Here is a 45,101-nt window from a genome sequence, read left to right as displayed (position 1 = left end):
GTACGGTTCTTAGACGAGAAAGCGGGAGTAATCTCGCTGACTTAGTCGACTATGGAGAATTGTCAAGAAATCTTGGAGGAACGTTTATCGATATGATGTCAGGCAGATATATCATCAATGTACTGGAACCTAAACAATGGACTACTGCCGATTACGAAGTGGATGAAAAAGATGATGCAATCCCTAAAACATTTAAACAAACAACGATATTGTCCCAACATATTTCTTTCTTAAAGGACTTCTTCAAAACTTATAAGGATTTCAGTGATGAACAGCTGGATACACTGGAGATCATGTTGATCAAATTATATAGTCATTTTGATATTACAGAGAAGACGGATCTAACAAAATTGCGTCATGATGGATATCCCATGCTATCAGATCTTTATGACTATATCGATGAAGAATATAAGCATTTCAAGGATAATGGAACGCATATCTTTAAGCGAGATACATTGAGAGAAATCTTACTGCTGCTTCATTCCATCTGTATTGGAAGCGACAGTAAGTTTTTTAATGGACATACGAATATAACAGGAAATCAATGTTTAACATTTGGTGTTAAGGGATTGTTACAGGCGAATAAGGCTTTGAGGAATGCCTTACTGTTCAATATTCTGTCATTCATGTCTAATGAGCTGCTGACGAATGGACACACTATAGCATCCATTGACGAGCTGTATCTTTTCCTTACCAATATGACTGCTGTGGAATATATCCGAAACTTCATGAAGCGTGTTCGTAAAAAAGAAAGTGCAGTAATCCTAGCATCACAAAACCTCGAGGATTTCAATATCGAGGGTATTCGTGAACTGACAAAACCCTTATTTTCCATTCCTGCTCATGCTTTTCTGTTCAATGCCGGTAATACGGATTCAAAGTTTTATATCGATACATTGCAGCTGGAGGAAAGTGAATATGATTTGATTAAATATCCACAGCGTGGTGTTTGTTTATATAAATGCGGAAATGAGCGTTATAATCTGGCAGTACATGCTCCTGAATATAAAGAAAGGTTGTTCGGTGAACAGGGAGGAAGATGATGGAGGTAGCTTATAATGAAGGATCAGCATTTTGGAATCGAAATCGAGATGACTGGCCTCACAAGATCTTCAGCCGCTAATATTATCGCAAAGCACTTTGAAAGTGAGGCAAGTCAAGAACATGATTACTATGATACATATACGGTAAAGGATCAAGACGGACGTAAATGGAAGGTTATGTTCGATTCAAGTATTACACCATATAGAGGAAGGAATCGGATATATGATTCAGAATATAAGGTTGAAGTTGTTAGTCCAATTTGCAATTATGAAGATATTGAAACCATACAGGAAATAACCAGAAAGCTAAGAAAAGGTCATGCGAAGGTCAATTCCAGCTGTGGTATTCATATTCATATAGATGCCTCTAAGCATGATGCCAGATCCTTGCGTAATATAACTAATATTATGTATTCAAAAGAGGATCTGATCTATAAGGCATTACAAGTTGATGTTTCCAGAGAAAATCGTTATTGTAAAAAAGTTGATGAAGCATTTATCCAAAAATTAAATAGAGCTAAACCTGACAGTTTAGATAAAGTGAAAAAGATCTGGTATAACGATAATACCTTTCGAGCTAATGAACACTATGATAGATCCCGCTACCATGCGCTGAATCTACATAGTGTTTTTTCAAAAGGAACGATTGAATTCAGATTGTTTAATGGAACACTTCACGCAGGAGAAATCAAATCCTATATTCAGTTTTGTCTGGCAATTAGCAATCAGGCATTGACACAAAAAAAGGCAAGCAGGAGAAAGACACAATCAACAAATGAGAAATACACGTTTCGCACTTGGCTCCTCAGACTCGGAATGATAGGTGATGAATTTAAAACCGCAAGACTACATCTGCTAAAAAATCTTGATGGTTGTATCGCATGGAAAGATCCTGCTCAGGCAGAAAGACAAAAGGAGCGATTACGAATCAAGCGGGAAGAGGAACTCGCGGCTCAAGACATTTCTGAACCGATTGAAGCAGATATGATGCAGGAGGAAGGACCTGTCATGAGCATGTAAGGAGATGATAAAAGATGAGCAAATTATATATAGCATATGGCAGTAATCTGAATAAAGAGCAAATGAAATTTCGCTGTCCTGATGCACAGCTGGTAGGTGTTGGAGAGATTCCCAACTATCAGCTTTTGTTTCGTGGAGGCAGAAATGCAGTTGCAACAATAGAGCCACAGGAGGGAAAATGTGTTCCTTTTGGGCTATGGAAGATCAGTGATCGGGATGAGCTGGCACTGGATCGTTACGAAGGGTATCCCAATCTGTATTACAAAAAGAGTTTCGCAATGCAGATACAGGGACAGAGTGCAGAGGCTATGGCATACATTATGGATCCTAAATATGAAATCGGTGTTCCTTCACAAACGTATTATCAAACGATCCAGCAGGGATATAGGGACTGCGGACTAGACTGTGATGTTTTGGATGATGCTGTTCAAAGGAGTAGAGATATCTATCATAAGCAGTTGGATATGGAAGCAATGCAGATGGGGATGAAGTAATGTGGGCAGCTGTACTCAAAGGAGTCAAAGCATTCACTATGTTGAAAAACAAAAGTACACAGAATCTGGGAAAGAAGATCATGATTGCTCTTCTTTCTCCTGTGATCGCTTTTGTTTTTTTGGTTGGCGGAATCTTTTCTGATGGAATCAATTTCAACCATAATTTGATATTTGATCTGTTTAATGGTGTACCTGTTTCTATAACAGGTATGGAATCGAATCAGATAGCATTCATTCATGAAATAGAAGGAATGATACCCATACTGAATCAGAAAATAGATACAGAGAATATTGGTTTTGCAGAAGGGGAATCAGTCGATGCGTACCTTGTTAAAGGTTTTTATATAGGCATTATGTTTTCTAATCAGCAATTTCACCTGACAGAAGAAAATGTAGATGATTGGATGCAATGCTATATTGAACCATCTGAAAATGGAACAGGAGAAAAAGAGGAACATAATGAAACAAAAAAGCATCCAGTGAATGACACCGCTATTATCTTCTCATTGATGGAACATAATATGAATTTAGCATTGAATCAAGATACAAAGGAATTAATGCTAAAAGTTGTGGAGGGATTAAGAGGTGGTGCAGGAACATCAGGAACGGTAACAACACTTTCTAAAGAGCAAATAGAAAAATTAATAGAAAATTTACCTGAGGATACAAGTGAGTTAAGAAAACAAATCGTGATCCAAGCAGCAGATGCAGTTGGAAAGATACCTTATTATTGGGGAGGTGCGGCCTCATATCCCGGTTATGACGGCAATGATTTCGGGAAACCTGTTGCCCCAGATGAGGCAGGTAGAGGTTTAAAAGGAATGGATTGTTCACACTTTGTTGATTGGGTTTACTGGACAGTTATGAACAATAACCTTGGCAATACGAATACTACAGGTCAGATAGCACAATGTGTGAAAATCAGCCCAAGTGAGTTAAAACCAGGAGATCTTGCGTTTTTAATGGAAGGAGGTACATCCACACATGTTGGAATCTACGCAGGCAAAAATGATAAGGGAGAAGCAGTATGGATCCATGAAAATGCAGGAGATAACAATGTTTCTATGAATACTGTATCGTATTGGAATCTTTACTGTCGTCTTAATATTATGAAGGACAGATAAGAAGAAAGGATAAAAGATATGGAAGAAGATTTTAAATGGCTGGATAGATATTTGAAAACACATTATACAGGATTCGTTGTAAATAACTACGATGTTGGATGTCATCTTTATCTAAAGGATATCAACAATTTCATCCAAAATGTAGGACGATATGCAAATGTAATCATCGTAAGGAATGAAGATGGAGATACATTATTGAATACATGCGGTACCTATATTGATCGAATATGGCCAGAAATATCATGGGGTTCAAGAACAAATGAAACAATGCAAGATGCCAATTATATTGCCAATGAATTGTGTAAACTCAGGGAAGAGGAAGGCTATTTCCCTGATCCTTTACCGAAAGTGAAGAGATTTATGAAACAGGTCTTTGGACAAGAAGTCGTTGTACAAAACGATGAGTTTCTAAAGTGTGTAAGAGAAGAAGAACTTGAAGAAGATATGCAGATTGGTCGTGATCTTAGTGTTTAGAACAAAAGCAGAAATAGAGCACCTGAAACAAATATATCCAAGTGGAACAAAAATCACTATGCTTCATATGTGTGATGATCATCCAGTTCCTAAAGGTACACATGGTGTTGTTGATTTTGTAGATGATGGAGGAATGATACACATGGATTGGGAGAATGGTATGCCTATGGCAATCGATCCTAGTGAAGATGAGTTTAAGGTTGATTTAGAAAAAGTGATCTATGTTGAGAAACGTATGAAGAATGTTATAGAAGCATTAAAAAAGGAAAATGCAGAGTTTCATATCGGTAATATCGTTGAACAACGTCAGGGAAAGGATATGTCTTATCATGGCTCTCCATTTTATGAAACGATCACAATTATCCAAGATGGTGACTTAGTATTTGAACATTCAGATTTTGGAAAGCGATATTACCCAAATAAGATTGAATTTGAGAGAATGTCTGATCTTTCAAAAATCGAAGAGAATACCATCAAGCAATTACAAGATGAAATTGCAGAACTGGAAAATAAGATAAGCATCAAGAAACAGGAAATCAGCAATGTTCAAAATAATTTTAAACGTATAAATGAAACATTTGCACAGGTGTTAAATGAAGAACCAGAAGAAATCGTATGTAAACAAGAAATGAAATTTGAATAGAAAAGAGATGAAGTTAAAATCATGACACAAAAAGAAACAGAAAAACTCAGAAAAAAATATCCTGTAGGAACAAGAATCGAGTTGAAGCACATGGAGGATATGCAAGCTGTTCCGGATGGTACATTGGGCACGGTGCTACATGTTGATGATGCAGGTACGATCCATATGCTTTGGGACAATGGCAGAGGATTAGGCCTCATAGAAGGAGAAGATGAATTTCATATCATGGAAACATATATGGAATATGATAAAGAAAAAGTTACAGCGCACAGCATGAATTTCAAGTTAAGCAGTGCAAAAGAAAGGCTGTCCTTGAATAACATCGTAATAGATAATGTTATTACTTTATCTGATGAGGATTACCATTATTTCAAAGAACATTTGAATGAAAATTACAATTTTATCAGAGATAATCGAGAGATATTATCCCAGAATGGTCATTCCATACAATATCTGTTAATTAAGGGAAGCAAGGATCCAGATGCAATGATCATCCAAATAGATGGAAGAAATACGGTAGAGAATTATTGCTATATACCATATGTCGAAGACTTACAGAAACATTTTCGTTATGGAATAAGAGAAGAACAGCAATATACTGATGCGGTGTTTTCATGCAAGGATACTGAAATCAATTCTCAGCGTTGCAGGATTGAAAAAATCATCGAATTGAATCATGATGATTTCAATCATTTTGCTGGACATCTACTCTCTGAATACGGATTTCTAAAGGAAAATAGAGAGCTGATGTATAAAGATTCTGATGATCTACGTCATTGTTTGCTAGTGATCGGTAATGCTCATGAGCATGGTATTCTGGTAGATTCTTCAGGGGCGAGTTATGCTAGATACACAGCATTCATGCCAAACACAAAAGCTTTCATCAAGCAAAATCAATTAGCAAACTTGATTGAAGATATCTACGATCTTCATCACGTGAAGGAAGAAAAAATCAAAGTGTTAGTCGTAGAACCGCAGAAAAAACCACGAGTCGAAGTCATAGAGAACACACTTGATGCAAAACGAGAAATCGTTCAAGGAGAAATCGAACTCGTAGAATTAAGCGATACTGCTGATTTGATCTGTAATGAGGAAGGAAAGTATATCGGTCTAGAAGCAAATCGTCGTTTCGGTAATGATGTTCTGGTAGGTACGTTTTTGATTGTCGGATCGGATGGTAGTGAAGATTTCTGTTCGTTAAGTGAAGAGGATATTGCATTGTATATGGAAAGATTCGGACAAATCGAAGATCTGAAACAGGAAGATATTCCAGAAATTTGCTACAAGATTTATGGATTTGAATAAGATTTTTTATATCATCTGTGAAGGAGGAAATGAGTTATGTTAAAGATGACAGAAATAAAATTAAAGTATCCTGCTGCACGTATCAGAGCATTAAATTCTGTGTTAGCAAAAAAAGATACGACATTAGACAATGAAATGAATTGCTTATTGGATCAGTTATATAAGAAAATCGTCAAGCCAGAAGTACGTAATTTCATTGAAGAAATGGAACATGATGAATGAGAGAGATTAAAGAAAGAAGGTGGAATGCATGGCTCAAAAGGTGATCATCGTAGCACAAAGGATGGGACAATTGTGGCACGCAATTATCGAACGTAATGCAGGTTTTGAAGTGGCAGAAATGTCAGATGAATACGTGAACGATAGATATGAAGAGGTTGTTGATATTACTTGTAAGGATGGTACTGTGTTTCAATGTAAGACAGATTTCAGGGATATCAGTGACAACGAAATATACTGGGAAACATTCAATAATGTTGAAAAATGGCTTAGTGAATCATTAAAGCAGCATGAACAAAAGATAGCGAAAGGCTCATACACCTTAAAAGAGTTGCATGAATATCAAAATCTTGTAAACAATGCTGAACGATTAAGGGAAATGATGATGAATGAGCAAAATCTGGAACAATCCGTTCATAACGAAATTGGCATGAAGATGAATTGAGGATCCTGAAACTAATATGTATCACCCTGTCGGCGATTTGTGAGCCTTGTGTGCGGTTTTGTAAATGAAATAGGGTAATAATGCCTATCGTCACATAAACAAGGAGGTGAAGCGAATCGTAGAGATTATAAATAGATAGACTTGCAAATGGAAATTTAGTCATAAATTTGAGGATAGGTTAGCTTTGCAGGTTAAAGTATCGGCGTCTGATGTCGCCGATACGTCAGACAACAGCGGGCAATGCCCACTGTTATAAGGCTTTCTTAAAAAATTGAAAAGCGTCGTAACAGTCCATGAGAAGTCAAGTGTGGCGTTGGTCTTGATGATTAAGCAAAATATAGACCAAGTATTCGATATTTCTAAGGTCGTTAGTTATGGCGTTTTCAAAGGATATGCATCATTTCATTGTCTTTTCATCTGGTAACAGGGAAGGGATGTTAACGAAATATCAGAAAGGAAAGATATAATACTAGTTAAATGATGCATGCATTGATTCGTTGGTTAAAAAATGAATCAATTAAATCTATTTGAATTAATAAAGAAACCTTATAAGATTACAAAACCTATCCGTTTGATAGAATTATTTGCAGGTATCGGTGCACAGGCAGCAGCTTTGAAAAGACTGCATGTACGATATGAAAATTATCGTGTCATTGAAGTAGATCAACATGCTGTCGACAGTTACAATGAGATTCACAATACTGATTTCAATGTTTCAGACATCACCAAGATTACCGCTGATGATCTGCATATAGTAAATAGAGATCAATATGAATATATTGTGACCTATTCATTCCCTTGTCAGGATCTTTCTAAATCAGGAAAAGGTTTGGGTATGGGCAAAGGTAGCGGAACTAGATCAGGCCTGCTTTGGGAGGTCGAAAGACTACTGAAAGAATGTGTGGAATTACCTCAGATTCTTTTGATGGAGAATGTCCCAGATGTGGTTGGTAAAAAAAATATCAAGGATTTTTTGCAATGGCAATCTGTCCTTGAAAGTCTTGGTTACAGCAACTACATAGAGTGTCTGAATGCGAAAGACTATGGTATTCCTCAGACAAGAAACCGAGCATATATGGTGTCGATACTGGGGGATTACTTCTATAAGTTTCCAGAGCCGAAACCTTTAGAACTATGCCTGAAAGATATGTTAGAAGACACTGTTGATGAAAGTTATTTTTTGAATAGAGAACAGCTTGTAAAAGTATTGAGCGGAAAGTTCGATCAGCATAGAAGGATCATGGATATAAGCAAACTCTGCAGCACCTTAACTACAAAGCCAGAAAGAATATATGGTGAAATTGACTCTGAAATGAAGTTAGAAAATGAACATATTCTATATGGCATCGTGCCAATGATCTTGGCATCAAAAACAAGAAGTATTGTTGAGTGTATAGCAATGAAAGAAAATACGAAAAAAGGTTATGCAATAGCTGAAGATGGAGATGGAGTTTATATTGATCGTCCACATCAGAAAAGAGGTGTCGTACAGAAAGGGATGATTCAGACACTTAAAACAGCCAGTCATGATGTAGCAGTTGTATCTAAGATGAATGATGGCAGAGCATTTTATGTAAGAACATTAACCGCATTGGAATACTGGCGGCTGATGGGCTTCAATGATGAGGATTATGAAAAAGCGGCTAAAGTAAGTAGTAAAACACAGCTTTATAAACAGGCAGGGAACAGTATCGTAGTAGATGTCCTTGAGGCAATTTTCAAGCAGTTTTTCTGAGCATAAATTATCATCTGAATGTACATGCATAAGAAAATGATTTTAAGGAAAGGAGAGGAAGTGAAGATGACAACCAATAAACAAAGAACAACGATATGGTTAAGTCCAGAAATATTTGATTCTCTTGACAGCATAACAGAAAGAAATAACTGTAGAAGCAGGAGTGAACTGATTGAAAAAGCAATCAAGTTTTATGATGGGTATACTCGTTCGCAAGAGAACGAGTATCTTCCCATTGCTTTATCATCGGCATTAAATGGTATCGTTAAAACAAGCGAAGATCGCATTGCAAGAGTCCTGTTCAAAAATGCAGTGGAACTCGCAATGATGATGAATGTATTATCCGCTACCGCAGAAATTGATGAAACGACTTTACGCAAACTGAGAGCGAAATGTATTAAAGATGTGAAAGGAACATTAGGAAAGATCAATTTTGAAGAAGTGTATAAATATCAAAATACATAGAACTAATGCTAGATAAATCAAAAGGTCTGTGATACTGTGTGTTGCTGAAAGGAGGCAATACTCATGGAGAGATTATTGAGTCAACTTTATCATGGACAATACTGTGCGGAATCGATGAAAACTCCAACAGACAAACAGTATCAGGAGGCACTTGGGAAAGCATTAGCAATCAATCAGAAAATCGTTGATGAACTAAAGAAAAATGGAGTTGAAGATGCAGAAACATTATCTGATGAATGGAAGAATGCATGGTTCAATTTCACTACGGAAGAACTTATTCAATGTTTCAAAAAAGGTATCAAATTTGGCTTACAGCTTCGTGAAGAACTGGATGAATTATGAAGTTATCAGTTATTGATGTTCTTCAAACTTATGGTGTAGAAATGCCGAAATCATTTTTGCAAGGAGAGGAATTACGAAACGCAGCAAATGATATTGATATATTACATGAGAATATATTAAAGACGCATAATGAAAATGATACTACATTGCTTGAGGAACAATTAGCAGAGTTAGAACATGCATGCTTCACTAAAATGAATTTGGAACTTGCTGCATATTTTAAACAGGGATTTAAAATGGGAATGCGATTGGCAAAAGAATTAAATGATGAAGAATAGCTGACAAATATGCAAGTATTATGGAAATGCAGATCAATGTATCTGCTTTTCTTTTAATTTCATCAGTTGAGGAGTGATAGCATACCAAAAATTATCGTTAAAACAAAGTATTTAAAAAATCAAAGACATAAAGAGTATTATTTAAATTATATCGCTACAAGAGATGGTGTCGAAAAGTTTCAGATGAGTCATGGAGATAAACCGGTGACAAAGAAACAGCAGGAACTGATAGAAAATCTTTTGAAAGATTATCCTGACAGCAAGACAATCTTTGAATATGAAGATTATATAAATGAACCTACACGTAGGAATGCCAGTGAATTTATTTCAGCTGTTATGGATCAAAATCTTACTGATATAGCTACCAAAGAAAACTATGTCGACTATATTGCAAATCGCCCAAGAGTGGAACGCTTGGGAGAACATGGATTGTTCAGCGACAGTGGAAAGAAAATTGACTTATCTCAGGTAGTTCAAGAAGTAGGTAAACATGAAGGAACAGTTTGGACACATATTATTTCCTTGAAACGGGAAGATGCTTCTCGTCTTGGTTACGATCATGCACAGGGATGGGTGGATCTCTGTCGTGCCAAGAGGAATGAACTTGCGGAAGCTATGCGTATTGATTCTAATAATTTGCAATGGTATGCGGCATTTCATAATGAAGGGCACCACCCACACATTCATATGGTCGTATATTCAAAGGAGCCAAGACAAGGGTTCGTCACTAACCAAGGTATCAAAAAAATAAGGAAGATGTTTGCAAGTGAGATATTTCATCAGGATCTCATGAATATTTATAAAAATCAAACAGAAGCCAGAGATGAATTAAAGAATTACAGTCAGAAAACTGTACAGGAACTTTTGAAAGAAATAGGACAAAAAGACCATCTGGAAAATGGTATCATCATAGAGAAATTTCTTGCCCTAAAGGAATCATTAAAAGATTATCAAGGTAGGCTGATGTTTGCCTATATACCAAAAGAATCTAAGCAGCTTGTCAATGACATCGTGCGTGAACTAGAAAAAGAAGAGCATGTTCAGAAACTTTATGAGCAATGGAATTTGTATAGGCAAAGTGTATTTGAAACCTACAATGGATCATTACAAGAACAACTCCCCTTGCTTGAACAGAAAGAATTCAAGAGCATCAAGAATATGATCTTAAAGGAGGTAATGAACTATGATGTAAACGCAGTAACTTATGATGAACAGCTTCCCTCACTTCAGGTGCCTGAATTAGATATAGTGGTTGAGGATGTTGAAAGTGAAAAAGTGGATGATATACCTCAGAATCTTACAACAAATCTATCAGCAAGATATCGTCTAGAATGGAGCAAAAATTATAAGATGGCTTGTAAGCTGTTCTATGGTTCTGATGATGTGCAGCAAGACATCGAACAGGCAAAATCCCTCCTTAAAGAAGAGTGTGATCAACATAACATACTAGGCTATGAATTGCTTGCAAAAGTATTAGAAATAGAGAATAAAGAAAATCCTGAATCTTATGATCTATACAAAGAGGCGTTGCAAGGATCGTTAGAAATCTTGAGTACAGATAAGAACGATTTTATACAGTCCTATCTCCAATATAAAACAGGAAAGTTTTATTACTATGGAAAAGGCTGTGAACAGGATTATGAAAAAGCGTATCATCACTTTAGCCAAAGTGACAGTGAATATGCAATGTATTGTCTAGGCAGGATGTATCAAAGAGGTTATTATGTAGAACAGTCAGATAAAACAGCATTCGAATACTTTGATAAATCAGCTACCAAAGGAAATGCATTCGCCAATTATGAAGTAGGAACTTATTACGACCGCGGAACTGCAGTACCAAAAGATGAGAAACAGGCGAATCTTAATTATGAGATAGCCTATCGTAAGTTTGAAGGAATGCTAAAAAATAGCGAAGATGATAACCTGCTTTATCGTCTTGGAGAGATGAACTATTATGGGAAGGGGGTAGAAAAAGATACAGAAAGTGCTAAGAAATATCTGGAAAAAGCAATATCTTTCGACAATAAGAATGCAAAATATCTTCTTGCAACGATCTATTTGAAAGAATATGATTATGCCAATATTCCTCAGGCAATCAAATGGCTAGAAGAATCAGAGAATCCACAGGCACTATACTTACTTGGAAAGGAGTATTTAAAAGGGATACTGGTAGAACAGGATAAGAAAAAGGCAGTACATTATCTGACACTCAGTGCAGAACAAAAAAACAGCTATGCCATGTATGCATTGGCTAAAGTTTTCTTAAATGATATTAATTATATGGATCCTGATAAAGGTATTTCATATCTACAGAATGCCTCTTCACTTGGAAATGAATATGCTCAGATAATGCTCGGCAATATCTATTTAAAAGGTGAGCATGTTGAAAAGAATGTAGATGCAGCAATAAGCTACCTACAAATGGCCAGTGATAAGAATAATTCGTTTGCCCAATATATGTTAGGCAAACTTTTTTTGTTTGGGAAAGAGGTGGAACAAGATAAGGAGAAGGCGAAAAGTTATTTAGAACAAGCAGCAATCCAAGGAAATACATATGCCATGTATCTGTTGGAGCATATGGATGATTATCATCATCAGCCACTGGTATTGATGACTACAAGGCTGCTTCATCATATATCAAGGATTTTTACAAAAACAGTTCCTGATAACAGCAAGTCCCCTCTTGCAGGTGTGGATAAAAAACTTGCTAAAAAGATAAAGGAAAAGAAGATAGCACAGGGACATAATGCCAAAGATCATGAAATCAATATGAGATAGGAGTGAATGTATGAAACATAAGAAATATGATCTACACAAAATAAAGAATCTCGGTCTGGTCAAGGCCAAATCAAAGGCGGTCAAAAAAAATACATTTAAAAATAGAGCATGTGAAAGGAAAAGGTAATAAATATGGCAGAATATAGAAAATATTCAGATCAGCAGATAGCACTGGCCAATAGTATCAACTTAGTTGATTATTTAAGAGCGAATGGAGAAACTTTAATTAAATCCGGTAGAGAATTTAGATGGCAGAGATATACCAGTGTGACGATTAGGGACAATAAATGGTTTAAACATAAAACACAGGAGGGAGGGTATCCACTTAAATTTTTAGAGGAGTTCTATGGCTATAAATATCCAGATGCCATGGAACTTCTTTTATCTTATGCAAATGATACAGGATCTCAGATCAAGGAAGAGCATCAAGAGAATAAAGAAGTCAAACCATTTAAACTACCGCCCAATAATCCAGATATGAAAAAAGCATATGCCTATTTGTTGAAAACTAGGTATATCAATAAGGAAGTTGTAGATTTCTTTGTTCAGCAAGGTTTGATCTATGAAGACTCAAAATATCATAATGCTGTTTTTGTAGGTGCAGATGAAGAAGGAATTGCCAGACATGCACATAAGAAAAGTACATATACAAAAGGAGAAAGAAGCTATCGTGGTAATGTAGAAGGATCCGATCCATGCTACAGTTTCAATTACAGAGGAACCGATGAAAGTCTATATGTTTTTGAGGCTCCGATTGATATGCTTTCTTATATCTCCCTACATAAAGACAACTGGCAGCAGCATAGTTATGTTGCACTTTGCGGCTTAGGGATGCAATCAATGGAAACCATGTTGGAAGAAAACCCAAATCTGCAGTCTGTAATACTATGTGCTGACCATGATATAGCAGGTAGTGAAGGAGTAGAGCGGATGAGCGATCATTTAAATGAATTGGGTTATCAGATGATTGCCATCGCTGTGCCTAAGTATAAGGATTTCAATGAAGATCTGAAGGCAGCACATGGACTTACACCGCAGAAAGGTGTCGATAATCCTAAGTTTCAGCTTGCAAGTGAGATGATTAGAGAATTAAAGAAATCTGCTGCACCATCTCAAATGATCCAGCATAAAGACTTATCCAAAGCGTTCACCAATATGTATTATGGATTAAATCATGAAGGTCAGAATGACTGCAAGAAATTGAAAGAAGATTTTCAGACCATTACAGATTGTGCAATTCGTTTAGAACATCAATGTCTCTATCCAGATACAGCATTTCATGAAAACAGTGCTGTCTATGATTATTTACAGGATGACTATCGCTCATATAAGGATAAAGGAAGCTTAAAGAACAGGATCGAATCAATCAAAAAAGCATTTCAATCTGTAAAGCTGGTAATGAATAATCAGGGATCAAAAACTGAACTTGCGAATGCGTATCGTAAGCTTGCCAATGAGTCGTTTATGATGATAACTGATAGCCAGCAGCAGCTCAATAAAATACAGCAGAAAGAAATAAAGGAAGATAATCAAGTAGGTAAAAAGATGAAACCACAATCACCATTAGTTGGATCAAATGGCAATATTTTTAATCTTATGGGAATTGCTACTAAATCTCTCAAGGAAGTTGGTATGGATAAAGAAGCAGAAGAGATGTTTGAGAGAGTCACTAAATCAGGCAGCTATGAAGAAGCATTGAATATTCTTGTGGATTATGTTGAACCGGTGGATGTAAACGAGATGGATCAAATAGAAATGAATCAGCAAATGATTTGAAGAAAGGCTAAGGCAGATGAAGAAACGTCTGCCTCCTTTTTTATATAGGAGGACATATGGAACCTAAATTAACATTTATTTTATTAGGATGCTTATTTTTTTGTATTATAGGAATTGCCGTTTATTTTGGAAATAATTACAATCTGAATCATATCAAATCAAAAACAGTTGGGGATGGTCAACATGGGACTGCAAGATTTGCAACAACAAAAGAAATCCAGTGCGCATATAAATGCATCAACTACACACCTAATAAATGGAGAGAAGGAAAAGATCTTCCAAAGTATCAGGGAATGATCGTAGGAACAAGAGATTTTCGTCATGGGGTACATGCATATGTTGATGTTGATGATGTCCATCTGATGATGATCGGAGCTGCTGGTGTAGGTAAGACAGCATATTTTTTATACCCTAACTTGGAATATGCTTGTGCTTCAGGTGTTAGTTTCATTACGACAGATACAAAGGGAGATTTATATCGAAATTATGGAGCAATAGCCAGAGATTATTATGGCTATCATATCGCTGTGATTGATTTAAGAAATCCCATGTCATCTGATGGAAACAATATGCTTCATTTAGTAAATAAGTATATGGATCTTTACAAGCAAGATAAGACAAATATTGCGATTAAGGCAAAAACAGAGAAGTATGCTAAGATCATAGCAAAAACGATCATCTTCTCAGATGGGGATACCTCAAGTTATGGGCAGAATAGCTTTTTTTATGATTCAGCTGAAGGTTTGCTGACATCTGTCATTCTGATCGTTGCAGAACTTTGCCCACATAATCAAAGGCATATCGTTAGTGTGTTTAAGATGGTTCAGGATTTATTGCAGCCATCACCAGTAAAGGGTAAAACACGATTTCAATTATTACTGGATCTATTGCCAGAAGACCATAAAGCAAAATGGTTTGCAGGCTCGGCATTAAATACAGGGGAACAGGCGATGCAGTCAGTGCTATCAACAGTCCTTTCAAGGCTCAATGCATTCATCGATTCTGAAATTGAACAGATCCTATGCTTTGAAACGGCTATCGATATAGAGAAATTCTGTTCAGAAAAGTCTGCTATATTTCTGGTCATGCCAGAAGAGGATAATACAAAGCATTTTTTGATTTCTTTGTTTATTCAGGAATATTATCGTGAGATCTTAGCGTTTGCAGATGAGCAAGGTGGAAGATTACCAAATAAGGTCATTATGTTTCTGGATGAGATAGGAACGATTCCAAAGATACAGTCCGCAGAAATGATGTTCAGTGCTAGTAGATCACGTGGTGTCAGTATAGTGGCCATTATTCAGTCATTGGCACAGTTAGAGAAAAACTATGGCAAGGAAGGTGCTGCTATTATTACGGATAATTGTCAGGACACTTTATTTGGGGGCTTTGCACCTAACAGTGAAACAGCAAAGATCATGAGTGAAAATCTAGGCTATAAAACAGTATTGAGCGGATCTGTCAGTAAAGGCAAGAATGATCCTTCTCAATCCTTGCAGATGATCCAGCGTAATCTATTAACAACTGATGAGCTTAAGGCATTACCGAAAGGAACATTCGTGTTAATGAAAACTGGAACGCACCCTATCTTAACAAAGCTGAAACTGTTCAGTAAGTGGGGAATTCAACTGAATAAGGTATATAAGAATGATGAAAGATCATTAAGAACAGTAGAATATGCAAATGTGATGCAGTTGGAAGATATAATCAGACGAACATATGGAAAACCATCAAGTATGGATGAAGCCAATATAGAAAAAATCAAAGAGAAGATCATGAAGGGAAGTGTAAAAGTTGGATAAGGACTATATGTACTTCTATCGCAAAATCTGTTCGTCTGATCTTCCAGCAAATGCAGTAAATGTGTATAAAGTATTGTTGCAGTATGCTAATCGGACAACGTGGTGCTGTTTTCCTTCGGTAAGAACGATTGCACATGATTCTAAATTATCAGAAAGGACCGTTAGGAGGCAGTTAAATGTTCTTGTATCACATGGATATATTCTACGAATACCAAGGCAGAGAGAAAATAATGGTTTTACTAGCAATATGTATTTTTTAAATTGATTATGGGTAGTGGGATAAGACTCGATATATGGTGTCATATGGATACTGTCACAGTGTCATATCTGTAATGAATTATCTAAGGTATTCTTACAGAGAAGAAATCATGAGAATACATATGAAGTTATTTTGTCAATAAGGAATAAATCGTTCAGATTAAATTGAGAGAGATCTAAAAGGAGGCATGAAATCATTAAAACATGTGAAGTATGAATGGATTTATACAATAAGATATTGCTATTATGTAAATTTTAATATATATTGTATATTCAAATAACTGTTATATTGGGTAAGATACTTGGAGGATATCATGGGAATTAAAGTAAAAGACTATATTTTAGAAATCAACAGACAGAAGCAAGAAATGTTAGAAAAAAACGAATCATATTTAATTTTAAAAGCAGGAGAACTGCATGCAAAGTGTGGAACTAAAGGATCACCAACGCTAATACAATGTTGCTCTGCAATGAAACAGTGTATGCTTGAAGGAGATCAAATTATATATGATAGGGAGAACAAGTCAGGAGTATCAGCAGCACTAACAATCAAATACAATATTTTAGATATGTCAAAAAGACAAAGCCTACATACTGTTCGCAAAAGAGGAAGACCTGTTGGATCAAAGAATAGAAATAAAATTGATGTTCCTTCAAATGGGATAACTAATGAAATAAATTTGTCTGTTGAAAATTGGATGAGAAAAGAAAAGATCAAATATGAAGAACTGGATAATAAGTATTTAATAAAAGATCCATATGGATTGTGGATAATACCAAAATACAATAATGAATCAGCTAGTGAAAGATTTTTATCATCGATAAATATGATAGATGAAAATTTCTATAAATGCTCTATCATATTCAAAAGTACGAAGGATGAGCATGATTTTTGGAAATCAATATCTGAAGAAGTTATAGAACGATTGAATTTGACTGCGTTATTTGTAGCAAAAGATGGTTTTGTTTCTCAAATGGTTTATTAGATACATCAGCAAATGTATGAATATAATTCCTTTATCATTTAGCATTATATGATATAATACAGTCACCACGAAAGTGGTGGAGGTGTATTATGCCTCAGTATTCAACCACCGATAGGTTTAAAATGGCAGAATGTATTTTAGTAAGCATATCTCTATGTAACCTTTGTAATGTACGCAGAAGCATTAACGTTAATCGTTATTCTTCTAATTATCAAAGAGTTAAAGAAGAAATAACATAGATATTATGCTGAACGAATACATATAAAAAGGAAGGTACGCCAATACCTTCCTTTTCTGTGCATATTTCTATGCAACCTTCATGTACATCTTTATTATATGCGGTGAAGGAAAAAATATCAAGTTTTTTAATGAAAAAGGAACTTAACATTATTGAAGTAATGAGAGTTGTTAGTCAAGGTTACTTAAATTTTTATCTGGAGTATATTCTATAATATCAGATAAATCACATTCTAGCATATTACATAGATCATTTAACGTACTCACATATATGTTTTTATCATTACGTAATTTATCCAATAAACTTGTACGAATATTATAATCCTTAATCAATTGATATTGAGTGATATTCTTGCGCTTAAGTGTTTCGAAAAAAGGTTTATAACTTATCATAAAAATACCACTCCTTCCTGTTCTATAAATTATATTTGAAAACACCTTTATTTACGTTGTCTTTATAAAGACTACACAGGTTGATAGTTTGTTCATAAAAAGAAGACCTATGAATAATTTCATTTAAATTATATTTGATAATATCAATTATTACGTTGTCTTTTAGAAGACTATAATTTATAATGAATAAAAAGGATGGTGAGTTTATGAAATTTGATGGTAAGTATGATAAAGTAATACAAGAAATTGCTGAAGAAGAAGGAATTACAGTGCAAGATGTGAGAATATATATGGAGGAAGCAATAGAAAAAGCTTACAGTGCAAACAATCCCTCATTTATGAAAATGTTTGGGTATAAAAAACCAACAATTGAAGAGTTTATAGAAATAGTAACTATGAATCTTCAAAAGAGTAGGTCTTAATGAATGATAAATGTGCTGTTAGATATTCGTAATCTTTCAACTGAAATTATATCTAATTTACATTTTAATTAAATATTCATTTTATATAGAACTTAAGTATTTATAAAATATGTTAGAAGTCAGAAGAATCTTGAAAAGGGATAATTCTGATTTTTTTTGTCTTTCATTGTTTATAGTTCCTTTTTTTGCATTTAAGATTTTATATGTTGATTTTGACCATGTGTCATATTTGAGTTTCTAAAATTATCATTATTTAATCATTATTACTTTAAGAATGAATAAAAAATGATATATATGAATGAAATCATTTATATAGGTTATGTTAATGGTAGTGTGCATAATGTAAAATATAAGAAAGGAGGTGTCGCATTGGATTTAGATTATAAGGCAATTGGTAAAAGAATCAAAATTGCGAGAGTTAACAAGGGATATACTCAAGAGAAGGTTGCCAATCTAACTGATTCTGCGCCTTCACATATAAGTAATATTGAAACAGCTAAATCGAAAGTGGGGTTAGCTACGCTAGTAGAAATTTGCAATGTTTTAGATGTTTCTGTTGATGAGGTCCTGAGTGATAATGTTGTTTCATATAGGAATCAATTTACAAATAAAATGATACAATTATGTCAAGACTGCACTGATGAGCAAAAAAGATTTGTAATTATTTTAGTGGAAGCAGCATTAAGCTTTTTTGAAAAAGATAGGAGAAACCAAGAAGCATAAAGATTGGGGGGTGGCCTTTATTTTGAAAGTAGCAATATGTGATGATTGCAACTCTGATCTAGAAAAAGCCTATAAAATGTTGAAAAATATAGGTAATATTATTTCGATAGATATGGAAATTGAGAAGTTTTCTAAAGCAGATAAGCTGCTTGAAGAAATCGAGAAATATCAAATTGTGATATTAGATATCGTTATGCCGGATAAGCTTGGATTAGATATTGCAGAAGAGATCATACAAAGATCGAGTAATACGTATATAATTTATTATTCATCTAATATCGAATATGCGCCTGATGCTTGTTCAACAGGATTTGCATTTCTTACAAAGCCTTTGCAACAGGACAAACTGTTAAAGGAACTTCAGCGAGTATTGATAAATTTAAGAAAAAATGAGATTACAATACAAGATGAGAATCATGTATTGCGACACATTAATATACACGGAATATACTATATTGAATCTTTTGAACGAAGAAGCATCATTTATCTAAAAAGTAAGAAAATAACTACGAGAATACAATTAAAGGAATGGAAACAAAAACTATCCGATTTTAAATTCAAAAAATGTAATAAAAGTATAATTGTTAATCTATCCAATGTAGATAGGATAGATGAAAAGGAAATGAATGAAATATTGTTGAAAAACGGAGATAGATTGCATATTTCGAGGATTTATTATAATGAATTCATTGATGCGTTCTATGAATATTTGGATAGTTTATTATGACAATAATTATAAGATTATGTGCTAATCTGGCAGAGATAATGATTTTCATATTCTTTTGTAGCCAATTATTAAAAGTGAATAAAAGAAGAAGCACATTCGTTTTCAGTATTATAGTTATTGAAATTGTAAAATTTTTAGTTATGGAGATGAATCATCCAATCTATAATTTCATTTCTTCAATGATTTTGTATGGTTGTTTATTAACATGTATGTTTACTGGAAAGAAAAGTCTTAAACTTTTTCTTATAAGCATGTTTCTTTGCCTATCCGTATCTGTAGAAGAACTAGCTTTTTCCATGATGCAGGTTTTGATACCAGATCTCTATGATATATCATATGTAATGGATCATACACTATTGTTGCTTTTTGCCACCATGTTAAGTTCAATTTTATTGTTTATACTTAGTAATACCATAATTACAATTTTGGAAGCAAAAGTAGAAAATGTGATTTTAGTGAAAGATGTAGTAATGCTGTTAATGCTTCCACTATCTACCGTTATGATTATAATCAGTATGCATTTTCCGTTTGGAATGACAGTAAAAAGTAACATATTCCTTTTTATATCAGAATTGGTATTGCTGGTTGCTAATATAACAGTTTGTAATATCTTCAAGCAAAAATTAGAAGAGAATAAACTTATATTAGAAAATGAGCATCTTCAGCATAATGCTAAAGTAAATCAAATTTATTTTGAAATGACACAAGATAAAGTAAAGGAATCTAAGAAAAGCCGTCATGATTATAAGAAACATTTACATTTGCTAAATGGATATCTACAGCATAATGAATATGATCAGGCAAAGAAATATCTTGAGGATTTACTTAAATACCATTCTATGAATACAATGTTAATAACAGGAAATCAGATTCTTGATTTAATGATAGAAGCGTATCATGATAAGATTAACGAATATGATATAGACGTTCAATTAAATATACAAAATTTAAATCTGCAAAAAATCAAGAGTGTGGATTTAAGTACGATTTATGGAAACATATTAGATAATGCAATTGAAAGTTGTATAAGATGTGATGAAAAAATAATTGAAATTACTTTTAAACAGGTGGGAAGCTACTATATTATGCGATTTATCAATAGTTGTTCATTCATTAATCATATAGATGGCGATTTTACTACAACGAAATCAAAGGAGTATCACGGGTATGGATTAAATAATATTAGGGATGCAGTAAAAAAATATGAAGGTAGTGTAGATTCTAAGTATGTAGAGGATAAAAATTTGTTTATCACAACTATTCGCTTTAAGATAGACAGGGTAACTTAACTCTGTCTTTTTTTAACCACTCATGTTAAATCTAAACCTGTTATGTAAGAGAATATTGAAGTTATTCAATAAATATAAGATGCTTACATTGAGAAATTTATCTCATATTAAGGAGGGATAGTTTGTGAGAAAACTAATAGAAAACAAGGCTATAGCAATAGCACTTAGTGCTGTTATTGCAACTGGTAGTCTCGGTACAGTGATTTATTTGCAGAATGACACAACACAAGCGAAACAAGACAATGGTTATTACAGTATGACGGGTATGGATAAAAGTTCTTTTAACAAAGAGAAGACACCTGTATCTAATATGCTTATATTATTGAAAATCTTAAATAACAGTTCACAGTGCGATGGACAGTGGTATCAGGAGGTTGAAAATTTTATTGAAATGCTTGATGCACAATACCGATGCAATAAAGATAGTCAAGATGATTTTACAAATGAATTGATGAAGTTACAATGTCAATTGATAAAGGATCTGAAACTGATGTACTCTGAGATGTGTGAAGAGAATATCAACAAGGTACAAGAAACTTATAATAAATATCATAATGTTTATTATTCTGTTTATAATGGGGGTGAATTAAGTGAAAGCTAATAATTTTTATAAAAAGAGTAAACGTCTTTTGTTATGCTTATTGGCAGGCTCAATGTGCATTAACTTAAGTGGCGGTTTAACTGAAGTTATTGCACATGAAAGAGGTTTGATTAAAGATAAAGCTCAGTATGGTGATATGTATAACAAAGAGCTTAATTCAGACATTGCAAAAGATAATGGAGATGAACAATCTGCTGATACAGAACAAGGTTTAAAGGAACCAACGATTCAACAAGAAAAGTCCTCATTCGAATCACAAAAGGAAATAATAGCGAAGAGAACGGAGTATTCTAAAACTTATAAACTTTCTAATGGTTCGTATGTAACAGAACAATTTTTTGAACCTGTGCATAAGAAAATCGATGGTAATTGGATTGATATTGATGATACATTAAAACAATCAACTGATCTGTTTAGATCAGCTAAAAAAGAATATAGCAATGACGATGGAGTAATGCCAGTTACTTTTGATAATGCTGGAGTGAATGTTAATAATGATATCATGATTGAACTTACAGATAAAAATACTGATGGTATGTCAGCTAAAGAAAATGCTATCTTATATAATCAAGTTATCAAAAATGTTGATGTACAATATGATGTGAGAAGTAATCATGTGTTTCAGAATATCCAGTTTTATTCTGCAGATAACACGTCTTTTAGTTATCAGATACATACCGATTTGAATGTAGAAAAGCAGGAGGAAAGCATTCGATTTACAAATGCGGAGGGCAATAAGGACTATACTATAAAAGCTCCAGTGCTTAAAGATAATTCTGGTAATGTATCTATGAAAGTTTCTGTTAATTTAGAAAATAAAGGAGATGGGGACTATCTGGTAACATACACAGCTGATCAAGAATTTATGAACGATAAGGAAAGAGCTTATCCTGTCAGTTTATTATCTTCGGTTGAAGATAGTAAAGAGCAGATGGTTGACTCATCCTATATACGTTCAGGTTCACCAAATATCACAAGCATGTATGAACATCTTCTTGTGGGATACGATAAAGACGGTGTGGTTTCAGGCTTAGGAGATCCTTCAATTATTGCGATTGCTAGGGCGTTTTTTACATTTCCAATACCTGAAATAGGAGATCATAAAATAATAACAAATGCATATTTAACATTGGATAAATTCTCTGATTATGGTGATCTTGAAGTCAATCAGATCGATGTATATGATACAAATACAAAAGTTGATACAAATCATGTGAATTGGAATAATCAACCTACAAATATAACTAAGATATCTTCAAATACAAATCTAAAAGGCACTTCATATAAAATGTTTGATATTACAGAAGCAGCAAATAAAATGTATAAAGGTACAGCAACTTCTATTATGCTTCGCGCAGCAGATGAAAGTGATAGCAAATATTTGTTGTCATTCCATAGCGAGTCCACTGGTTATCGACCTAGAGTTCGTGTAGAATACAGAGATGATTATGATGTGGATCCTGATACTGACATAGATAATCTAGAAGAATATTTTAGATTTTATACTAAAGGATTCAATAACTTTATGGGTATAAGTATTGATGGCCGCGCTAAACCTTATTCTGATGTGAACTTCGATCTCTATGAACAGCAGGGGAACGATAAAGAAAAGAAAGTTAATTCATCAAAAACAAAATCAGATGCATATTATCTTGATCCTATTTTTGTAGTTAAACCATTGAAAGATGTACAGCAATACGAAAATGATAAAGCCAACTATACATCTGATTATTTTGAAAATGCATTCTTTCCTAAAAAAGATACTTTGTATAATTTTCATGTATATGTAACAAAGGATTCTGAAAAAAGTAAAGAACTGATAACTGACTCTTTCTTGTTTTATGAAGTAAAACTAGGGGATAATCTGCAGACAATATCTACACATTATGGTGTTTCTATTGAAGATATATTAAAAGATAATAATACTAGCGAAAAGAAGATAAAAGAAGGAGATGTTTTGTTTATTCGTTATCCTCATGAGAATCCAATCTTGAGTGATGAATTATTTACCCCTCCTGTTAAAATTAAAGAATATACATCTGAATATAAATATCGTGGCCCTGAATGTCCTTATGGATGTACAGTGGGAGATCCAATCAATACCACGACAGGAAATTTTTATCATCAAAGCATCGATGCAACAGTTCAAGATTTCGAAGAATTGAATATAACAAGAACTTTTAACTCTTATGGAGAAAAAACTAGTTCAATATTCGGCAACGGTTTCAGTTCTAATATGGAACAGTATGTTTCTTATACAAAAGATGATAATATCTTGTATTTTGCAGGAGATGGTAAGATATTTCAGTTCGTTAAATCAAAAGACGGATATAAGAGTGATGATTTTTATTCAGTAAAAGAAACAGATAATGGAATTGAAATATTCAACAGTGAAACTAAAGACACGTTATATTTTAATGAGTATGGTATTTTACAGCAAAGAAAAACGTTAGACGGATATAAGGTTCTCTATAATTACGATGAATATGGGAAAATAAAAAGCATAATGCTTGGAGAAAAGGAAATTGCATTTGAGTATTATCCAAAAATGAATTTAGTTAAAACCATATCCTTACCTGATGGCACTAATGTTCAGTATGTATATGATTCCCATAGAAGGTTGATTGAATATACTGATACAAAAGGATTGAATGAAAAATATAATTATGATAAGAAAGGCAGAATGACAAGTATCATTGACAAGAATGGTAACGAATCTGCTATCAACACATATGATGACAAGGATAGGGTAATCAAACAAATTGATGGAAACGGAAATGAAACTTCATTTGTTTATGGTGCAAATAAAAACACATATACCTATGCAGATGGTACTAGCGAAACTTATACTTTCGATAGTGAACACAGAATTATTGGTATTGTTAATTCAGATGGAATTGGCAAGTCTTATACTTATGAGAATGGTATGATAGCAAGTGAAACAAATGCTTTAGGGCAAACTGCATACTTTACTTATGACAAAAATAAAAATTTAATAAAGAAAACAGATTTTGATGGCACTACAGAAAGTTATACCTATGATTCTGAAAATAGAATGATAAGTAAAACTGATAAATATGGAAGAACAAGTTCTTATCAATATGATCAAAAGAGTAATCTGATTCATGTGAAGAATGGTGATGGAACATCAATCACTTATACATATGATGAAAAAAATCATGTAATTAAAGAAATTACTGAAACTGGAGCTTGGAAAACATATGAATATTCGGATAATCAAGTATCTGTTGAAACCCATAGTACAGGTTTAATTATCACCTATACCTATGATGCCATGGGAAGAATGATCCATATGGATGATAATCAAGGTAGAAGTATCTCTTATGTATATGATAAACAAGGCAATGTGTTAGAAAAAACTGATGTTGATGGACTAACTGAGAAATACCTTTATGATAATGAAGGTCATATGACTGAATTTATTGATAAAATAGGCGGTAAGACAACTTATACATATGATAAGAATGGAAATCAGACTGTAGCTCAAAAAGGCGATATGACTGCTACAAAAATTTATAATGGTAAGAACAGGATAATAGAAGAAAAGAACTTTGATGGAAGTTATCATAAGTATCTCTATGACAGTGCAGGAAATAAGATTGAAGAAACAGATATTTACGGAAATAAAACTGTTTATACTTATGATGCATTAGGCAATGTACTAACAGAAACAGATGTCTTTGGAAAAATCAATAAAAATACATACGAGAATGGTTTACTGGTCAAAAATGAAGATAAATTAGGTAATGTAACAACATATAAGTATGATAAATTTGGACAAGAAGTAGAAAAAACGTTACCTAACGGAAAACAAGAAACAAAAGAATATGTAGCCGACAAAGTAGTGAAAGCAACAGATCAATATGGCAGGGTAAAAATAACGGAATATGATACGTTTGGAAGAATTAGCAAGGAAACAAGTGAAACAGGTATTGTCACAGTTTACACTTATGATGATAATAATCAAGTTCTTATAAAGACAGTAGATGATGAAAGAGTAAATGAATATACATATGATGTTTACGGAAATCAACTGACATCAAAAGATGCACTTGGTAATATTACATCATTTACTTATGATTCTATGAACCGCATAACTCAGGAAATAGATCCACTAGGTAATAAGACAGTACATATTTTTAATGGATTAGGAAATGAAATAGAAGTTATAGATGCCAAAGGTAATAGTGAGAAACACATTTATGATATTAATGGATTATTAATTAAAGATGTGGATAAGAACGGTTATGCTACTACCTATAAAAATAAAAATGGAAAAAGAACTTCTACTACAACAGCAGATGGAATTGTTACTACGTTTATTTATGATAAATACAATAATCTTATTGACACAAAAATCAACAATATTTCTATTGAAAAAAATACTTATAATCAGTATGGTCAATTAGTTAAGATTGAAAAGCCATCTGAGCAATATACTTACGAATATGATGATTATGGCAGAAAAATAAAAGAAATTAATAATATAACTACATTAACTACTGAATATACTTATGATAGTTTTGATAATATCTTAGAACAGAAAGATAGTGGTGGTAAGAAAATATCTTATGAATATGATGAATATAATCGTATGATTAAGACCATAGATGCATATGGAAGAACAGAAACCCAAATTTATGATATAAATAGCAATGTAATAGAAGTGAAGAATTTCAGTAATGAAACTGAAAAATATTCTTTTGATGCATATGGTAATCTAATTACAGAAAGTGACAAATTTGGAAATATAACAACCTATTCTTATGACTTAAATAATAACCGAATCACTTCAAAAGATGCAAGAGATGTGATAATTACCAATAAATATGACGCAAACGGTAATGTGATTGAAACGAGTAATTCATTCTATGATGCAAAACAGAAATTCACATATGATGCAAATGAAAATTTGATACTTTCTATAGATTTCATGGGTAATGAAACAAAAAATGAGTATGATGCAAATAATCAAAAAGTGAGTGTAATCAATGCGAATGGTCAAACTACGAAAACAGAATATGATGTTCATGGAAATGTGATCAAGGTTATTAATGCAGATGGGCAATCTAAGCAAATTAAATATAATGCATTTGGCCAAGTTATTGAAGAAGTTGATGAACGTGGATTCTCAATAAAGTATCATTATAATGATAAACTTCTTCAAGATGAAATTACTGATAAGTTAGGTAAAACAATTAAAATTACTTATGGTAATGATAATCTTCCTAACAAAATAAAAAATCAAAATGGATACACTACAGTTTATGAATATGATATCTATGGGAATGCTGTCAAAGAAACAGATCCAAATGGAAATATTAAGGAAACAGAATATGATCTATTAGGTAATGTTGTAAAAGTAACTGAACCTAGAAAAGAAACAATAAATATTTATAATAGTATAGGTTTGATTATTGAAACAAAAGTAAATGGAAAAACAACACTTAAAAACACTTTGGATGATTTCAATCAGATAGTTGAAACATCAAATGCACTTAATCAAACAACAAAGAACACGTATGATAAATATGGTAATTTGGTTAAAACTGATAATGAGGGTTATATAACTATTCTATCTTATGATAAAGTGAATAGGGAAGTAAAGAAAGTAGAAAATGATAAAAAAACTACTATTCTTAAATATGACATTTTAGATCATATGGTTAGTCAAGAAATCAATGATAAGGAAGTTATTTGCAATAATTATGATGCAGTTGGTAATATTTTGTATCATAAAGAGAATGGTGTTGAAAGTAAATATGAATATAATGATGTGAATAAGGTTATAGCAATTCAATTACGCAGTTTAGGAGATAGTGAAGAATATCTTACTGTTTACACTATGAAGTATGATGAAACTGGTAATATGATTCAGCAGAAAGATTATTATGGTAATACGACTACACTAGCATACGATGCAAATAATAATAAAATTAGTGAAGTAACGGCAAGAGGGAACGAAACTAAGTACGAATTTGATGCTTTAGGAAATATGGTCAAAGTACAGAATCCTTTAAACAGAGTGATAAATTATACATATGATGGGAATAATAATCTTACGCAGAAAAGAATAAATGATTTAGTAGCTACATATAAATATGATTCTGCTAATAATATTGTCGAAGAGAGCAATGAATATGGCTATACAGAGATGTTTGAGTATGACGATTTTGGTAATTTAACCAATTATGTTAAACCAGATGGAACTGAAATTACATACGAATTTGATCTACTTGGAAATAAATTAAAAGAAGGAAGCAGAACATTCAGTTATGATAATCATAACAATCTGGTATCTGCATCTTATAATGGAAAGAATCTGTCATTTGAATATGATGAATTTAACAGAATGGTGACAAGCACTGATGCAAAAGGAAATAGTGTATCATATGGATGGGATATTTATAACAATAGAACTTCCATCACATATCCTGATAAAACGAAAGTGTCATATACTTATAATGATTTCAACAAGATAACGAAAGTAAAAGAAAATGATAAAGAAGTTGCTTCATATACATTTGACGTTAGAGGTAATGCGACATCGTTAAAAAACAAAAATACTGTTAAAAAATATACTTATGACGAAATGAATAAAGTGACATCATACGATTTTACAAATAATGGAAAACATTTCATTAAGTATGAGTATTCTTATGATCCTGATGGAAACATAATAAAAGAAGTGATTGACGGTAAAGAAAATACCTATGCGTTTGATGAAGTAGGAGAAATCAAAACCTCTAATAAATTCATAGATGGAAAACTAATTGAGACTAAGTATGGATATGATTTATATGGTAATCAAACAGAAACTTCATCTGATGGAAAATTTAAAATTTATCATTACAATGAGAGAAATCAGTTAACAAATATCAAGACACAGGATGGATTAACAGATATTTACTATAATAAAAATGGAAATATGAAAGAAATTCTATATGCTGGTGGAAAAAAGGAAACATTAGAATATGATGAATTTGATCAATTAATTAAGTTATCTAATAGTAAAGATCAAAGTTTTGAGTATGAATACGATGCCCAAGGGGATCGAACAAGTTATGTGAAAAATATAAATGATCCTTATGATGCTGAGGCATGGTACAAATATCTAGAGGAAACTCCTTATGATGAAGTAAAAGATCTATTGGAGGATAAAAACAGTACAGATACATTTGATGCTTTACGTTATCAGGCTAAATATCATGCTGATAAAAACACTTGTGTTGGTATGGAAGAAATGGATGAAAATGATCGTACATCCACTTATGGAAATTATGTTATTGATAAATCATTAAAAAACAGTGAAATACTAATGTCTGATAGTGATGTAAAGCATATTTATGGTATGGATGAAAGATTATTTACAGAATGTGGAGATCCAAAGATGTCATATGAAACATCTGTCATAACATACCTGAATGGTTTAAATAATTCTGTAATAGGTACTAACACATTGAGTATCAGCTTCGGTGTTAAAACCAATACTGAAAACAAATTAGAATATGATGATTTTGGAAAAACTAATGACATGAAAGAGGGATTCGGTTATAATGGAGAAGAACTGGATGGTAATGGCTTAATATATTTAAGAGCAAGATATTATAATCCAGAACTCGGTAGATTCATTCAAATTGATAGATTTAGAGGTAAAAAAGAAGATATTGAAAGTCAGAATAGATATATCTATACTAATAATAATCCTTATAAATTTATTGATAAAACAGGAAAATCTAGTGATGTTTTTGATCCTGATTTCTGGATGAAAGTCGGTGAAGCTGTTGGTGCAGCAGCGGCTGTAGTAACATCATGGACACCACCAGGATGGTTAGCATGGGCAGTTGCTGGTGTTTCAGCTGTAGGTGCATATATTTACTATAATAGAGATTCTTTGAGAGAATCTTATGAAAATGGACTACGTAAAAAAAATGAGATGATAGCAGATACGCTAATTAATAATGAAACTGTAACTATTTCTGGTGGCTCTACTTCATGGGCAGGAAGTACTACATTAAGACCAACTATAACTATGACAAGGGAACAATACCTTAAAGAAGTTGCATGTCAAGAAGTGAAAGATATTTATGCTAAAAAACTTGCACAAGAAGCAGAAGCAGCACAAACTGAAAATGAGATTAAAAAAAGAATAGAAGATAAATTAGGAGAGTTGGATAAAGGCTCAATAGATACCACTAAAAATAAACAAAGGAAAGTAACAAACAAAGATAAAAGCGGAGGTATGGATAAAGCAAATAAAGATTTTGATGATTTGGATTTGGATAACGTTAGGGAATACCCTAATGGAACAAGGGTTGGAGAGTTTCCTGATGGTACAGAAGTTAATGTAAGACCGAATAGTTCGGAGGGTTCTCCAACTGTAGAGGTTAAAAAGCCAAATGGTAAAAGAATTAAATATAGGTATAAATAATGGAGGGAACTATGACATTCAATAAAATTTTAGATACTGAATTAGATTACATGAACTTTAATATGGATAAGAATATAATGATTGAATTCACTGATGGTCATCATTATACCTATTTGAAATTGCATGATTTTACGGATATTGAAGTATTTGATGAAAAATTCTTTGATGCAAATAAGTATGGTTTAAAACCAAATCCAAATATTTATGGTATCTATGAAATGAAAACTGAAATACCAAAAATAACATTGTTAATTGTTAGCATTAATGATATTTTTATAGTTAAGACTAATAACTATGAAATTATTCATAAAGATGAAAGAGAAGAATTTGATATTAATAGCCGTTATATTAAATCTATAAAAACAAATATATCAAATTTTGAAATTAGTAAGATTAGATTAGGCACTAATGAGAAACTAGATGTAGAATTTGAAGTTTGTTTGAATACACAAAATCAGAAATTATCGTATATGTCAAAAAATTATCTTGAAGCATACAAAATCGTTAAACATCCAGGAAAAATTGAAAATAATAGTTTTTTAAATAATCTTGATAAGGTATTTCCAGTAAAAGATTCTTTAAAAAAAGGATATTATCATCATATGAAATTAAATGATAATAGTATATCTTTGGAACTATTGTTTACTGGAGTGAATTTTGATGTACAATTGTTTGAAGAGGATTGTTGAACTCAAAATCATAATTATTCAGAAATTGAAGAAGTGCGCAAGTTATTTACTGCTACATAATAGGCGCTATGGCATTTGCATTATCTGGTTATGCTCCAGTATTAGTGGCACAGGTGGGTGCTTATGCAACACAATTAGCTGAATTTGCAGAACCTATTCTTAGTACATTAGGTGGGGTTGCTTTTGCTACAGCTTAAATTAAGTGATAGGAAGCTATTTGCTTCCTATCATTGATTATTTCAGTTTACTAAATAATTTATTGTTCTTAATCAGGAGGATGTATATGAAAAAACTTATTTTGTTTTTGATTTGTTCATTTATTTTATGTTTTACTGGAGGTTGTTCTAATGATAACTCTGAGGGAAATAAAAATGAACTAGGGAATTACATTGCTTTTAAAAAAGTTAGTACAGCAAAAAATGTTGAAATAATGAAAGATATCACCATAAATATTTCAGCGTCTGAACACGGAGGACATCTTAGAATAGAAAATGATAAAAATCTTTTTCCTAAAAAAGATGGCGAGTTATTAGGTATTATAGCTAAAGTGAACAATCAAAGTGCCTCCAGCATAAATATAAAAAATTTTTTAAATTGTAAAGATGGCTCTGTTTTTAAAGTAGATGAGAGCTATTATCCAGCATCAAATTATCATGTAGAAGGAAATGATGAAGACGGTATTATAAAACCGAATGAAGAAAAAACAGTATATATTTATACAGAAATACCATTTGGCACGGCTACTGATCAAAGTCTAATTGAAGTATATTTGACATATGGAAAAGAAACAAGTCCATTTTGTGCGATTAATGAAGAGGATTTGAATACAGATACTACAAAAAATGGTTTTCACTTTCAATTACAATGGTCTACTTTAGCAGATGACATGTGGTAGTTTAATTAATTTATAGAAATGAGAAAAGAGCATATAGCATGATCTATATGCTTTTTTAGTCTCTTAGCAGATTTATGATTACATTGAATTGTGATGGCATACAGCCATTTTCATATAATATTAGCAATCAAATAGAATATCTATGAAATATTTAACCTGTTATGTTAATTCATTACCTGTTATGTATAAGATAAGGTGATTTTTATTTATTTATGAGATAATACGTGTGAATTTAAAGTAGCAAGTAGGTGAAGAGATTGAAAACGAGTGAAAAAATAGAAATGTTGATGAGAAAGAATAATATAGATATTCAGGATACTGAAATATTTGAATATGGATTAAGTTTGTTAGTGAATTATACTGTAACAGCATTGGCTATTTTAACTGTAAGTATTTATTTTAAGATTACATTAGATATACTGGTGTTTTGCACAAGCTTTCTAATATTAAGAAGTAGTACAGGTGGATACCATGCTGAATCAAGATTTCTATGTTTCTTATTTTCCCTTGCGGTTACGGTATTGATCCCTCTTGCTTTAAATAGAGTACCAACATCATTAAATCTTTTGATTTTAGTTAACGTTGTAATGTTTTGCCTGCTTATGGAAAACCTACCAGTTGAGAATGAAAACAAGCCATTATCTGAGAGTGAAAAAACCTACCATAAAAAACGATCAATTGTGCTATATCTAGTAGGATTTCTTGTATTATTCGTTCTAAGTCTATTTGATATTACACATATAACAACTGTTATGGCGGCAGGAATGATAACCAATAGCTTATCAGTAATTTTAGCTATAATACAAAAGAAATTTGTATTGGCATAATGAAAGAGAGGAGTAAAAATAATGGAAAAACTACTTAAATCTTTAAAAGGTGCAGCAGATACACTTGCTATTCACAGCGCAAACACATGTTGCTCTTGGTGGTTCTATGAAAAGAAAGTTCCAAAATCTTTGAAGAAATACAAAAAACATTAGGCTTTATGATTCAGAGATAGCAGAGGTGTAAATAGTAAACTTCTGCTATTTTTTATGTTATTGTCAAATGATAATTAACATGATTACTCTACTATATTAATAATATATCAATAGGAAATAGTGATTCATTTATTCCTGTTATGTCGATATTATTCCTGTTATGTAATTATTATTTTGAAGGATAATGTATGCAGATATAATATAATTAGTTCTCCGTATTAGATGACAAATAAAAAATATTGAAAATGAGAACGAAGTTATTAGAGAACTAACTATATAAAGTAATTATTGATTTTTGACAAGGCACTCATATATGCATGTTAAGCATAAAGGGTGTCTTTAGTTTTTTAGTTATATCTATTACATATAGGCACTGTTGGTGAACTAAAAAAATAATCAAGTAATGTGATCTAGAGAAGATAATTTTACGTAACAGGTGATTTATGAGTGAAATTTAGATATTCAAATCTCCTATGGCAGTTTATGTATAGTCATTTTAATGACCGTATGGTTATGTCAAGCAATCAAAAAGTCAAATACGTTCATATTTTTCTTATGAACTGTATTGACTTTTTTTGTTTTTATATAGGTGAAGAGAAGTGCAGATCTCCTCCTTCATGAGCTTTTTTGAAAAGAAAAGAACATGGAGGAGAAAAAATGTTAAATGATTTCAGAAAAAATGATTTTTGGGTTTTGCATGAAGAAAACAAAGATACATATTACTTGAGAATCAATGATGAATGGGTTGAAGTTACGAAGAGTGTATATAGTGTCTACAAAAATAGTTATCAAAAAGCCTACAGAGATCAGATAAGAGAAACTGATAAAATTACCCATTATGAAAATGCAGATGATTTATATCCTTATATTCCTGATAAGCCTGAAAAGAATACTATGGATAAAATAATAGAAAAAGAAACAAAGCAATTATTACAACAAATAATTCTAAAATTGCCTGAGGAAGAACAAAGGATTATCATTGCAATCTATTTTGAGGATATGACAGAACGAGAAATTGCAAAGGAATTACACATGAGCCAGCAAAAACTCCACTATAGAAAGAAGAAAATTTTAGAAAAATTAAAAAATTTTTTGTCAAAAGATTTTTAACCGTTCGGTTTAGGAAGGAAAGGAAATCTTTTCTAAAGGAGGAACGAGTTGTGGAAAATCAGAGTAGAGCATGGATTCACTGTAGAGTATCAACTGAATCAAATCGCTATTTGTTGCATTATCAGGAAAAAAGGTTGATGTCCTATTGTGAGAGTGAAAACTTGAAAGTTGTAGGAGTTACGAAGGAGGTAGGCTTAGGTAAAGGTCCAAGGGAATATTACATCTCTACTATTGCGACAATAATCAGGCGAAAAGAAATTGATTATCTGGTTTTATATGATTGGACAAGATTGTTGATCTTTAAAGATCTGTATATGGAGTTTAAACTCTTCTGTGAAATGTATGGTGTTGAGATTATTGATTTAAGTGAAATCTAATATCTAGTTTATTTACTATTGTGTGTTTAAATATCGTTTATCTTTCTAGGGCACCTCCTTCTGGACTTGAAGGCAAGAAGTCTAAGGAGGTAAAGAAAGATGAACGATTATAGAAAATCTGATTTCTATCATTATTTTGACAATAAATCAAACACACGAAGATACTTTATTAGAGTATATGGATCCTTTATTGAAGTGAATAAAGATGTCTATTATACGTGCTACAACTCTTACAGAAAGCAGCTGCGTGATAATAGAAAAGATCAAGAGAATGGTTTGTTGAGTTATGATGTGCATCAATTAAATGGACATACATTATTAGATATGTATGGAGAAGATCAAAATTATCTGGAGGATATCTACAGAAAAGATCTAATGAACACAATCATGAATCTTATAGATACCTTGGATGATGCAGATAAAGAACTAATTACTCAATTGCTGATAGAGAATAAAAAAGAAAGTGAATTAGCAAAAAGGTATCAGGTTTCTCAACAGATGATAAACAGGAGAAAGAAAAAAATCATTAAGAGTCTACGGGAAACACTTAGTGACGGATATAAGAAAATCAAATCTTTCTTGTTCTTTTGGTTGTGAATTTGATCTTTGATAACTGTATATCTGAATGCAATTGATTTGCTGGCGGAATGTGACATTAAGTGCGAATCTGATGGCATTCATGTTCCAGCAAACTCGTATAAAGTGAGTTTAGTAAGAAAAATAAGGAAAGTTGTAAATTTTGGTTGTAGAAAAGAGTTTCTATTGTTGGTTATTAAGTGAGGGGAAAGAAATGAGTTGCCTCTCAGATCTTTGACAATAGAATACTCAAAATACAGTACGTTATCCTGTTTGATTAAGCACGCTGTTGACTACGCCATGATATGAAGAATAGAGTAGTGGAGCGATATATAGTCGAACATAAAATCAGCTTGGCAGCTGATCTGCAATAATATCAATGGGTCATAATGATACTTCGTCTCGGAAGCAGTTGAGCGTGATGAAACCGTCGCACCTGTAAGAGGCGTCTCTTTGATTGAAGGAGAGAACGTGAGATTCGTATGCTGTTAGCCAGAACAGGCTGTATTTTGCCCAGAAAACAAGGGATAGAAAAAATGTTGTTTCTAGATAGATATGAAACGGAAACGTTTATTGATAGATCGTGACGTCAGATATTCTGACGTCATCATTGTACCAATAAGCAAAACAAAACAAAATAAGACCAGGTACAGAAAGAGGTAAGATATGAAAAAAGCGTTTGTAGCGGTGGAAGATGAAAATAAAATTACGGCGAAGGTAAAGGTTGAATTGGATCAGCTGGCAGAAAAGAATCATTACGAAATTCAAGGACTATTACAATATCCCAGAGGAACGATATTTGATAATTCTGAGATTTTTATTGAAACAATGAAGAGAATAGGTGCAGACTGTATAATTGTGACAAGTCCAGAATTTATTATTCAAGAAATTCTGTCAGATGGTAGGTTGTCTGAAATAGCAAAAGAAAATAACTTAAAAATCATAGATGCTACACTTGAAATAGATATTGCGGAAATTAAAAATATTATGTCCAAAAATATAATGAATGATATCAGTACAATGATGAAACTGAAAGAGGACTTGGATCAAGTAAAAAGCAATATACATGCACACGCTGATGATCATAGTGTAATGATCATCACAAAGGAGGCAGATCCTTCAGAGATTGAGCAGTTCACATATCATGTATCAGAATCTGGTTATAGAAATTTTACTGTTGTACAGATGCAGGAGTATATCCCAGAAGCAGAAAAGATGTTTAAATCTATCATTGAAAAACACAATGTGGATAAAGTATTTATTTTTGATGAATATGAATCACCTAGATTTGATCGTTTTTTACGTCAATTAGAGGATAAAGGCATTAAGGTTTCTTGTGATGCAAGAGAAGAACTGGAGATGACTGCTAAATCGTGTTTTACTGGAATGTTCATGAGTTAGGAACGACGACTATGGATCAGACAGACTATTATTTCATTTACATTTGTTTATGTGAATTGACACGAAGAAAGAAGCTGACATTGAATGTAGCCAATAAAATTTTGAAGGAATATGAAGCATTCTGCCATCCAGTTTATAAACATGAATTGACAAAAATGAATCAGTAAAATCAAAGTGCCAAGATGGGTGACATTCTACTAGATGTATGCGATGAATTGTGATATTGTGTGTAGTGAAAAGAGGGATAGCGCATGGATAAGAAGGTCAGTATTATTGAACCATTATCAAGAGAAGAAAAAATAAAGACTGCTGCTTATGCAAGAGTTAGTTCAAAAAGCGATGATCAGATCCATTCATTTAACAGTCAGGTTGCCTACTATTCCCAGTATATCAATCAGTTGCAAAATACCATCATAGTGGATGTTTACACAGATGAAGGTATCACAGGTACTGTTATCGAAAAGCGTAATGGATTCAAGAAAATGATTCAGGATTGTCGTGATGGACTGATTGATAGAATCATAACAAAATCAATAGCAAGATTCGGAAGAAATTTTACGGAGACACTGAAGACATTGAGAGAACTCAAATGTCTAGGTGTCTCTATTTATTTTGAGGAAGAACATATCGATACAGCTGATAGTGTAAGTGAAACTTCTATCAGTACGTATATGATGAGTGCTGAATTAGAATCCAGAACAATTTCCTACAATCAAAGGTGGGGATTCAGGACGAGAGCAGAAAAAGGTATCTACAATCAGCCACATCTGCCATACGGTTATTACAGAATCGATGGGAAGATATTGATTAATGAAAGTGAAGCAGTGATTGTAAGATTGCTGTTTGATATGTATGTAAATCAGGATATGTCGACAGTGGCTATCACGAATTATTTTAGTCAGAATAAGATTGGTGGAAGAACATGGTCAAGGTCAGGAATCGTACTGATGCTGATAAATGAACGATATTGCGGGGATAAATTGCTACAGAAGAAATTCACAACAGATGAATTTCCATTTCACTTGGTCATGAACAAGGGGGAACTTCCACAATACTATGTTTACGATAGTTTTCCAAAGATCATAGAAAGATCACTCTATGAAGCAAGCTATGCAAAATGGGAAAGAAACAGAGAGAACTTAAGTGACAACCAGTTATCTGCAAATAAAAGATACCCATATACTTCAAAAATTGAATGTGCAGAATGTCATGAAAAATTTAAGCGAAGAACTTATCGGGGAGTTGAGTTCTGGTGTTGTAAAAAGCATTTAGTAGATCATGATTCTTGTATGAATAAGCAGATTTCCAAGGAAGAACTGGATGAGGCATTTCTCAAATTGTATTACAAACTGAAAAACAGCATAGATATATTAGAATCCTATGGGAGAAATATTGTCAAGTTGCTGATGGACGATGAAAAAGAAAAAGAGCTGATGATGCTGGATAAAGAACTTCATAATTTGAAAGCTGAAAAACTGAGACTGTTGAAGGAAAATTTGGAAGGAAAGATTTCTGATATAGAGAAAATTTCAAATTTGAATGAGATACAGATGTACAAATCACTATATGAGTTAGAAAAGAAAAAAGTATTAAATCAGGTATATGAAAGTGCTGAATACAGAAATAATCAGAGACTTGTTGATGTGCTGAGGCACTCCGCCTCAATAGATACATTTGATGAAGTTATATTTCATGAGATCGTACAGAAAGTAATGATAGGTCAAAACCATATATATTTTCAATTACACAATGACCTTATGATTAAGTCAGAAAGGAAAAAATATGATGGAAATTACAGCTAAAGCACTTCATGCTCAAAGGGTTTCAGAAGGGTGCTATATTCAAAGGTTTTTTAGAAACAAGGTTTTTTATGGTATTGACAATCAGCCTTTAAAAAGGAAGGTTTACCGAGGAAAACGTGATAAGGATGGAAAGAGAAAAAATGAGATATTTTATGTTAATGAGAAGCAGGATATTCGAATAGAGGAGGACTTGCTAATGGATTGTATAAATCAGATTCTAGATAAACTCGTGAATACAGATGAACTGGATGTCAATGGATGGAGCACTGAAGCATCTTATCGATACTTTCAGATAAAGGAAAAGAATTTTTTTAGAAATAAGAAGATTGCAATTGATGAATATAAGCGTTTTATAAGTGAATCTATTGAGATAAAAGACTGCCAAGCTTATGAAAATGTTCGATTAAGAAAGAAGATCCATGAAGGGAATTTCAAAGATATTATTGAGAAGATAGAAGTGTACGATACTGGCATTGTCTGTATTTTCACTAATGCACTTGAAATGTCATTACAGTTTTGAAAGGAGGAACCGTATATGGGCATAACTCTAAGGAAGCAGGATGTACAGCAGAAGGCACTAGTAAATGCAAATTCTGAAGAACCGATGAAGGTAAGGGTCATACCTGCCAGAAAGAAATTCCTGCCTGTGGCACAACAGGAATCGGTAAAGAAAAGAGTTGCTGCCTATTGCAGAGTAAGTTCAGAAAGTGATGAGCAAGAGCTGAGTTTTGAATCTCAATGCAGATTTTATAAAAACAAGATCGATTCGGAACCGAGCTATGATCTTGTCGATATTTATGCCGATGAAGGGATTACAGGAACAAGCACAGAAAAAAGAGAAGACTTCATGAGGCTCATGAAAGACTGCCTAGATGGTAAAGTCGATCTGGTCATCACGAAAAGTATAACCCGTTTTGCAAGAAATACGCTAGACTCTATATCATGGATCAGAAGGTTAAAAGAAATAGGTGTTGATATCTTCTTTGAACTAGAGAATCTGCATAGCCTAACAGCTAGTGAGATGGTGCTGACTATGCTGTCTTCTATTGCTCAGGAAAGCAGTCAGAATAAGAGTGAATCAGTGAGGTGGGGGTATGAAAGACAATTTGAAAAAGGAAAGACTTATTTAGGAAATCTATATGGATATCGAACAAAAAGAGATACCTATTATATTGATGAGGAAGAAGCAAAAATTGTAATTGAAGTGTTCGATATGTATTTAGCAGGAGTTACAGATCAAGCGATTGCTGATGAATTAACAAGAAGAGGAGTTCCTACTAGACTAGGTAAGAAAGTATGGAAAAAAGCAGTCATTCAGAGAATGCTTCAGAATGTCAAATACTGTGGAGATTCTATACAAGGTTTGTCCTATAATCAAGATTGCTTGAATCAGAAAAGGCAAAAAAATAAAGGGCAGAGAAAAATGTATTATGTGGAAAACAGCCATAAAGGAATTATATCAAAAGAAGTATTTAAAGCAGCACAGATTGAACGTGCACGAAGAAATTCAAAAGTAAAAATCATTGAGTTTGAGGAATCTATGAAGCAGAATCCTAAAGGTAAGATACCAAAAAAGAATAAGTGCGGAATGTATAGCACACAGAATGCATTATCCAACAGAATTATATGTGCAGATTGTGGCTCTTATTATAGAAGGGCTGTCTGGACGAAACGTGACGGCAAGAAACAGCCAGTATGGCGTTGTATAAATCGTTTGGATAATGGAGTCAATATGTGTCCTGACAGTCCTACACTTAAAGAGGAACTGCTCTTTGAAGAGATTGCTAAAATCGTGAATAAAATCTTATCTAAAAAAGATCAAATAAAGTTGGATCTTGCACAGAAGGCTTCTCAGTATATTAATCCTAAGGACGTTACATCGAAAATCAAGAAGACTGAAAAACACATAACTGAAATTGATTTAAAGATTAGTGATTTATTAAATAAAGGGATGATATTGGTATCCAGAGGAGTTCAGGATGAAAATCAATATAAGGAGCACTTGGAAGGCTTGTATCAGACTAAAAGAAAACTCACAGAGGAGCTTGAGAATTTAAACTCTAGGTTGAAAGAAATCAGAGCGGCAAGGGAGAAAAAAGTTCTTAAGAATCTGAATGAAATAAACGCTTCGGTATCATGTTTATCGCAGGAGGAAATAGCAATCTTTATAGAAGAAATTATTGTATATAAGGATTATATAGAAATATTGACCAAGACAGAAAATAGGAAAAAGATATTAATCAATAAAGTGAAGTAGTAGATCGCTCTATATATTATAAGCATTTGGTGGAAATGTGTTGCATTGCCACCAAAATTCTCTTTATAGATCTAATGAAATAGGTTGTTTGCATCAGAATATAGCCAAGATTTATATTCTGATGTGAGCAACTTATTTGGTTGAGAAGAATAAATTAGCCTAATTACAAAAGTTTTTTTGAGGGATGAGTGTAATTTCTAGACATCCGTTCTGGCACAGTGTTCCATTGAGAGAATAACGATATTCTGAACCCCAGAGATTGGATTGTTCATGATATCGTTTTTTTTTTTTTACCAAAATCAAAAGTGAAATCTATAATAAAATTTCAAAGATAACAAACCGAAAAAGAGTTTGATAAAAAAACACCTGCTTTATGCTTTCACAGGTGTTTGTATTACTTATTCAACAGCAGCATGGAAACTTCCATTATGTGTCTTTTTCGCTTCATATAAAGCATCGTCCGCAATCTTCGCAAGTTTTAAATAGTCATCATTACGTTTTGCGATGACAGCACCAGCAGATAATGTGATTGATGGCATATTACGCTTTTTCGCTTCTTTTTCCATGGAGGTGTTGATATCGATCATGATTTTCTTTGCAACATCATAATCATCAGTATTATTGACATAAATTGCAAATTCATCCCCATGAAGCCTTGAGGCCAGATCGACAGTACGGATACGACCAACAATCATTTGAGCTGAAAGTTTGATTACTTCATCCCCTATCATATGGCCATAATTATCATTAATTGATTTGAAATTATCTCCATCGATCATAATCAAAATACCAGCTTCATTTTCATCCATCGTATTTAACTGTTCTGCAATTGCTTTTCTAAAGGATTTTAAATTCATCATGCCTGTCAATTCATCAATGGCAGCTGCTTTTTGCGCAGCATTTAAAGCAATCTCTAAACGACGTTGTGTTTGCCCTAATTCTATATATGCAGCGTGTAATTCACGATTTTTCATTTCTTTGCTGATATGACTGAGTATATATATCAATAATATTTCCACAATCAATAAAGGAATTAGCCATACCTGCATACTATCCTGTAACATAGACATAAAAGGAACAAGAACCATAAAACTATATTCGTTTCCCTGCATGATATAACCATAATAACGCTTTCCATCGAGCTTGACTATTTGTGATGTTTTATTGTGGTTTAATAAAGTTTGAAAACTGGTCCCAAAACTATTTTGAAAATCATAAAAAGCCTGTGCAGAATCTACTTGCTCCTGTAGTTTTTCTATTTCTGTTTCATTTAATCCTTGTCCATCAGCTAAAGCATTTTGTGCCTGTGTTAATACCTCTTTATTTTCATCTAAATTTTGATATAAATTACCACCCAGATATAATTCATTGGAGCTTCCAATGATGGTTCCATTTTTATCAAAAATCATCATTTGTTCCTTAGGAAAATCCTGTAAATTAGAAACAAGTTCTTGTATATCTCCCATTTTGATATCATAAGCAAATACTGTTTCTCCATCTGGTTGAAGTTGTGAAATTGTTGAAAGTATATAATGGTTGGCATAACTCATATATGGAGGAGTAAAGACAATCTCACCATTTCCTGCTTCCGCAGCCTTATACCATGGGCGTTGTGTGGCAATATATCCAGTACTTTCATATTGTGAATAGGGAGTATCCCAACTGTAAAGATAGCGCCCTTTATAATACATATAAAGACCGTCAAAGGTATCGCCTTCGATTTTCAACATTGGATGATCTATACTTTTTAAATAATTCCAGATATCATCAGGATCAGGATGATTTTTTATTTCATTTGTCATCATATAAGCAAAAAGTTGAAAAGAATGAGAGTAATTATCCATGACATCTTCTAGTTTACTATTAGAATGTGATACATGAGTCGTCATACTTTCATTTATATAAGATGATTCTTTACTGCTGATGATCCATATTGCAAATAAATTGCAAAGTAAAAAGATGCTGATAAACTGCCAGGATTTTTTTATTTTCTTTTTCATGTCAGGGCCTCCCAATGCTCAATCATATTGCTTTGAAATCGAAAGTATTATGTTCAAATAAATTTTACCATATTCAAGGGTTTTTATGTTCTTTTTTGAAGAAAAAGGTATACCAATTCAGGAAGTGTCTGTTATACGTTTTTAGCATAGCCAGACATCTGTCTTTATAAAAAGAAGTATTCTGTATATTGTAAGTCATGTAAAAATCTTTTATAATAAGAAAAACGAAAAGAGTGATCATATGAAATTTTCTAATAGAATGAAACAATTACAAACATCTATATTTAATCGGTTAAATGAGGAGAAGGCGAATTTGCTGGCACAAGGGCAGGAAATTTATGACTTTACAATTGGTAGTCCTAATATTGCGCCAAGTAAAGAAATTCAGAATGCATTAATAGAAGCCGCAAAAGATCCAGTATGTTATATGTATTCATTACATGACACGATGGAATTTCGTGAAACAATACGTGACTGGTATGCGAAACGTTATGATGTAGCATTGGACCCGGTAAATGAAATATTATCTTTACAGGGTTCCCAGGAAGGACTTGCACATATTGCTCTTGCGGTATGTGATCCAGGAGATATCGTGATGATTCCATCTCCTTGTTATCCAATATTTGCAAATGGGCCAAGAATTGCTGGTGCCCAGATATATGAAATGCCAATGTTAAAGGAATATGATTATCTGATTCAATTTGATAAAATTCCTGAAGATATCGCAAAAAAAGCAAAGATGATGATTATCTCCTATCCTAATAATCCAACTGGAGCTACTGCACCAGACTGGTTTTATGAAGAATTAATCGCATTTGCAAAGAAATATGATATCATGGTACTGCATGATACTGCATATAGTAATTTGGTATTTGATGGTGAAGAAGGAAGAAGCTTTTTATACTATGCAGGTGCAAAAGATATCGGTATTGAATTTAATTCTTTCTCTAAGACATATGGTATGGCAGGTGCAAGAATTGGTATTTGCGTAGGGAATAAAGATATTGTGGAGCAGTTGCGCATTTTAAAATCCAATATTGATTATGGTATGTTTTTGCCAATCCAGAAAGCGGCAATAGCGGCATTAACACAGGATCAAAGCTGTGTTGTAGAAACCAGGATGCAATATCAAAAGCGAAGAGATATGCTTGTAAAAGGATTGCATGAGGCTGGATGGGATGTAGATGCACCCAAAGCTACTATGTTTATGTGGGCGCAGATACCACAATCTTATGAGGATAGTGAAGTATTTGCGTATGATCTGTTGAAAAAGACCGGTATGCTGATAACACCAGGCACAGAATTTGGTGAACTTGGCAGAAAATTTGTTCGTATTGCACTTGTACAAAGTGAAGAAATTATTGAAAAAGCGCTGATTAGCGTAAAAGAAAGTGGCTTTTTTAAATGATAAAACGATTAGTGGCAATTGGCGGTGGAAACTGGCAACAGAAAGAAACCAAACATATTGATCAGAAAATCATAGAAATGAGCGAAAAACCACAACCACGCGTTCTGTTTTTTCCAACAGCTTTAAAAGATGATCAAGGATATGCAAAGCGTTTTAAACAATACTATCGTTTGCTTGGCTGTCATGTGGATGCAATACGTTTATTACATAGCAAAAAAACATATGAACAATTAGAGAAAGAATGGTTGGATTATGATATCCTGTATTTGGGTGGTGGAGATACCAAATTATTGATGGATACGCTTGTTTCAACACATACAGATCAAATTATCCGTAAAGCATATGAAGCTGGAATTATTATCGCAGGATATAGTGCCGGTGCAAATGATTTATTTCATTTTGGATATGCAAAGCAGGATGAGCAGTATACCTTTGTAGAAGGTATGAAGTTATATGATGGTGTGTTTTCTCCACATGTGCAAGAACGAAAAGATTATTGGGAAAAAGCAAAATGTTTACATTCGAAAGTTATAGGATGTGAAGATAAACAGGCATATATTTTAGAAGATGAGAAAGGGTATTATATGTATTGATATCCTTTTTTTCATTGAAAGCGTTACACCATAGAATAAAAAGTGTATATAGGTTAAAAATATAAGAAAAGTTTGATATAATATACAAGTCTTTTTGACAAAGGACAGAAAAGAGGGTAATTATGTTAGAAAAAGTATTTAAACTTAAAGAAAAGAATACAAACGTAAAAACCGAGATCATTGCTGGTATTACCACATTCCTTGCGATGGCATACATCCTTGGTGTAAACCCATTGATTTTAGGTGATGCAGGAATGGATACTCCATCTGTATTCATGGCAACTGCAATTTCAGCAGGCTTTGCCAGTATTGTGATGGGCGTTATCGCAAACTATCCAGTCAGCCTGGCTGCAGGTATGGGTGTGAATGCATTATTTGCATATACGATCTGTGGAACAATGGGCTTTAGCTGGCAGGCAGCTTTGGCAGGTGTATTTGTTTCTGGTTTGATCTTTATTGTGATAAGTGTTACAGGAATTCGTAAAGCAATCATCAATGCGATTCCAATACAATTGAAATTAGCAATTGGTGCTGGTATTGGCTTCTTTATCGCTTTTGTTGGGTTAAAGAATGCAGGGATTATTGTAGCTAATCCATCTACTTTTGTAGGATTAGGAAATTTAGCTGATCCTACCGTATTATTAGCTGTATTTGGTATACTGGTAACGATTGCGTTATTAGCGTTAAAAGTACCAGCTGGTGTATTTGTAGGTATGGTAATTACGGCAGTCATTGGTATTATCTGTGGAAGTTTCTTTGGTATGGAGGGTATGCCTGTATTGCCAGAAAGTATTTTTGAAACAAGCTTCCAGATGAATGGTTTAGGTGCCTTTATGGATGGCTTTGGAGAATTATTTGCGAATCCATTAACTACCTTCGTGGTTATCTTCTCCTTCTTGTTTGTGGATTTCTTTGATACAGCAGGAACACTTGTCGCAGTCGCAAACCGTATTGGACTGGTAAATGAAAAAGGTGAATTAGA

Annotated in this window: 41 protein-coding genes and 1 pseudogene (1 of these 42 only partly in view); 40 read left to right on the top strand and 2 right to left on the bottom strand. The window is 33.1% G+C overall.

Annotated elements, in window-relative coordinates; translation table 11 throughout:
• The 18 genes and pseudogenes from DW761_RS10955 to DW761_RS10865 all read left to right on the top strand — a co-directional run.
• Window positions 1–1,043 (top strand): annotated as a pseudogene (locus DW761_RS10955) (type VI secretion protein); the annotation flags it as partial.
• 15 nt (window positions 1,044–1,058) lie between these two features.
• Window positions 1,059–2,063: an amidoligase family protein gene (locus tag DW761_RS10950; protein WP_117455921.1), complete on the top strand. Its 1,005-nt coding sequence runs from the start codon at window positions 1,059–1,061 to the stop codon at window positions 2,061–2,063.
• Between the two features lie 14 nt (window positions 2,064–2,077).
• The gene (locus DW761_RS10945; protein WP_117455920.1) at window positions 2,078–2,557 is read left to right on the top strand and encodes a gamma-glutamylcyclotransferase family protein; all 480 of its coding nucleotides are present in this window, start codon (window positions 2,078–2,080) and stop codon (window positions 2,555–2,557) included.
• A 38-nt stretch (window positions 2,558–2,595) separates the two neighbouring features.
• Window positions 2,596–3,681 (top strand): C40 family peptidase, encoded by a 1,086-nt coding sequence (locus DW761_RS10940; protein WP_158552364.1) that lies wholly within the window; start codon window positions 2,596–2,598, stop codon window positions 3,679–3,681.
• A gap of 18 nt (window positions 3,682–3,699) precedes the next feature.
• Entirely contained in the window at window positions 3,700–4,155 is a 456-nt protein-coding gene (locus DW761_RS10935; RefSeq protein WP_117455916.1) for a hypothetical protein, read from the top strand.
• Complete coding sequence (locus tag DW761_RS10930) at window positions 4,115–4,798, top strand: DUF4314 domain-containing protein (protein WP_117455914.1); 684 nt, start codon at window positions 4,115–4,117, stop codon at window positions 4,796–4,798. Before DW761_RS10935 ends, DW761_RS10930 begins: the two co-directional genes overlap by 41 nt.
• Window positions 4,799–4,819: 21 nt before the next feature.
• Entirely contained in the window at window positions 4,820–6,103 is a 1,284-nt protein-coding gene (locus DW761_RS21435; protein ID WP_207732779.1) for a DUF3846 domain-containing protein, read from the top strand.
• A gap of 36 nt (window positions 6,104–6,139) precedes the next feature.
• Window positions 6,140–6,325: a hypothetical protein gene (locus DW761_RS10915; protein ID WP_117455912.1), complete on the top strand. Its 186-nt coding sequence runs from the start codon at window positions 6,140–6,142 to the stop codon at window positions 6,323–6,325.
• Window positions 6,326–6,353: 28 nt separating this feature from the next.
• Window positions 6,354–6,767 (top strand): hypothetical protein, encoded by a 414-nt coding sequence (locus DW761_RS10910; protein ID WP_117455910.1) that lies wholly within the window; start codon window positions 6,354–6,356, stop codon window positions 6,765–6,767.
• 508 nt (window positions 6,768–7,275) lie between these two features.
• Window positions 7,276–8,502, top strand: coding sequence for a DNA (cytosine-5-)-methyltransferase (gene dcm, locus DW761_RS10905; protein WP_117455908.1), 1,227 nt, complete (start codon window positions 7,276–7,278; stop codon window positions 8,500–8,502).
• Between the two features lie 66 nt (window positions 8,503–8,568).
• A complete protein-coding gene (locus DW761_RS10900) occupies window positions 8,569–8,967 on the top strand; it encodes a ribbon-helix-helix protein, CopG family (RefSeq protein WP_117455906.1) in 399 nt (132 codons plus the stop codon).
• Window positions 8,968–9,030: 63 nt separating this feature from the next.
• Complete coding sequence (locus DW761_RS10895; RefSeq protein ID WP_117455904.1) at window positions 9,031–9,309, top strand: DUF6809 family protein; 279 nt, start codon at window positions 9,031–9,033, stop codon at window positions 9,307–9,309.
• The gene (locus tag DW761_RS10890) at window positions 9,306–9,587 is read left to right on the top strand and encodes a hypothetical protein (RefSeq protein WP_117455902.1); all 282 of its coding nucleotides are present in this window, start codon (window positions 9,306–9,308) and stop codon (window positions 9,585–9,587) included. The genes DW761_RS10895 and DW761_RS10890 overlap by 4 nt, the downstream gene beginning before the upstream one ends.
• A gap of 66 nt (window positions 9,588–9,653) precedes the next feature.
• A complete protein-coding gene (gene mobP3 / locus DW761_RS10885; protein WP_207732778.1) occupies window positions 9,654–12,365 on the top strand; it encodes a MobP3 family relaxase in 2,712 nt (903 codons plus the stop codon).
• 132 nt (window positions 12,366–12,497) lie between these two features.
• On the top strand, window positions 12,498–14,141 hold the full coding sequence (locus DW761_RS10880; protein WP_117455900.1) for a DUF3991 and toprim domain-containing protein: 1,644 nt from the start codon (window positions 12,498–12,500) through the stop codon (window positions 14,139–14,141).
• 56 nt (window positions 14,142–14,197) lie between these two features.
• The gene (locus tag DW761_RS10875) at window positions 14,198–15,943 is read left to right on the top strand and encodes a VirD4-like conjugal transfer protein, CD1115 family (RefSeq protein ID WP_117455898.1); all 1,746 of its coding nucleotides are present in this window, start codon (window positions 14,198–14,200) and stop codon (window positions 15,941–15,943) included.
• Between the two features lie 7 nt (window positions 15,944–15,950).
• The gene (locus DW761_RS10870; protein ID WP_233509497.1) at window positions 15,951–16,208 is read left to right on the top strand and encodes a helix-turn-helix domain-containing protein; all 258 of its coding nucleotides are present in this window, start codon (window positions 15,951–15,953) and stop codon (window positions 16,206–16,208) included.
• A gap of 307 nt (window positions 16,209–16,515) precedes the next feature.
• Window positions 16,516–17,187, top strand: coding sequence for a hypothetical protein (locus DW761_RS10865; protein WP_117455894.1), 672 nt, complete (start codon window positions 16,516–16,518; stop codon window positions 17,185–17,187).
• Window positions 17,188–17,595: 408 nt separating this feature from the next.
• On the opposite strand, the gene DW761_RS10860 is transcribed toward DW761_RS10865, so the two are convergent.
• Entirely contained in the window at window positions 17,596–17,817 is a 222-nt protein-coding gene (locus tag DW761_RS10860; RefSeq protein ID WP_117455892.1) for a helix-turn-helix domain-containing protein, read from the bottom strand.
• Window positions 17,818–18,023: 206 nt separating this feature from the next.
• On the opposite strand from DW761_RS10860, the gene DW761_RS10855 reads away from it, so the two are divergent.
• The 19 genes from DW761_RS10855 to DW761_RS10775 all read left to right on the top strand — a co-directional run bounded on the left by DW761_RS10855 (window position 18,024) and on the right by DW761_RS10775 (window position 40,118).
• Window positions 18,024–18,239 (top strand): sporulation initiation factor Spo0A C-terminal domain-containing protein, encoded by a 216-nt coding sequence (locus DW761_RS10855; RefSeq protein ID WP_158552230.1) that lies wholly within the window; start codon window positions 18,024–18,026, stop codon window positions 18,237–18,239.
• A gap of 294 nt (window positions 18,240–18,533) precedes the next feature.
• Entirely contained in the window at window positions 18,534–18,962 is a 429-nt protein-coding gene (locus tag DW761_RS10850) for a helix-turn-helix domain-containing protein (RefSeq protein ID WP_233513084.1), read from the top strand.
• 22 nt (window positions 18,963–18,984) lie between these two features.
• The gene (locus tag DW761_RS10845) at window positions 18,985–19,689 is read left to right on the top strand and encodes a LytR/AlgR family response regulator transcription factor (protein WP_128125144.1); all 705 of its coding nucleotides are present in this window, start codon (window positions 18,985–18,987) and stop codon (window positions 19,687–19,689) included.
• Window positions 19,686–20,978 carry a GHKL domain-containing protein gene (locus tag DW761_RS10840; protein WP_117453745.1) on the top strand — a complete coding sequence of 431 codons (1,293 nt, stop codon included), beginning with the start codon at window positions 19,686–19,688 and terminating at the stop codon, window positions 20,976–20,978. The genes DW761_RS10845 and DW761_RS10840 overlap by 4 nt, the downstream gene beginning before the upstream one ends.
• A gap of 124 nt (window positions 20,979–21,102) precedes the next feature.
• Window positions 21,103–21,579 carry a hypothetical protein gene (locus DW761_RS10835; protein ID WP_117453746.1) on the top strand — a complete coding sequence of 159 codons (477 nt, stop codon included), beginning with the start codon at window positions 21,103–21,105 and terminating at the stop codon, window positions 21,577–21,579.
• Entirely contained in the window at window positions 21,569–30,031 is an 8,463-nt protein-coding gene (locus tag DW761_RS10830; RefSeq protein WP_117453747.1) for an RHS repeat-associated core domain-containing protein, read from the top strand. Before DW761_RS10835 ends, DW761_RS10830 begins: the two co-directional genes overlap by 11 nt.
• Window positions 30,032–30,042: 11 nt before the next feature.
• Complete coding sequence (locus DW761_RS10825; RefSeq protein ID WP_117453748.1) at window positions 30,043–30,720, top strand: hypothetical protein; 678 nt, start codon at window positions 30,043–30,045, stop codon at window positions 30,718–30,720.
• Window positions 30,721–30,788: 68 nt separating this feature from the next.
• Window positions 30,789–30,917, top strand: coding sequence for a hypothetical protein (locus tag DW761_RS21650; RefSeq protein ID WP_255411876.1), 129 nt, complete (start codon window positions 30,789–30,791; stop codon window positions 30,915–30,917).
• A gap of 86 nt (window positions 30,918–31,003) precedes the next feature.
• The gene (locus DW761_RS10820) at window positions 31,004–31,615 is read left to right on the top strand and encodes a hypothetical protein (protein WP_117453749.1); all 612 of its coding nucleotides are present in this window, start codon (window positions 31,004–31,006) and stop codon (window positions 31,613–31,615) included.
• 257 nt (window positions 31,616–31,872) lie between these two features.
• A complete protein-coding gene (locus DW761_RS10815; protein WP_117453750.1) occupies window positions 31,873–32,442 on the top strand; it encodes an accessory gene regulator ArgB-like protein in 570 nt (189 codons plus the stop codon).
• A gap of 21 nt (window positions 32,443–32,463) precedes the next feature.
• Entirely contained in the window at window positions 32,464–32,595 is a 132-nt protein-coding gene (locus DW761_RS10810; RefSeq protein ID WP_117453751.1) for a cyclic lactone autoinducer peptide, read from the top strand.
• Between the two features lie 627 nt (window positions 32,596–33,222).
• The gene (locus DW761_RS10805) at window positions 33,223–33,705 is read left to right on the top strand and encodes a sigma-70 family RNA polymerase sigma factor (RefSeq protein WP_128125091.1); all 483 of its coding nucleotides are present in this window, start codon (window positions 33,223–33,225) and stop codon (window positions 33,703–33,705) included.
• 50 nt (window positions 33,706–33,755) lie between these two features.
• Window positions 33,756–34,082, top strand: coding sequence for a recombinase family protein (locus tag DW761_RS10800; protein WP_158552231.1), 327 nt, complete (start codon window positions 33,756–33,758; stop codon window positions 34,080–34,082).
• Between the two features lie 99 nt (window positions 34,083–34,181).
• The gene (locus tag DW761_RS10795) at window positions 34,182–34,679 is read left to right on the top strand and encodes an RNA polymerase sigma factor (protein ID WP_117453754.1); all 498 of its coding nucleotides are present in this window, start codon (window positions 34,182–34,184) and stop codon (window positions 34,677–34,679) included.
• Window positions 34,680–35,324: 645 nt separating this feature from the next.
• Window positions 35,325–36,059 (top strand): hypothetical protein, encoded by a 735-nt coding sequence (locus tag DW761_RS10790; protein WP_117453755.1) that lies wholly within the window; start codon window positions 35,325–35,327, stop codon window positions 36,057–36,059.
• Between the two features lie 11 nt (window positions 36,060–36,070).
• Window positions 36,071–36,226, top strand: coding sequence for a hypothetical protein (locus DW761_RS21020; RefSeq protein ID WP_158552232.1), 156 nt, complete (start codon window positions 36,071–36,073; stop codon window positions 36,224–36,226).
• A gap of 84 nt (window positions 36,227–36,310) precedes the next feature.
• Window positions 36,311–37,861 (top strand): recombinase family protein, encoded by a 1,551-nt coding sequence (locus DW761_RS10785; RefSeq protein ID WP_117453756.1) that lies wholly within the window; start codon window positions 36,311–36,313, stop codon window positions 37,859–37,861.
• Window positions 37,842–38,381 (top strand): hypothetical protein, encoded by a 540-nt coding sequence (locus DW761_RS10780; protein WP_128125089.1) that lies wholly within the window; start codon window positions 37,842–37,844, stop codon window positions 38,379–38,381. The genes DW761_RS10785 and DW761_RS10780 overlap by 20 nt, the downstream gene beginning before the upstream one ends.
• 15 nt (window positions 38,382–38,396) lie before the next feature.
• On the top strand, window positions 38,397–40,118 hold the full coding sequence (locus DW761_RS10775; RefSeq protein ID WP_117453758.1) for a recombinase family protein: 1,722 nt from the start codon (window positions 38,397–38,399) through the stop codon (window positions 40,116–40,118).
• A gap of 398 nt (window positions 40,119–40,516) precedes the next feature.
• On the opposite strand, the gene DW761_RS10770 is transcribed toward DW761_RS10775, so the two are convergent.
• Window positions 40,517–42,118 carry a sensor domain-containing diguanylate cyclase gene (locus DW761_RS10770; RefSeq protein WP_117518131.1) on the bottom strand — a complete coding sequence of 534 codons (1,602 nt, stop codon included), beginning with the start codon at window positions 42,116–42,118 and terminating at the stop codon, window positions 40,517–40,519.
• 241 nt (window positions 42,119–42,359) lie between these two features.
• Between DW761_RS10770 and DW761_RS10765 the strand changes: the two genes are divergently transcribed.
• From DW761_RS10765 to DW761_RS10755, 3 genes are all read left to right on the top strand, one after another.
• Complete coding sequence (locus DW761_RS10765) at window positions 42,360–43,526, top strand: aminotransferase class I/II-fold pyridoxal phosphate-dependent enzyme (RefSeq protein WP_117453760.1); 1,167 nt, start codon at window positions 42,360–42,362, stop codon at window positions 43,524–43,526.
• Window positions 43,523–44,119 (top strand): Type 1 glutamine amidotransferase-like domain-containing protein, encoded by a 597-nt coding sequence (locus tag DW761_RS10760; RefSeq protein ID WP_117453761.1) that lies wholly within the window; start codon window positions 43,523–43,525, stop codon window positions 44,117–44,119. The genes DW761_RS10765 and DW761_RS10760 overlap by 4 nt, the downstream gene beginning before the upstream one ends.
• A gap of 122 nt (window positions 44,120–44,241) precedes the next feature.
• Window positions 44,242–45,101 carry the 5' portion of an NCS2 family permease gene (locus DW761_RS10755; RefSeq protein ID WP_117453762.1) on the top strand. The gene runs 475 nt beyond the window's last position, so only the first 860 of its 1,335 coding nucleotides appear in the window; its start codon is at window positions 44,242–44,244; the stop codon falls past the right edge of the window.

This window comes from Absiella sp. AM29-15, assembly GCF_003434225.1.
GTDB classification, from domain to species: domain Bacteria; phylum Bacillota_I; class Bacilli_A; order Erysipelotrichales; family Erysipelotrichaceae; genus Hoskinsella; species Hoskinsella hominis.
The sequence above is the reverse complement of the archived record's forward strand: the minus strand, read 5'-3'. Positions and strand labels throughout refer to the sequence as shown.

What these genes read in the sequence shown, in the direction of transcription:
- DW761_RS10950 (WP_117455921.1), top strand. Translation starts at nt 1,059, where the DNA reads ATGAAGGATCAGCATTTTGGAATCGAAATCGAGATGACTGGCCTCACA.
- DW761_RS10945 (WP_117455920.1), top strand. Translation starts at nt 2,078, where the DNA reads ATGAGCAAATTATATATAGCATATGGCAGTAATCTGAATAAAGAGCAA.
- DW761_RS10940 (WP_158552364.1), top strand. Translation starts at nt 2,596, where the DNA reads ATGTTGAAAAACAAAAGTACACAGAATCTGGGAAAGAAGATCATGATT.
- DW761_RS10935 (WP_117455916.1), top strand. Translation starts at nt 3,700, where the DNA reads ATGGAAGAAGATTTTAAATGGCTGGATAGATATTTGAAAACACATTAT.
- DW761_RS21435 (WP_207732779.1), top strand. Translation starts at nt 4,820, where the DNA reads ATGACACAAAAAGAAACAGAAAAACTCAGAAAAAAATATCCTGTAGGA.
- DW761_RS10915 (WP_117455912.1), top strand. Translation starts at nt 6,140, where the DNA reads ATGTTAAAGATGACAGAAATAAAATTAAAGTATCCTGCTGCACGTATC.
- DW761_RS10910 (WP_117455910.1), top strand. Translation starts at nt 6,354, where the DNA reads ATGGCTCAAAAGGTGATCATCGTAGCACAAAGGATGGGACAATTGTGG.
- dcm (WP_117455908.1), top strand. Translation starts at nt 7,276, where the DNA reads ATGAATCAATTAAATCTATTTGAATTAATAAAGAAACCTTATAAGATT.
- DW761_RS10900 (WP_117455906.1), top strand. Translation starts at nt 8,569, where the DNA reads ATGACAACCAATAAACAAAGAACAACGATATGGTTAAGTCCAGAAATA.
- DW761_RS10895 (WP_117455904.1), top strand. Translation starts at nt 9,031, where the DNA reads ATGGAGAGATTATTGAGTCAACTTTATCATGGACAATACTGTGCGGAA.
- DW761_RS10890 (WP_117455902.1), top strand. Translation starts at nt 9,306, where the DNA reads ATGAAGTTATCAGTTATTGATGTTCTTCAAACTTATGGTGTAGAAATG.
- DW761_RS10880 (WP_117455900.1), top strand. Translation starts at nt 12,498, where the DNA reads ATGGCAGAATATAGAAAATATTCAGATCAGCAGATAGCACTGGCCAAT.
- DW761_RS10875 (WP_117455898.1), top strand. Translation starts at nt 14,198, where the DNA reads ATGGAACCTAAATTAACATTTATTTTATTAGGATGCTTATTTTTTTGT.
- DW761_RS10870 (WP_233509497.1), top strand. Translation starts at nt 15,951, where the DNA reads ATGTACTTCTATCGCAAAATCTGTTCGTCTGATCTTCCAGCAAATGCA.
- DW761_RS10865 (WP_117455894.1), top strand. Translation starts at nt 16,516, where the DNA reads ATGGGAATTAAAGTAAAAGACTATATTTTAGAAATCAACAGACAGAAG.
- DW761_RS10860 (WP_117455892.1), bottom strand. Translation starts at nt 17,817, where the DNA reads ATGATAAGTTATAAACCTTTTTTCGAAACACTTAAGCGCAAGAATATC.
- DW761_RS10855 (WP_158552230.1), top strand. Translation starts at nt 18,024, where the DNA reads ATGAAATTTGATGGTAAGTATGATAAAGTAATACAAGAAATTGCTGAA.
- DW761_RS10850 (WP_233513084.1), top strand. Translation starts at nt 18,534, where the DNA reads ATGAATGAAATCATTTATATAGGTTATGTTAATGGTAGTGTGCATAAT.
- DW761_RS10840 (WP_117453745.1), top strand. Translation starts at nt 19,686, where the DNA reads ATGACAATAATTATAAGATTATGTGCTAATCTGGCAGAGATAATGATT.
- DW761_RS10825 (WP_117453748.1), top strand. Translation starts at nt 30,043, where the DNA reads ATGACATTCAATAAAATTTTAGATACTGAATTAGATTACATGAACTTT.
- DW761_RS21650 (WP_255411876.1), top strand. Translation starts at nt 30,789, where the DNA reads ATGGCATTTGCATTATCTGGTTATGCTCCAGTATTAGTGGCACAGGTG.
- DW761_RS10820 (WP_117453749.1), top strand. Translation starts at nt 31,004, where the DNA reads ATGAAAAAACTTATTTTGTTTTTGATTTGTTCATTTATTTTATGTTTT.
- DW761_RS10810 (WP_117453751.1), top strand. Translation starts at nt 32,464, where the DNA reads ATGGAAAAACTACTTAAATCTTTAAAAGGTGCAGCAGATACACTTGCT.
- DW761_RS10795 (WP_117453754.1), top strand. Translation starts at nt 34,182, where the DNA reads ATGAACGATTATAGAAAATCTGATTTCTATCATTATTTTGACAATAAA.
- DW761_RS10790 (WP_117453755.1), top strand. Translation starts at nt 35,325, where the DNA reads ATGAAAAAAGCGTTTGTAGCGGTGGAAGATGAAAATAAAATTACGGCG.
- DW761_RS21020 (WP_158552232.1), top strand. Translation starts at nt 36,071, where the DNA reads ATGGATCAGACAGACTATTATTTCATTTACATTTGTTTATGTGAATTG.
- DW761_RS10785 (WP_117453756.1), top strand. Translation starts at nt 36,311, where the DNA reads ATGGATAAGAAGGTCAGTATTATTGAACCATTATCAAGAGAAGAAAAA.
- DW761_RS10780 (WP_128125089.1), top strand. Translation starts at nt 37,842, where the DNA reads ATGATGGAAATTACAGCTAAAGCACTTCATGCTCAAAGGGTTTCAGAA.
- DW761_RS10775 (WP_117453758.1), top strand. Translation starts at nt 38,397, where the DNA reads ATGGGCATAACTCTAAGGAAGCAGGATGTACAGCAGAAGGCACTAGTA.
- DW761_RS10770 (WP_117518131.1), bottom strand. Translation starts at nt 42,118, where the DNA reads ATGAAAAAGAAAATAAAAAAATCCTGGCAGTTTATCAGCATCTTTTTA.
- DW761_RS10765 (WP_117453760.1), top strand. Translation starts at nt 42,360, where the DNA reads ATGAAATTTTCTAATAGAATGAAACAATTACAAACATCTATATTTAAT.
- DW761_RS10760 (WP_117453761.1), top strand. Translation starts at nt 43,523, where the DNA reads ATGATAAAACGATTAGTGGCAATTGGCGGTGGAAACTGGCAACAGAAA.